Source organism: Rhizobium sp. BR 315, from assembly GCF_050577975.1.
Lineage (GTDB): Bacteria > Pseudomonadota > Alphaproteobacteria > Rhizobiales > Rhizobiaceae > Rhizobium > Rhizobium miluonense.
The window spans coordinates 1-57,671 of record NZ_JARWKZ010000028.1; the positions used below are offsets into that span (position 1 = coordinate 1).

At 58.2% G+C, this 57,671-nt stretch carries 45 protein-coding genes and 3 pseudogenes (1 of these 48 running past the window's edge); 24 read left to right on the forward strand and 24 right to left on the reverse strand.

What is annotated here, in order from left to right:
- Positions 1–575: 575 nt before the first annotated feature.
- The 9 genes from QD409_RS22835 to QD409_RS22875 form a co-directional block, all read right to left on the reverse strand.
- A complete protein-coding gene (locus tag QD409_RS22835) occupies positions 576–1,052 on the reverse strand; it encodes a hypothetical protein (RefSeq protein ID WP_430763724.1) in 477 nt (158 codons plus the stop codon).
- The gene (locus QD409_RS22840) at positions 1,053–1,622 is read right to left on the reverse strand and encodes a DUF2478 domain-containing protein (RefSeq protein WP_430763725.1); all 570 of its coding nucleotides are present in this window, start codon (positions 1,620–1,622) and stop codon (positions 1,053–1,055) included. It abuts the gene before it with no gap.
- Positions 1,623–1,825: 203 nt separating this feature from the next.
- Entirely contained in the window at positions 1,826–2,128 is a 303-nt protein-coding gene (locus QD409_RS22845; RefSeq protein WP_430763726.1) for a hypothetical protein, read from the reverse strand.
- A 9-nt stretch (positions 2,129–2,137) separates the two neighbouring features.
- Positions 2,138–3,022, reverse strand: coding sequence for a peptidylprolyl isomerase (locus QD409_RS22850; protein WP_430763727.1), 885 nt, complete (start codon positions 3,020–3,022; stop codon positions 2,138–2,140).
- Positions 3,023–3,025: 3 nt separating this feature from the next.
- Positions 3,026–3,757 (reverse strand): respiratory nitrate reductase subunit gamma, encoded by a 732-nt coding sequence (gene narI / locus QD409_RS22855; RefSeq protein WP_430763728.1) that lies wholly within the window; start codon positions 3,755–3,757, stop codon positions 3,026–3,028.
- A 12-nt stretch (positions 3,758–3,769) separates the two neighbouring features.
- A complete protein-coding gene (gene narJ / locus QD409_RS22860; RefSeq protein ID WP_430763729.1) occupies positions 3,770–4,480 on the reverse strand; it encodes a nitrate reductase molybdenum cofactor assembly chaperone in 711 nt (236 codons plus the stop codon).
- Complete coding sequence (gene narH, locus QD409_RS22865; RefSeq protein ID WP_430763730.1) at positions 4,480–6,006, reverse strand: nitrate reductase subunit beta; 1,527 nt, start codon at positions 6,004–6,006, stop codon at positions 4,480–4,482. The genes narJ and narH overlap by 1 nt, the downstream gene beginning before the upstream one ends.
- Positions 6,003–9,746 carry a nitrate reductase subunit alpha gene (locus tag QD409_RS22870; protein ID WP_430763731.1) on the reverse strand — a complete coding sequence of 1,248 codons (3,744 nt, stop codon included), beginning with the start codon at positions 9,744–9,746 and terminating at the stop codon, positions 6,003–6,005. The genes narH and QD409_RS22870 overlap by 4 nt, the downstream gene beginning before the upstream one ends.
- A 15-nt stretch (positions 9,747–9,761) precedes the next feature.
- Positions 9,762–12,512, reverse strand: coding sequence for a nitrate/nitrite transporter (locus QD409_RS22875; protein ID WP_430763732.1), 2,751 nt, complete (start codon positions 12,510–12,512; stop codon positions 9,762–9,764).
- A 247-nt stretch (positions 12,513–12,759) separates the two neighbouring features.
- Between QD409_RS22875 and QD409_RS22880 the strand changes: the two genes are divergently transcribed.
- Positions 12,760–13,479, forward strand: coding sequence for a helix-turn-helix domain-containing protein (locus QD409_RS22880; protein ID WP_430763733.1), 720 nt, complete (start codon positions 12,760–12,762; stop codon positions 13,477–13,479).
- A gap of 119 nt (positions 13,480–13,598) precedes the next feature.
- Here QD409_RS22880 and QD409_RS22885 read toward each other — a convergent pair whose 3' ends face one another.
- Positions 13,599–14,735: a helix-turn-helix transcriptional regulator gene (locus tag QD409_RS22885; protein ID WP_430763734.1), complete on the reverse strand. Its 1,137-nt coding sequence runs from the start codon at positions 14,733–14,735 to the stop codon at positions 13,599–13,601.
- A 241-nt stretch (positions 14,736–14,976) separates the two neighbouring features.
- Here QD409_RS22885 and QD409_RS22890 point away from each other — a divergent pair, with 241 nt between their 5' ends.
- From QD409_RS22890 to QD409_RS22910, 5 genes are all read left to right on the forward strand, one after another.
- Positions 14,977–16,866 carry a hypothetical protein gene (locus tag QD409_RS22890; RefSeq protein WP_430763735.1) on the forward strand — a complete coding sequence of 630 codons (1,890 nt, stop codon included), beginning with the start codon at positions 14,977–14,979 and terminating at the stop codon, positions 16,864–16,866.
- 584 nt (positions 16,867–17,450) lie between these two features.
- A complete protein-coding gene (locus tag QD409_RS22895) occupies positions 17,451–18,428 on the forward strand; it encodes a 3'-5' exonuclease (RefSeq protein WP_430763736.1) in 978 nt (325 codons plus the stop codon).
- Between the two features lie 194 nt (positions 18,429–18,622).
- Positions 18,623–19,081: a hypothetical protein gene (locus QD409_RS22900; RefSeq protein WP_430763737.1), complete on the forward strand. Its 459-nt coding sequence runs from the start codon at positions 18,623–18,625 to the stop codon at positions 19,079–19,081.
- A 489-nt stretch (positions 19,082–19,570) separates the two neighbouring features.
- Positions 19,571–20,563, forward strand: a complete 993-nt coding sequence (locus tag QD409_RS22905) for an alginate lyase family protein (protein ID WP_430763738.1) — start codon at positions 19,571–19,573, stop codon at positions 20,561–20,563.
- Positions 20,564–21,093: 530 nt separating this feature from the next.
- The gene (locus QD409_RS22910; protein WP_430763739.1) at positions 21,094–21,519 is read left to right on the forward strand and encodes a hypothetical protein; all 426 of its coding nucleotides are present in this window, start codon (positions 21,094–21,096) and stop codon (positions 21,517–21,519) included.
- A 344-nt stretch (positions 21,520–21,863) separates the two neighbouring features.
- On the opposite strand, the gene ftrA is transcribed toward QD409_RS22910, so the two are convergent.
- Positions 21,864–22,826, reverse strand: coding sequence for a transcriptional regulator FtrA (ftrA, locus tag QD409_RS22915; protein ID WP_430763740.1), 963 nt, complete (start codon positions 22,824–22,826; stop codon positions 21,864–21,866).
- 119 nt (positions 22,827–22,945) lie between these two features.
- Between ftrA and QD409_RS22920 the strand changes: the two genes are divergently transcribed.
- Entirely contained in the window at positions 22,946–23,560 is a 615-nt protein-coding gene (locus QD409_RS22920) for a glutathione S-transferase (protein ID WP_430763741.1), read from the forward strand.
- Positions 23,561–23,603: 43 nt separating this feature from the next.
- Entirely contained in the window at positions 23,604–24,308 is a 705-nt protein-coding gene (locus QD409_RS22925) for a glutathione S-transferase family protein (RefSeq protein WP_430763742.1), read from the forward strand.
- Positions 24,309–25,069: 761 nt separating this feature from the next.
- Here QD409_RS22925 and QD409_RS22930 read toward each other — a convergent pair.
- Positions 25,070–25,372: a PsiF family protein gene (locus tag QD409_RS22930; RefSeq protein WP_430763743.1), complete on the reverse strand. Its 303-nt coding sequence runs from the start codon at positions 25,370–25,372 to the stop codon at positions 25,070–25,072.
- A 255-nt stretch (positions 25,373–25,627) separates the two neighbouring features.
- Entirely contained in the window at positions 25,628–26,890 is a 1,263-nt protein-coding gene (locus QD409_RS22935; protein WP_430763775.1) for an epoxide hydrolase family protein, read from the reverse strand.
- A gap of 1,001 nt (positions 26,891–27,891) precedes the next feature.
- Here QD409_RS22935 and QD409_RS22940 point away from each other — a divergent pair.
- On the forward strand, positions 27,892–28,923 hold the full coding sequence (locus QD409_RS22940; RefSeq protein WP_430763744.1) for a FecR domain-containing protein: 1,032 nt from the start codon (positions 27,892–27,894) through the stop codon (positions 28,921–28,923).
- Positions 28,920–31,673, forward strand: coding sequence for an EAL domain-containing protein (locus tag QD409_RS22945; protein WP_430763745.1), 2,754 nt, complete (start codon positions 28,920–28,922; stop codon positions 31,671–31,673). Before QD409_RS22940 ends, QD409_RS22945 begins: the two co-directional genes overlap by 4 nt.
- Before the next feature lie 152 nt (positions 31,674–31,825).
- On the opposite strand, the pseudogene QD409_RS22950 reads toward QD409_RS22945, so the two are convergent.
- Positions 31,826–32,002, reverse strand: a pseudogene (locus QD409_RS22950) (IS21 family transposase); the annotation flags it as partial.
- Between the two features lie 776 nt (positions 32,003–32,778).
- On the opposite strand from QD409_RS22950, the gene QD409_RS22955 reads away from it, so the two are divergent.
- Both QD409_RS22955 and QD409_RS22960 read left to right on the forward strand, forming a co-directional pair.
- Positions 32,779–33,408 carry a GGDEF domain-containing protein gene (locus QD409_RS22955; protein ID WP_430763776.1) on the forward strand — a complete coding sequence of 210 codons (630 nt, stop codon included), beginning with the start codon at positions 32,779–32,781 and terminating at the stop codon, positions 33,406–33,408.
- Positions 33,401–33,525, forward strand: a pseudogene (locus QD409_RS22960) (IS110 family transposase); the annotation flags it as partial. The gene QD409_RS22955 and the pseudogene QD409_RS22960, both read left to right, overlap by 8 nt.
- 91 nt (positions 33,526–33,616) lie before the next feature.
- On the opposite strand, the gene QD409_RS22965 reads toward QD409_RS22960, so the two are convergent.
- The 3 genes from QD409_RS22965 to QD409_RS22975 form a co-directional block, all read right to left on the reverse strand.
- Positions 33,617–34,195 (reverse strand): YceI family protein, encoded by a 579-nt coding sequence (locus QD409_RS22965; RefSeq protein ID WP_430763746.1) that lies wholly within the window; start codon positions 34,193–34,195, stop codon positions 33,617–33,619.
- Positions 34,196–34,245: 50 nt separating this feature from the next.
- The gene (locus QD409_RS22970) at positions 34,246–35,115 is read right to left on the reverse strand and encodes a hypothetical protein (RefSeq protein WP_430763747.1); all 870 of its coding nucleotides are present in this window, start codon (positions 35,113–35,115) and stop codon (positions 34,246–34,248) included.
- 723 nt (positions 35,116–35,838) lie between these two features.
- Positions 35,839–36,192: a DUF952 domain-containing protein gene (locus tag QD409_RS22975; RefSeq protein ID WP_430763748.1), complete on the reverse strand. Its 354-nt coding sequence runs from the start codon at positions 36,190–36,192 to the stop codon at positions 35,839–35,841.
- A 519-nt stretch (positions 36,193–36,711) separates the two neighbouring features.
- Here QD409_RS22975 and QD409_RS22980 point away from each other — a divergent pair.
- Positions 36,712–37,326 carry a DNA/RNA nuclease SfsA gene (locus tag QD409_RS22980; RefSeq protein ID WP_430763749.1) on the forward strand — a complete coding sequence of 205 codons (615 nt, stop codon included), beginning with the start codon at positions 36,712–36,714 and terminating at the stop codon, positions 37,324–37,326.
- 234 nt (positions 37,327–37,560) lie between these two features.
- Here QD409_RS22980 and QD409_RS22985 read toward each other — a convergent pair whose 3' ends face one another.
- On the reverse strand, positions 37,561–38,031 hold the full coding sequence (locus QD409_RS22985; RefSeq protein WP_430763750.1) for a hypothetical protein: 471 nt from the start codon (positions 38,029–38,031) through the stop codon (positions 37,561–37,563).
- Between the two features lie 431 nt (positions 38,032–38,462).
- Between QD409_RS22985 and QD409_RS22990 the strand changes: the two are divergent.
- A pseudogene (locus tag QD409_RS22990) lies at positions 38,463–38,705 on the forward strand (DoxX family protein); the annotation flags it as partial.
- Between the two features lie 106 nt (positions 38,706–38,811).
- Here the strand turns inward: QD409_RS22990 and QD409_RS22995 are convergent.
- From QD409_RS22995 to QD409_RS23020, 6 genes are all read right to left on the reverse strand, one after another.
- The gene (locus tag QD409_RS22995) at positions 38,812–39,114 is read right to left on the reverse strand and encodes a DUF1330 domain-containing protein (protein ID WP_430763751.1); all 303 of its coding nucleotides are present in this window, start codon (positions 39,112–39,114) and stop codon (positions 38,812–38,814) included.
- A gap of 135 nt (positions 39,115–39,249) precedes the next feature.
- On the reverse strand, positions 39,250–39,951 hold the full coding sequence (locus QD409_RS23000) for a helix-turn-helix transcriptional regulator (RefSeq protein WP_430763752.1): 702 nt from the start codon (positions 39,949–39,951) through the stop codon (positions 39,250–39,252).
- Positions 39,952–40,012: 61 nt separating this feature from the next.
- A complete protein-coding gene (locus tag QD409_RS23005; RefSeq protein ID WP_430763753.1) occupies positions 40,013–40,945 on the reverse strand; it encodes an NAD(P)-dependent alcohol dehydrogenase in 933 nt (310 codons plus the stop codon).
- The gene (locus QD409_RS23010) at positions 40,942–41,817 is read right to left on the reverse strand and encodes an NAD(P)H-binding protein (protein ID WP_430763754.1); all 876 of its coding nucleotides are present in this window, start codon (positions 41,815–41,817) and stop codon (positions 40,942–40,944) included. The genes QD409_RS23005 and QD409_RS23010 overlap by 4 nt, the downstream gene beginning before the upstream one ends.
- Before the next feature lie 23 nt (positions 41,818–41,840).
- A complete protein-coding gene (locus tag QD409_RS23015; protein ID WP_430763755.1) occupies positions 41,841–42,218 on the reverse strand; it encodes a nuclear transport factor 2 family protein in 378 nt (125 codons plus the stop codon).
- A gap of 138 nt (positions 42,219–42,356) precedes the next feature.
- Positions 42,357–43,271: a LysR family transcriptional regulator gene (locus tag QD409_RS23020; protein WP_430763756.1), complete on the reverse strand. Its 915-nt coding sequence runs from the start codon at positions 43,269–43,271 to the stop codon at positions 42,357–42,359.
- 101 nt (positions 43,272–43,372) lie between these two features.
- Between QD409_RS23020 and QD409_RS23025 the strand changes: the two genes are divergently transcribed.
- The 10 genes from QD409_RS23025 to QD409_RS23070 all read left to right on the forward strand — a co-directional run.
- The gene (locus QD409_RS23025; RefSeq protein ID WP_430763757.1) at positions 43,373–44,011 is read left to right on the forward strand and encodes a DsbA family protein; all 639 of its coding nucleotides are present in this window, start codon (positions 43,373–43,375) and stop codon (positions 44,009–44,011) included.
- 25 nt (positions 44,012–44,036) lie between these two features.
- Entirely contained in the window at positions 44,037–44,933 is an 897-nt protein-coding gene (locus tag QD409_RS23030) for an MBL fold metallo-hydrolase (RefSeq protein WP_430763758.1), read from the forward strand.
- 233 nt (positions 44,934–45,166) lie between these two features.
- A complete protein-coding gene (locus tag QD409_RS23035) occupies positions 45,167–45,994 on the forward strand; it encodes a phosphogluconate dehydrogenase C-terminal domain-containing protein (RefSeq protein ID WP_430763759.1) in 828 nt (275 codons plus the stop codon).
- A gap of 76 nt (positions 45,995–46,070) precedes the next feature.
- Positions 46,071–47,012 (forward strand): D-ribose ABC transporter substrate-binding protein, encoded by a 942-nt coding sequence (locus tag QD409_RS23040; protein WP_430763760.1) that lies wholly within the window; start codon positions 46,071–46,073, stop codon positions 47,010–47,012.
- A 78-nt stretch (positions 47,013–47,090) separates the two neighbouring features.
- A complete protein-coding gene (locus QD409_RS23045) occupies positions 47,091–47,735 on the forward strand; it encodes a DUF2291 family protein (protein WP_430763761.1) in 645 nt (214 codons plus the stop codon).
- A complete protein-coding gene (locus QD409_RS23050) occupies positions 47,732–49,282 on the forward strand; it encodes a sugar ABC transporter ATP-binding protein (RefSeq protein ID WP_430763762.1) in 1,551 nt (516 codons plus the stop codon). The genes QD409_RS23045 and QD409_RS23050 overlap by 4 nt, the downstream gene beginning before the upstream one ends.
- Positions 49,279–50,343: an ABC transporter permease gene (locus tag QD409_RS23055; protein ID WP_430763763.1), complete on the forward strand. Its 1,065-nt coding sequence runs from the start codon at positions 49,279–49,281 to the stop codon at positions 50,341–50,343. Before QD409_RS23050 ends, QD409_RS23055 begins: the two co-directional genes overlap by 4 nt.
- 383 nt (positions 50,344–50,726) lie before the next feature.
- Positions 50,727–51,782, forward strand: a complete 1,056-nt coding sequence (locus QD409_RS23060) for a hypothetical protein (RefSeq protein ID WP_430763764.1) — start codon at positions 50,727–50,729, stop codon at positions 51,780–51,782.
- 125 nt (positions 51,783–51,907) lie between these two features.
- Entirely contained in the window at positions 51,908–52,045 is a 138-nt protein-coding gene (locus QD409_RS23065) for a hypothetical protein (RefSeq protein WP_430763779.1), read from the forward strand.
- Positions 52,046–52,528: 483 nt separating this feature from the next.
- Positions 52,529–57,671, forward strand: partial view of a lysozyme inhibitor LprI family protein gene (locus QD409_RS23070; protein ID WP_430763765.1) — the 5' portion only. Its footprint extends 503 nt past the window's final position; the window shows 5,143 of its 5,646 coding nt (coding positions 1–5,143); it begins with the start codon at positions 52,529–52,531; its stop codon lies beyond the right edge, outside the window.

Here is a 57,671-nt window from a genome sequence, read left to right on the forward strand (position 1 = left end):
TTCGCCTTCGCCATGATGGCGGTGATCCGGTATCGCGCCAATGACGTGACGCCCCAAAAAAGACCGCGGATGCCGACCATCAGGATTTAATCCGCTGGTCTATCCAGGAAGTCCGGCGCATCGCCACAAGGCTTGCCCAGCGTCGCATAAAGCCCGCCTACGTCATCGCGTGGTCATGCTGGAGGCGCGCCCATCAGGCTGCCGCTCGACGAGCGCATTTGAAGGCGAAAATGCAACTGTAATGCTAGGCTATTTCAGATGCGCATATGCGACGGCGGAACCCGCGTTTCAAAGCTGCATAGGAGAGTGATTGTGAATCGGCTTCGAAGGTTCCCCCATTGATGTCCGCGACAACTATTTGGGAACGCATTGAAAATTAGGAAATTAAGTGGGCTACCTCCGCGCCGACCTTAACTCCGCTTTGGCGCGAAATTGCATAAGTAGATCAATATGTTGGATTCCGTCTCCAGGGGCACCGTCGGGTCCGCTTCACATCGATTTGCCTTCGACGATTGCCGAGCTTTCTTCAAACGAGATCGCAAATGGGGAGCCGTCAGCATCCTCGAACGGGCACATTAGAAGAAAACAAGCCCATGAGCTCCGGCAACAGCGCCGAATGCCGTCACGACCGCAAGCAGAAGAAGAAGTTCGTGCAGGCGGCTTATGCGACGGAAGGCTGCCCGCGAGTCCCTCTGAGCGTCCCGCTGGAATTTCGCGTGAAAAAGCGGCTCGATCACAAACAACATAAGCATGAAGATCAGCCACATGCCCAACATTGCCGACATCCACCAGAAATTCAGATCGGCGAAGCGGTCCCAGAGCTCCAACCTGTAGGTCATCCAGAGGCCTGTTATGCCCGCAACCGGTGCAGAGATGCGAACCTGTGCGGAGAAATGCCGTTCAACCCTTTCGAACAGCATCTGTGCGTCGGCACTGACCCGATCCGATCTGACGAGCGGCAATATGACCAGCGTCACGAAGCTCAGTCCGCCGATCCAATGAATGACGGCAAGAACATGCAGAGCACGGGCGACCACGATGTCATCCATCATTCACGCCCTCACAAGACGACCGTCGTTCCTGCGGTCGATGGCACGAGCGCGGACGCTTTGCAGCGTCAACCAATTGCCGGCAAGATCCGACAGCGCGATTTCTTTGGCAAGTCCGGCCGCGAACTCCCGAAACGGCACGAGGTTGATCTCGGGAACCCCGATCAAAGCGGGCACGGAAAGTTCCATTGCCCGAACGATTAGCGATCGAAAGCCGCCACCTTCCACCTCGACCTTGCCGAATTTGGAGAGCACCAGAAGGTCAGTCTTCTCGGAGAGGCTCTCTCCAACCGCCTCGCAGGCGACGACCAATCGATCGGTATCGAGGGCGCATCCCCGCGCTTCCCGCCCGCGATCCTCGGATATTGCATAGAGCTTATTACTCGCAAGATCCCTGAGATACATATCGCATTTGGTGCGATCAGATCGCGGCTCGCTAAGCTGGATAAGGCCGGCAAGGCGCATGCCCTCGCCCATCATCGTCTTCGTCGTGTCTCGCAGAAATCTCTCGAAATCCGATCCCTTCGAATAAACGATTGCGGCAATGGGGTAGCTGGAGTGATCGAGGTGCATTGGTGGCATCCTTCGGATTTGCGCTGATTGAATTGGAGCGTTTCGATCGCATTCGCCGGAAGAGCGGAAGGCAAGCCACCTTTCCGGAGCCGCAGATGGCATGTCCATCCGCTGCAGCGTGACGAGACGGCTGAGTAAGTTTGACGCCAAGTCGGCGGGCCACGTCAAAAGACGCCGGCCACACATGTGCGGGGAAACATCTGTCATGCCCTAGCGCGAGTGTCACAGCAAGTATCCTCCGGCAACACCTTGTTCAGGATGGCGCGAACCGCGGCAAGGCCCGGATCCTCGGAGCGGTTCATGATCCCAATCAGCTGCACGAAATGATCGTCAGATGCCGTTTCCATGAACGAGCGGACGATCGCCGCAAAGTAGCTTGCCGGCTCCATCGCTTCTGCAGCCGCTGCGTTTTCGAGCCGTTTGGCCAGCCCTTCCATACCAAGGGCTTCGATCAGCCTTTCGACGGTTTGAGGATTATCGAGGCTGGCGAGTAGCGTACCGAACATGGTTTCTCCTCACTGTACCAGAGGTGTCGCGGCACCCTGAAGTGTGGTCCCCCGGATGTCGGCTCGGCCCACGAGCAGCGAAATATACTGCGCCGTCGCCTGCCGGCTGACATGTTCCTCGAGATATGCGGCAATCTGTTCCCTGACTGCTTCGAACGGCAGGAGCGAACCCTCGATCTTACGAACGAGGCGGATGAGATGAACCCCATAGCGACTTTCGATGGGCGCCGAAATCTCGCCAACGGCAAGCGCGATCAACGCGGTTTCGAATTCCGGCGTCGTATCTCCCAGGCTGATCTGCCCGAGGCTGCCGCCGACCTCGCGGGAAGGACAGTCGGAACAGTCTTTGGCCAGTTCGGCAAAGCGATCCGGCTCGCGGTCCAGAATGCCGGCAAGGGAGTCCACCCGCTCCCGCGCGTCAGCGAAGGCGTTGGCATCCTGCCGCCGCGCTGCAATCAGGATATGATCCACCTCGAAAAGCGGCGGTGTCACGAAACGCTTGCGGTTATTGTCATAGAAGCGGCGCAGCGCCTCGTCGTCCGCGGCAGGCGTCTGCACTTCCCGCTCGAGGAGCGCACGCAGCAGTGCGTCTTCATCGGTTTCGGCGCGCCCTTCGGCGTCGGCCTGTGGCTCGATGAGGATGCCCAGACGCTGCGCTTCCTCCAAAAGCAGATGGCGAACGACGAGCGCCCGCGTCGCAGCATGCCACGCAGCACCCGGATTGTCGGCCGGGAAATTCTGGGTCTCAGCGGCGATGTCCTTGCGGGAGATCGGCACGCCATTGACGCTGACCGGCGGCATGACGCCTGCCCCGGCCGCCCGACTTGGCTGGTGGTCATGCTCGTGCTCGTCGTGAGGCTGTGTGACGGTACGATCGATGATGATGGAAACCATGATTCACTCCCCCGGATGCCTGTAGGAACGCGACGGATGGCGCTCGCGATTAAAGCGACTCCGCACGACCTGATAGCCGGGACGCCCGAGATACCAGATCGGTGCACTCCAGACATGGACCAGGCGGGTGAACGGAAACAGCAGGAAGATCGTCATGCCGAGCAACAGGTGCATTTTGAAGATGGGATGCACGTCCGCGACGTAGGCAGCAGCAGCTGGCTGCAAGGTCAGAATGCCCTGCGCCCAGTTCATGAACTTCACCATTTCATGACCGTCCATGTGGTGGAGCGAGACGAAGATGGTGGAGAGGCCCAGCGTCAGCTGCAGCCACAGAACGAGCAGGATCGCCATATCCCCGAAACTCGACATCGCCCGGATGCGCGGATCGAAGAAGCGGCGATGGGCAAGAAGCGTGATGCCGATGAAGCAGGCGATGCCGGCAACACCACCGACGACGATCGCCAGGCCCTGCTTGAAACTGTGCGGGATCCCAAGCGCGTCGAAAATCGCAATCGGCGTCAGCAATCCGCCGGCATGGCCGATGAAGATCACCAGAATGCCGATATGAAAGAGATTGGAACCCCAACGCAGCTGCTTGCGCCGCAGCAGCTGCGAGGAACCGGTCTTCCAGGTATATTGCTCGCGATCGAAGCGGATCAAGCTGCCAAGCAGGAAGACAGTGAGGCAGAAATAGGGATACCAGCCGAAGAGTGCGGAATTGATCGTCTCGGACATGATCTTCCTCCTTCAATGGGGGTTGCTGCGCACATCGCGATGTGCGGCCCGCAGTCGGGTTTGAAGCCGTTCGGTGGAACAGCCATCCATGGCGCCGCTCCCCGGACCGAAGGTGACGGTCGTTTCTTCCCATTCCGCGTCGAGCGCGGCGAGATCGGCTGCCCCTCCCTCGGAGAGATCCGCTTCGCCGGACGTATCGAGCGAGACGCCCGCCACGACGCGAATGGCCGTTAATACGGCCGCATAGGGAGAAGCCCTTGAGACCAGGCGCTCTTCAAGCGCGCCCAGGATATGAGCAGTCTCCGAGAGAAGGCTGAGCGCCTCGCCAAGCGGTTTCGTCGACAGATATTCGAGGAAGAGCGGCAGATAATCCGGAAGTTCATTGGCCTGGAGCTCCAGTCCGTCTTTCTCGTAAAGGGCGGCAAGATCGACCATGGCCTGGCCGCGGTCGCGGCTTTCTCCATGCACATGCTCAAAGAGATGCAGCGAAAGGCACCGGCTCCTGTCGAATAGCTCGACATAACGTTCCTGCAGCTCGAAGAGATCGAGCGATGCAAGATCATTAAGAAGCGGGCGAAGCGACGACATGACGGAAGTCGGCACGAGTTTCTCCGCGGCGATCGCCTCTTCGATCTCCGGCACGGCGGCACAGAGTTCCTCTGACGGATAGGTCAGGAGTGCGGAGAGTGCGCGGAAGGTAAGAACGGCTTGTCTCTCGGTCATTATGCGATCTCCATCGGGTTCTTGGCCTTCTTCTGCGGCTTCGTGCCGAAGAGATTGGTCTCGCTTGAGCCGCCGGAACAGCCGTTGCCAAAGGAGAACCCACAGGAGCCGCGCAGGTCATAGGCATCCTCGCTCCATTCGCGGTGCGCCGTCGGGATGACGAAACGGTCCTCGTAGTTGGCGATCGCCATGATCCGGTACATGTCCTCGATATTGGCGCCGGTGAGCCCGACATTCTGAGCGATACGCTCGTCGATGCGGCCGTCGATGGATTTGGCGCGCATGTAGCCGCGCATGGCAAGCATCCGCTCCAATGCCAGCGCCACGGGCTCCTCGTTGCCTGCAGTCAGGAGGTTGGCGAGATATTGCAGCGGAATGCGCAGCGAACGAACGTCTGGCATGTCGCCGTTCAGGCCCATCTTGCCGGCGGACGCCGCTGATTGGATCGGCGACAGCGGCGGCACATACCAGACCATGGGCAGGGTGCGATATTCCGGATGCAGTGGGAAGGCAACCTTCCAGTCCATCGCCATCTTCCAGATCGGCGAAACAACAGCGGCTTCGAGCCATGCCTCCGGCACGCCATCGGCGCGCGCCTGGGAGATCACCTCCGGATCCTTCGGGTCGAGGAAAAGATCGAGCTGGGCCTGATAGAGATCCTTCTCGTTCGGTGCGCTTGCGGCCGCCTCGATGCGGTCGGCATCGTAAAGCAGCACGCCGAGATAGCGAATGCGTCCGACGCAGGTTTCCGAACAGACGGTCGGCTGGCCGGCTTCGATACGAGGATAGCAAAAGATGCACTTTTCCGACTTACCGGACGACCAGTTGTAGTAGATCTTCTTGTAAGGGCAGCCAGATACGCACATGCGCCAGCCGCGGCACTTGTCCTGGTCGATGAGCACGATCCCGTCCTCCTCACGCTTATAAATGGCGCCCGAGGGACAGACGGCAGCACAGGCCGGATTGAGGCAGTGCTCGCACAGCCGCGGCAAGTACATCATGAAGGTATTTTCGAACTGGCCGTAGATTTCCTTCTCGATGCCCTCGAAGTTCACATCCTTGGAGCGCTTCTCGAATTCGCCGCCAAGGATTTCCTCCCAGTTCGGACCCCATTCGATCTTCTCGATGCGCTCGCCTGAAATCAGCGACCGCGGCCGCGCCGTTGGAAAGGCCTTCGATTCCTTCGCCGTATGCAGATGGTCGTAGTCGAAGGTAAAGGGTTCATAGTAGTCGTCGATCTCCGGCAGGTCCGGATTGGCGAAGATATTGGCAAGGATGCGCCATTTTGCGCCGATCTTCGGCTCGATCTTGCCGTTTCGCTTACGCCGCCAGCCGCCGTTCCATTTCTCCTGGTTTTCCCATTCACGGGGATAGCCGACGCCGGGCTTGGTCTCGACATTGTTGAACCAGGCATATTCGACGCCCTCACGGCTGGTCCATACGTTCTTGCAGGTAACCGAACAGGTATGGCAGCCAATGCATTTATCGAGATTGAGAACCATCGCAATCTGGGCACGGATCTTCATTCTGCAGCCTCCTTCTGAGCATTGGTTGCAAGCGGCTCTTCCAACCAGTCGACCTTGGACATCTTGCGCACGACGACGAACTCATCGCGGTTGGAGCCGACGGTGCCGTAATAGTTGAAACCGTAGGCAAGCTGGGCATAACCGCCTATCATATGGGTCGGCTTCAGGACGGTGCGGGTCACCGAATTATGGATGCCGCCGCGGTTGCCGGTCAGTTCCGAGCCGGGGGTGTTAATGATCTTCTCCTGGGCGTGATACATCAGCACCATGCCCTGTTTGATGCGCTGCGAAACGACGGCACGGGCCGTCAGCGCGCCATTGGCGTTGAAGACCTCGATCCAGTCGTTATCGACGATGCCTGCCGACTTCGCATCCGTCTCCGAAATCCAGACAACCGGCCCACCCCGGTTCAGGGTTAGCATCAGGAGATTGTCGGTATAGGTGGAATGGATGCCCCACTTCTGGTGCGGCGTCAGGAAATTGAGAACGATTTCCTTGTTGCCGTTCGGATGGCGATCCTTGACCACGCCGATGGTCTTTAAATCGACCGGCGGCTTCCAGGTGACGAGACCTTCCCCGAAAGCCCGCATCCAAAGATGATCCTGATAGAGCTGCTGGCGACCTGTCAGCGTACGCCAGGGGATCAGCTCATGGACATTCGTATAGCCGGCATTGTAACAGACCTTCTCGCTCTCGATGCCCGACCAGGTGGGCGACGAGATGATCTTGCGCGGCTGCGCCTGGATATCGCGATAGCGGATCTTCTCGTCTTCCTTGGGAAGTGCAAGGTGCGCGTGGTCGCGGCCGGTCGCCTTCGACAGGGCTTCCCAGGCCTTCACCGCCACTTCGCCATTGGTCTCCGGCGCAAGCATCAGAATGACCTCTGCCGCATCGATGTCGGTCTCGATTTTCGCAAGGCCCTTTGCCGCACCGTCCCGATGCACACCGTTCAGCGCTGCAAGCGCTGCCACTTCGTGCTCGGTCTTCCAGTTGATGCCCTTGCCGCCATTGCCGATGGAAGTCATCAGCGGTCCGAGTGCGGTAAAGCGGGCATGGATGTTCGGATAATCACGCTCGACGACTGCGACCGATGGCATGCTGCGGCCGGGAATCGGCTCGATCTCACCACGTTTCCAATCCTTGACATCGAAGGGCTGCGCCATTTCTCCGGCGGTGTCGTGCTGAATTGGCGTCAGCACGACGTCCTGCTCGACACCAAGCACTTCCGGAGCGACCCGCGAAAAGGCCTCGGCGATACCCTTGTAGATGTCCCAATCGGAACGTGCTTCCCAGGCCGGATCGACCGCCGCAGACAGCGGATGGATGAAAGGATGCATATCCGAGGTATTGAGGTCGTTCTTCTCGTACCAGGTGGCAGTCGGCAAGATGATGTCGGAGTAGACGCATGTGGTCGACATGCGGAAATCCAGCGTCACCAAAAGGTCGAGCTTGCCGCGCGGCGCCTCGTCGTGCCAGACGACTTCCTTGTTGCGGATTGCCCCTTCCGGTCCGAGATCCTTGCCCATGACGCCGTTTTCGGTGCCGAGCAGATGCTTCAGGAAATATTCGTGCCCCTTGCCGGAGGAGCCGAGCAGGTTCGAACGCCAGACGAACATGTTGCGCGGCCAATTGGCCGGATCATCCGGGTCTTCGCATGAAAGCTCGAGTTCGCCAGATTTCAGCGCCTTCGCGACATAATCCTTCGGCTCCAGGCCGGCCGCCTTCGCTTTTTCCGCAATCGAGAGTGGATTGACCTTCAACTGCGGGGCCGACGGCAGCCAGCCCATGCGCTCGGCGCGGACGTTGTAGTCGATGAAACTGCTTTCCCAATCGCCTTCCGGCGCCGTCGGCGACAGGATCTCGGCCGCCGTCAGCGTCTCGTAGCGCCACTGATCGGTGTGCGCATAGAAGAACGACGTCGAGTTTTGGTGGCGCGGCGGACGAGACCAGTCGAGCCCGAAGGCAAGCGGTGTCCAGCCGGTCTGCGGTCGCAGTTTCTCCTGCCCGACATAATGGGACCAGCCGCCGCCGGACTGACCAATCGCTCCGCAGAAGACGAGGAGGTTGATCACGCCGCGGTAGTTCATGTCCATGTTGTACCAATGGTTCATGCCGGCGCCGATGATGATCATCGAGCGGCCATTGGTCTTCTCGGCGTTGGTGGCGAATTCACGGGCGACGGTGATGATCGCGTCACGCTTGACGCCGGTGATGTGCTCGGCCCAGGCGGGCGTAAACGGCACATTCTCGTCGTAGTCGCGGGCAACATTCGCACCGCCGAAGCCGCGATCGAGACCGTAGTTCGCCATCATCAGATCATAGACGGTCGCGACCTTGATGGGAGCGCCATCGGTGCCTGATATCGTCCGAACTGGAACATTGCGGGTGAGGATTTCGCCGTGCTCGGTCGCCACGAAATGCTCCGTGGCACGGCCGCCGAAGTAGGGAAAATCGACCGCCTCGATCGCAACGCCCTCGCCCGCAAGCGAGAGCTTGAGAGACGTGCTACGGCCGTGGCCGTCCTTTTCTTCGAGGTTCCACTTGGCCGATTCTCCCCAGCGATAGCCAACGGAGCCGAGAGGAGCGACGAGTTCGCCCGTCTTCTCGTCGATCGCGACCGTCTTCCATTCCGGATTGTTGGTTTCGCCAAGCGCGCCTTCCAGTTCGGAAGCCCTGAGTAGGCGCTCGGGAACCAGCCGGCCCTCGCGCTCCACGAGCCGCACGAGGAACGGCATATCGGTGTAACGGCGGGTATAATCCTCGAAATAGGGAACTGACCGCTCGAGGTAATATTCGCGCAGGATTACATGGCCCATGGCGAGCGCCAACGCCGCATCCGTTCCCTGCTTCGGGTTCAACCAGATATCGGCGAATTTCGTCGCCTCGGCATAGTCGGGACTGACGACGGCACTCTTGGTGCCCTTGTAGCGGACTTCGGTGTAGAAGTGCGCATCCGGCGTACGCGTCTGCGGCACGTTCGAGCCCCAGACGATGATGAAGCCGGCATTGTACCAATCAGCGCTCTCCGGCACATCGGTCTGCTCGCCCCAGGTTTGCGGGCTTGCCGGCGGCAGGTCGCAATACCAATCGTAGAAGGACATGCATACGCCGCCGATGAGCGAGAGATAACGCGCGCCTGCCGCATAGGAGACCATCGACATCGCCGGGATCGGCGAGAAACCGATGACGCGGTCCGGGCCATGCGCCTTGATCGTGTAGGCATTGGCCGCGGCAACGATTTCCGTCACCTCTTCCCAATTCGCCCGCACGAAGCCGCCGTGGCCGCGGATGGAGATGTATGACTTGCGCTTTTCGGCATCTTCGACGATCGACGCCCAGGCTGCGACCGGCGACATGGTTTTCCGTGCCTGGCGCCAGAGCTTCAGAAGCCGCCCGCGGATCATCGGGTATTTCACCCGCGCGCCGGAATAGAGGTACCAGCTATAAGAGGCACCACGGGCGCAGCCCCGTGGTTCGTGGTTCGGCAGGTCCGGCCGTGTGCGTGGATAATCCGTCTGCTGCGTCTCCCAGGTGACGATACCGCCCTTCACATAGATCTTCCACGAGCACGAACCCGTACAGTTCACGCCATGGGTCGAGCGGACGATCTTGTCGTGCTGCCAGCGCTTGCGGTAACCGTCCTCCCAGGAGCGATCCTCGCTGGTGACGATGCCGTGGCCGTTGGAAAACTGGCCGACATTCTTTCGAAAAAAAGTGAGCCGATCGAGGAAATGAGACATAAGGTTCTCCTGGTTTTATTCGGCCGCCGCAGCCTTGCCGGTGGTATTTCGCTTGTTGCGCTCGACGTCGTAGAGAAGGCTGCCCTTGCGGGTATAGGCGGCCCATGTGAGGACGAGGCAGGTCACGTAGAAGATGAGGAAGGCCCAGAGTGCCGCCTGCGGCCCGCCGGTGAAGGTGATCGACAGCCCGTAGCCCATCGGAATGAAGAAGGCGCCAAAGGCAGCGATGGCCGAGGTAAAGCCGGTGATCGCAGCGGATTCCTTTTCCGCCTCCAGACGGCGGGCTTCGGGCGTCGCGTCCGGCATCAGCCGGATCATTTCCTTGCCCATGATCGCCGGGATCATCTGGAAGGTCGAAGCATTGCCGACGCCGGTTGCGAAGAAGAGCACGAGGAAGGAGATGAAGAAGCCCCAGAAGGCGCCCGGCTGATCCTTGGTCGCGATGAACCAGAGGACGCCGCAGGCACCCGCCATCATCAGCACGAAGACCCAGAGGGTGACCCGCGCGCCGCCGAAGCGGTCGGCAAGCCAGCCGGTTCCCGAGCGGGAAAGCGCTCCGACCAAAGGACCAAGGAAGGCAAACTGCAGCGCGTTGACATCAGGAAACAGCGTCTTGGCAAGCAGCGGAAAGCCCGCCGAATAGCCGATGAACGAGCCGAAGGTTCCGGTATAGAGCCAGCACATGATCCAATTGTGTCGACGCTGGAAGATGACCGCCTGCTCCGCAAAGGAAGCCTTTGCCGAGGCGATGTCGTTCATCCCGAACCAGGAGGCGAAAGCCGAGATCGCGGTGAAGGGCACAAAGAAGAAGCCGGCATTCTGCAGCCAGAGCGGTGTGCTGCCAGCTACTGCTTTCGTCATCACCGGATCGCCGCCGAGCCAGCCGAAGATGCCGGCGGTGATGACCAACGGAACGACGAACTGGACGACGCTCACGCCGAGATTGCCGAGACCAGCATTAAGGGCCAGCGCATTGCCCTTTTCCGATTTCGGGAAGAAGAATGAGATATTGGACATCGACGAGGCGAAATTACCGCCGCCGAAGCCGCAAAGCAGGGCAAGAAGAAGAAAGACGATATAGGGCGTATTCGGGTTCTGCACCGCAAAGCCGATACCGACTGCAGGAATGATCAACGACCAGGTCGTGAGCGTCGTCCACAGCCGCCCGCCGAAAATCGGCACCATGAAGGAATAGAAAATCCGGAAGGTCGCACCGGAAATGCCGGGAAGTGCAGCCAGCCAGAAAAGCTGATCGGTGGTGAACGTATAGCCGACGAGCGGCAGCTTCGCGACGACCACCGACCAGACCTGCCAGATAGCAAAGGAAAGAAGCAGCGCCGGGATCGAAAGCCAGAGATTGCGCCGCGCGATGCGCCTGCCCTTTTCCGCCCAGAAGGCCGGGTCTTCCGGACGCCAGTCGGTGAGCACCGCATCGCTGCGGCGAGGTTCGGCTTTCGGCGCCGGCATACCCTGCATTTCCGGGAAGGGCGGCAGCGCAGCGAGGGTCTTTTCCGTGGCACCACGCTCCATCTGACGGATGGCCATATGCATCCAGATGAGAGCGACCGAGACCAGCAGGAACAGCGCCATGAAGCAGCTGGTCCAGAGGCCGGTGAAGTCGAGCAGAACACCGAAAAGAATCGGAAGCAGGAAACCACCGAGACCGCCGATCATCCCGACCAACCCGCCGACGGCACCGACATGATCGGGATAGTAGGCCGGAATGTGCTTGTAGATGGCAGCCTTGCCCAGCGCCATGAAAAAGCCGAGGACAAAGAGGACGATGGTAAAGCCTACCAGGCCCATCTCAAGGTGGAAGGTGGCAGGGCCGCTGAGTGTTTTGACCGCGTAGTCGGTCGGCGGATAGGCGAGGATGAAGGTGGCGACGATGGAAACCAGGAACGTCCAGTAGAGCACGCGGCGCGCGCCATAGACATCCGACAAATGGCCGCCATAGGCGCGGAAAAGGCTGGCTGGCACGGAGAAGAAGGCTGCGATCATGCCGGCCGTGCGAATATCGAGCCCGTAAACATTGATCAGATATTGCGGCAGCCATAGTGCAAGGGCGACGAATGCGCCGAAGACAACGAAGTAGTAGAGCGAGAAGCGCCAGACCTGCACATTCTTCAGCGGTTCAAGCTCGAGCCATGCGCTCTTTGGGCTTTGACCGGCGCGCCGCCGTTCGGCATGGATGGGATCGTCTTTCGTCGTGAACCAGAAGAGGATCGCGGTGACGACCAGACCGGCCGCCCATATTTCTGCAACCGCATGCCAGCCCCAGGCCACCAGGACAAGCGGCGCAAGAAACTTGGTGACGGCCGAACCGACATTACCGGCCCCGAAGATTCCAAGCGCCGTGCCCTGTTTGTCGGGCGGATACCATCGCGATACGTAGGCAACTCCGGCGGCAAACGAGCCGCCTGCGATGCCGACCTCGAGAGCCGCTAGAAGCATTTGCGGATATGTATGCGCATAGGTCAGCAAAAAGGTTGCCGCCGCAGCGGCAAGCATGGTGCCGACGAGCACGATGCGCCCGCCATAAAGATCGGTCCAGATTCCGAGTATGACGCGGATCAACGAGCCGGTAAGAATAGGCGTGCCGACCAGAAGGCCGAATTCGGTCTCGCTGAGCCCAAGCTCGTCTCGAATTCGAATGCCAATGATGGCGAAAATGGTCCAGGCTGCAAAACATATCGTAAAGGCAATCGTACTTGCGGTAAGGGCAGTACGCTGCGCCTTGTGATCAATCTCTTCGAGAGCAGGCATGACGATATTCCGTTCGTGACAAGGAACGAGTCCCTCTTTGGCCTCGAAATCGGAATAACTGCGAATGCGGGATGCAACTTTGATTTCTGTCAAACGGAGGAGTCGATGCAAAGTATTTTTAAATAAAATCGACTGCACGGCAGAGGAAACTCGAGTACAACCGCTTTAATTGACTTATTTATACTTATGGATTGATAAATGTCATGTTATGAATATAAACTCGTCAGCTATCTAAAGGAGGTCACATATGCGATCCGATAGTGCCGCGAAGATTCGCAATCTGGACCTCTTTGCAGACATGCAGGACGACGCGTTCGACATGCTTGTCGACGGCAGCTTCCTCCAACGTTTCCCCCAGGGCGTTACGCTCATCCGTGAGAGCGACCCAGCTGACTTTCTCTACGTCGTCGTCGACGGATTGGTGGAAATGTATGCCGGAACCGGTGCGAGAGAGACGACGTTGGACATCGTGGCTCCCGTTGGCGTATTCATCCTTGCGGCCGTGCTCAACGATGAGATCTGCCTTCAATCAGCCCGAACCCTGGAACCGTCCAATATTCTGATGATTCCCGCAGCCAGGATCCATCAGGCCATGCAAATCGATGCTGCTTTTGCTCGGGCGACCGTCATAGAACTCGCCGCTGGTTATCGTCAAACAATTAAAGATTTGAAAGACCAGAAATTGCGCACTAGCGCCGAGCGCTTGGCAAACTGGCTCTTGCGAACCGAAATAGAACAAGGAAGCCAAGGATCGGTCGAAATTCGTGTAGAGAAGCGAATTCTCGCCTCCCGGCTAGGGATGACGCCAGAAAATTTGTCGCGAGCGTTTTCCGCCTTGAAGGCATACGGTGTCGAGGCCAGAGGATCGCGCGTCAGCATTTTGGACCCTGCCGCCTTAACCGGCTTTGCAAAGCCAAACATGCTGATCGATACTCCTGAGAGGAAAACCGCACTGCACGGCAATTAGTTCTTCCGGCGGAATTTAATCTTCGAGAAGCCAAGAGGCTATGCGCCGGGCCGATCCTCATGGCGAGACGCGAGCAGAAGGTGAACAATGCAAGCCGCAAGCTCAGGGTGCGGCGTGCTTCACTTCTGCAAGAGCACGCGCACCAGTTCTGCTTGTCGCTTCACCCCGATTTTGTCGAAGATGTTCGACAGATGCGTTCGTGCCGTTCCGACAGCGATACCGAGCCTGTCCGCCGCGGCCTGACGGCCGTCACCTTTGACGATTTCCAAGGCGAATGCGGCTTCCGCCGGCGTCAAGCCGAAGCGTTGTCGCAGGCTATCGAGCCGAGCCTGCATTTCCGTCTCGGGATCGGTCACGAGCACGATGGCGACAGGGCGGCGGTGCGAAACGCTCCAGGGTAGCGCGATCACGGCCGCCTCCAACGGCACCGGGGCTATGAGCACGCCCAACGGCGAGCTACCGGTCTTCCGTGGCAGCGTCAGGTTGCCGCCGCCCCTTATGCCGGCTGGTGCCACACAGGATGAAATCAGTCTCCGCAACCTCCTGCCGCTATCGGCGTCATACGCCGACAGCATGCCGGCCTCGAGCCGCAACCCATCGCCGGCGTCGAGGAGGACATCGGCAATGCGATTGGTAAACAGAGGCTTTGCCTGCCCGTCGACGAGGAGAAAGCCCTGTTGAATTCTGTTAAAGCCATCGAGCACACTCTCGCTGGCGAAGGACAGATGATAGAGGCGTCGTTGCAACGCCACCGCCCGGACGAGGTGTTGCGCAAGCGCCGCGAACAGACGCTTCTGATCGGCGTCAAATGGCAACCGCCTCAACGATCCGTAGCACGTGAAAATTCCCGTTGCACCAGCGTCGACAAGCAGATTGGTGGTGAGCGGCTCGCTGTCGTAGCCGGCCGGAAGCCACCACTCCTGATAAAAATCAGTGTCCCTAAATTGGTCCCGCGTGATGAAATTGCCGACGGTGAAGACCTTACCCGGTGCCTGACCGATGCCGAGCGGCAGCAGCGGATTGCGTGGCGCCCAATCGAGCAGGTTGCAGATCAGCGCTGGATCCAGCCGCGGCGCGAGCAGGTTCGAGAGCCCGGTCGCTGGATCGTATACGCCAAAGGTCACCTCCGGCCCCCCAACGGCATCACCAATCCGGTTGAGGACGTCCGGCCAGCGCGCAGCGTCGAGAGCTGCATCGTAGATTGCGGTGGCGAGATCCAGCACCCGTTCTTCACCGGAAAGTGCATTACCAGGCATCAATCTGCCTCCGCCTTGTTTCAAGATCCAGATGGCATTCCCGACCGCAAGCACGGGATTCAGCGCATTCCCGTACAAATGTTGCCATAGAACCACGACGGCCGACAATCAGGTCAAGCCTACGACGAACGTCGCATGCGAGTGCCGTGCGGCTTGGAATATAGTCGGAGCAATCGCCCGGCGCTACTCGTCTTCCTGTAGCATGCGCAGCTCGCCCAGGGGCCAACCGTGGAACATCGTCATGGCATTTCAATTCTGGATTCGGCTCAATCAGATTCGCTGCAATTTCCAGCGCAGCAAGACGGGCGATCACGACACCGATGCGATCACGTTCCAGGTATTCAAGAACGGATCGGTCGTAGGCCAGGGTGGCATGGTCGACATAAGCAGTACCGGCACTGTGTTCGAATTCCCCAATTCGGGTGGCGCATTGTTCGGCCCGAACCCGATGGGACCGGCCACGAAGGCAGGTCTCATCAACGACGGCTGGATCGTTGGCCCTCTGGATGTCGTCGCGACGGATACGATCACGGTTTGCTATACCGCGACCAATGTGGGCGACGGCTTCCTTAGTCAGTCAGAGAAAGACGTCGACCAACTCACCGAAAAGTTATTCGACGGTTTCTACTACTGGCTGTTCGGTGAAGCCACGGGTGGGGTAGGACTCATCGTCGGTGCCGCTGATCTTCTGAAAAACATCAGCGACTACACCGATAAGCTTCCCGTACTTCCAGACGAAGCCAAATTCGTTATCAAGCTGGTCACGAGTCCAGTGGAGACCTTACTTGGGGTACCCGACCCGGCTCTGTGCAACGGGACCGTATTCGCAGGTAGCTCGACCTTCACCGGATCACAGCTCGCCGCGCTCGATTTCAGCCGGCCGAACAAGGCGCGACAGGTACCAGTATCCGCGGCGTCGGAATTCGAGGTGGTCACGGACCTGCTGACTGACGCTCCAACACACAACAGTCAGTGCGGTCATGAAGCCGAATCGGTCGTGGCGTTTTCCGTCTTTTGTAATCACACGCCCATCGGCATGCCTGCCCATTGCGGCGGCGACCTGGTGCAAAGCAGTTGGGGCGCGACGGGCAATTTCGAATTGCTGGTACCGTCGGGTGGCGCAGTGCGACACTTCGCGAAGAATAATGACGAACCGAATTCCCCGTGGGTTCAAGTACACACGTTCGGCTATGCCACGTCGCCGTCGCAACTTCACGGACTACCCATGATGGCGGGACACCCCAGCATGATCCAGAGCCAGTATCTCGGCGACGGCTTGCATGGCAATTTTGAAGTCGTGCTGTCGGCGAGGCCGGTGAGCGGAATCGTCGAGCCCCATGTGGATCATTGGTGGATGGACAGCAGCTCGGGGACCTGGCACGGGCCTGAGCCGGTGATCACCGCCGAGGGCGAGACCGTCTTGGCCTTGGGGGGCGATCCGGTCATGCTGCAAAGCAATTGGGGCGTTGCCGGCAATTTTGAACTGCTCGTTCCAAACGGCAGCCGTGTTCGGCACTACGCCCGCGATAACGACAACGGCGCGGCACCTTGGCACTTCCAGCACGAGTTCGGATATGCCGCGCCGGATACGGTAGCCGGCGCAACATTCATACAAAGCCGATATCGCAGCGACGGCTTGCACGGCAACTTCGAGGTCGTCCTGCGCATGTTGGGCGGTGATGGCGCACCGAGCCGCCTCGACCACTGGTGGTTCGATTCAGCCAGGATGGCATGGGTTGGGCCGATCAATATCACCGAAGGCACCAAGCCCGTTATTGGCGCCACCGCGGATCCCGCCCTGTTACAGAGCGACTGGGGGCAAGCTGGCAACTTCGAGCTCCTTGTACCGATGGGCTCGCGAATACATCACTACGCCCGCAACAACGACGCCAACCCGCCGAGCTGGGCTTTCGTACGCGAATTCGGTTATGGCCGCGACCGGTTCATTCGCCACGTAAGCTTCATCGCGATGCGAAACAGCAAGGGCGACGGCATTCACGCCGACTTCGCGGCATTGGTGCGGTCGCAGGTTTTCGGGCAGCCGGAAACACATGATCTATGGCGCTTTAGCAGCCGAACCGGCTCGTGGGCAGGGCCTGAGCACGTGATCGCGGGGGGTGTCTCAGTATAGGGCTCCTTGGGAATTTCTGCGCTATGCTTGCAAAGGCTTCAAAGGTGTTCAGTTTTTCAACGCTTTGACCCTGATTTGCATTTGAGGCTGATCCATTCAGTGGCTGAGAACCCATTGACGACTTTGCGATATCAACATCTAGGTAAGGTCGCGACGAAATGCAAAGTTGGGTGAAATCTCGAAACAAATGAACGTCGGGGGCGCAGACGAATGACAGAGCACGTTTCCAATTAAGCGGGCACCGTCGGAGGCCTGCTTCGTCCCCACCCCGATTTTCCCTGTCATCATGGGCAGAGGATGCCGAGATCAGTCGCCTGAATGTTCGCCCTGTCACTGGAGGTTCGTCCAGTGACAGGGCAGACCGCCGACGGATGGCAGTGGTGTCGACGGTCGGGGGCAATCATCCACTATCCGAATAGATCTGCGTTGAACACGGACCTTAGTCTGAGGACGAGCAACCTTCTTCGCCAACGCAACTTCCGAGGCGTAATACCGGTGGGTATCGGCTCGCGGCCGTGACCGAGAGCTTCTCATGCCGTGTCTAACGCTTTAAATTCGTGCCGATCCTTTTGATCGGAAGGGTAATGACGTCTCAACTCGATATGTTTTCGGAGAATGCGCAGACCGTTCGCAAAACGTCGGCCCTAAGCCCGCGCAATCGACAGGTCGGCTCTGCTCCCGACGAAGCGGAGATGGTGCGGATCCTGGAAGCAACGGGACGCTATCAGATCTTGAGAAAACTCGAGCCACGCCCGATCGTCACTGCCCCAAGGCCTGGCTATCCTCTGCAAGGCGTCATCCTCGATACAGAGACGACCGGGCTTGACACCAAGAAAGACGAGATCATCGAAATCGGCTTGATCGGCTTCACCTTCAATGACGACGGCGAGATCGGGGATGTTACGGGTGTCTACGGTGGGCTGCAGCAACCGAACGCGCCGATCCCCGCCGACGTCACCCGACTGACCGGCATCACCGACGCGATGGTCCTCGGCCAAATGATCGACCTGCCGGCGGTGCGTGCGCTCATCGAGCCCGCCGATCTCATCATTGCCCACAACGCCGGCTTCGATCGGCCGTTCTGCGAGGCCTTTTCCTCGATCTTTTCCCGCAAGGCCTGGGCCTGTTCAAATGCCGAGATCGATTGGAGCGCCCGAGGATACGAGGGCACCAAGCTTGGTTATCTCATCAACCAGAGTGGCTTTTTTCATGTCGGACATCGCGCCGTCGATGACTGCTTTGCGCTGCTGGAAGTGCTGGCGCGCTCTCAAGACGATATCGAACGAACACCCTTTGCCGAGCTTTACCGGGCGAGCAAGCGCTCACGGGTGCGCATCTTCGCCGAGAACTCGCCGTTCGATCTGAAGGATCGGCTGAAAGAGCGAGGCTATCGCTGGTCCGACGGCAGCGACGGCCGGCCGAAATCATGGTGGATCGAGATCGCCGAAGAGGCCATGGAAGACGAGCTTCGGTTTCTACGAGACGAGATCTACCGTTGGAACGAAGCCGATCCGCCTATTCAGCATCTAACGGCGTTCGACAGGTTTCGAACCCGGAGGTAGCTCCTGGTTAGAAGCCGACCATGCCCAGTGGGTCTTCATGCGGGTAAGAAATGAGATTTCCAGTTCTACATCAGCCTAAGGCAAAGCCCCGAACAATCTCGATCTTTGCGGCATGCCTCATACTGTCAGCGCTGGCCAATCATCCAGCGGATGCCCAATCACTTATGATACCGTCGGGCGAATTGCGTCTTGGCATGACAACAGATCAGGTGATCCACCTCCTCCGACGCGAGGCAAAAGCGAGTTGGGATACAGAAGGATTTCCTCACGCCAACATGGTAGACCTCAAAATCGGCGATCGGGCGATCAGTGCGATTCTTACAGCCAAAGGTATCGTCTACTCAATTCACTCGCAAGACACTTTCCCGGGAGATCCGGTTGGAAAGCAAGCGGCAGAAGCCGCATTCCAAAATTATCTCAAAACCTATTCCGCACCCAGCGCGCCGCCGATCTTCCGTACTCCCGAGGTCACAGGACAAGCCTGGACAAGCAAGGAAGGCCATCTAACAAAAGTTGTACTAATGTGCGATGAAACTGTGTTGATCGTCGAGATTGACGATTATCAACGTCAATTAGCAGATGACGGTGAAAGCGACGAAAAACGGCAATATTTCCGTGAATCTGGCCCATACAGCCCGAGTCGCTGCTTTTAATCGGAAATCCTGTTATTGACCGACTATCCAAGCAAAGCGTGTCGAGTTTCACAACATTCTGACCCGCAATTCCATTTGATGTTGATCCAATCAGTCGTCGAGAACCCATTGACGAATTTGCTATATCGCTATCAAAGCAGGGCCACGGCGAAATGAAAAACTGGGTGAGATCGCGACGCAAATGAACACACAGGCGACCGAACGCTGAACTGACCCGCTTCTTTCAGGCAAACTTACGCTGATCGGCCGAAGTTCTAAAACGACTTGAATACCGAGCAGCTACAACAGCCCACCGTGTGGGCAAACAGCGTTTCATGAGGCTGGGCAGCGCGTCGCCTTTCACTCAATCCTTGCAGCGAAGATTTTTTCAAGTTTAAGCGACGGATTTCGTTCGCTCGACCGTTCAACCAGCACAAATCTGATGAGAGCCTCAAATGACATGGTTCATCGAGGTCCGGGCACATCACGGTCCGATGTTGGAGAGCGAGAATGGTTGCATCATTCAAAATGCCAGTGGACGAAAGCCGGAGATGTTCGGCAATTCTTCTTGGCATCCTGCTCGTCGTCACTCTCCCCATCGCGGCACGAGCAGACACCTGCAAGGTTCCGCCGCCAATTTCGGCCATAGACCCTCCTGGATTCTACGATGATCCGGGCGGCTACAGCGAGGCGATAAAGCCGCTTCATGCCTTTATCGACGAGGTGAATAAGGTAGCCGACAGCGGCGATCAGGCTTGTCTGGTCAAGCTTCTTGATAGCTGGGCGCGTGCCGATGCCCTGATGGCACCGATCAAAGGCTATCAGGGATATTATGAACGCTCATGGGCTGGCACCGATTTCGCGCTGGCGCTGCGTCGGTTCTTTCCGCAGACAAAGACGGACGCTCACGCCGTTCCTCCGACCATCTCGAAATGGCTTATCGACATAGCTGTCTCCACGCGGGATGCGAACGCCATCAACCGACTGCACAACAATCTGGTTTACTGGGCGGGCCTCGACCTTGCAGCAACGGGAACACTGATGAACCGACCCGATCTGATCGACGCCGGCATCGCTCGGGCGCGAGAAGGTATCAAGGACATTCAGCCGAATGGTACACTTCAGCGCGAATTGAAACGCGACGACCGGGCCCTTCACTACCATAACTTTGCTCTCATTCCATTGGTCTTTACCGCAGAATTGGCGCAGGCGCGGGGCGTCGATCTCTATTCGGAAAACAATGGGGCGGTGCGATGCTTGGCGAACCTGGTAATCAATGCCGCAATCAATCAAAACAGCTTTTCAGCTTACACCTCTACACCACAACACCTGTTTCCCTGGACTTTTGCCGGCGACCTTGCCTGGATGGAGCCGTATCAGGCGCGCTTCCACGATCCACGATTGGCGGCTCTGCTCGCTCGGCGTCGGCCATTTATTAACCCGCGGCTCGGCGGCAACGTCACGGCGGCTTGGACCAGGCAGCCGACAGTGGGGCATTTATAGTGACGAAATCCCGCATGATTAAAAACGCACGCAAGCATGCTCTTGTGGAGATGGCGCTTGTCGCTGATCACGGCTCGGATCATGGCCGCCAACTAGCGCCGCAAGCTTCATCGCCGGTTAGCTTAATGCTCTTGAAGGAAATGAACTGCCGACACTGTACGGCAATCGAAACTCTGGAAAGAGAGAGAACTCATGGCCGAGTGATCGCAACCGCTTGCTCTTGAGCCCTGTTATCTGATCAAAATGCTTTATTCCGTCTCATCGCAATCATAGTGACTGTCAGCCCGGATCATTTTTTCGCTCGCGCGAGGTTTGGGCCTCATTCCCGCTCATAAACGCTCTTGCAAACCCTCCCTCTCTCGCAATCATTATCGGTGCAAACGCCACGAAATATGAACCAATGCTGATGCCGCAGGTCGCAAACATCAGCTCCCCTTCGCCGCCGTAAAGGCTGAACAGAAGATCACATTCTCATATCGGGATCCGGTCGCCGATGGAGCATTTGTCACAACCAGCCGAGAGTAAACAGCATGGATATGTTTTCAAAACGAATCTGGTCTTTCGGCGGAATAATCCTTGCCGTTACGTTGGGACTCTCAGCGGAGGCCAACGGTGCGAACTGCATCGCTGCTAAGGAGAATTCCGGATACCGGTTTACCGGCGTCATCGGTCATGAGACCGCCGAACTGCCGACGGGAGACACCGAGAGCTACGACACGCTGAAACTTGACCGACCGATCTGCTTCTACGATCCAAACCAGAATGATGGCGCAGAAAAGGAAACTATCGACACGGTGCAGATCATCGGCAAGGGCGCGCCTGTGCAAAAGCGGATTGCCGCAAACCAGGGACGGCATGTCAAGCTGACCTTTGGCGATTTTCTTCCGGCAGGTACCGCTGTTATTCACCTGCCCGTATGGGGCGACATTACGGCGCTAACGATTATTAGAAACTAGGTCGTTGATTCCGGATTTTGATACCGTTTAAGTTCTCCATAGTGTGGAGCTGTCGGGTTTCACAACGCGCTGCCCCATATTTCCATTTGACCTTGATCCATTCGATCCCGGGGGAACCCATTGACGAATTTGTGATATCGATATCGAGGCAGGGTCACGGCGAAATGCAAAAATGGGTGAAATCACGACGCAAATGAGCAACTACAACGAGTTCCGGCCACACAGCGCGATCGGCAACAAGGTGCCAATTTCGCTGATGAACGGCCTATCGGCTCCGCGGCCGGGCTGAGCCTTAAACCCGGAAAATTCCAGGTACTGCTGGCCCAAAACCGAAGAGCATCTCATCAGCTATTTTGAAATCTCGATCGATAGGTGGCAGGCGAAAGCCCGACGACTGCTCGAAATTGATTGCGGAAGTTAGTGGCGGTTCCAAAACCGGCATGACGAGCGATAGCATCGATGGAGAGCGTTGTCTCTTCCAACAAGTCCCGTGTCCGGGCCAACCGTTCGTTCTGCAGCCATTCGCCGGGGCCCATTCCAGTGGCCTCGCGAATATGTCGCTGAATACTGCGGACACTGACGTGCGCTTCGTCGGCCATCCGCTTGATCGGCCACTGTTCGGCAAGTCGATCGCGGATTGTATCAAGCAATACGGACAGTCGCGTTCCTGCCGGCGGTGGAAGCGATCGCTCGATGAACTGTGCCTGCCCTCCGTCGCGGTGAGCGGCAACAACGAGCCGACGAGCAACGCTGTTGGCCGCCTTCGCCCCAAAATCCTTTCGCACGACATGGATACAGAGATCAAGGCCGGCGGCGCTCCCGGCTGAGGTGAGAATATTGCCCTCATCAACATAAAGGGCGCGGGGCTCGACCATTATGTCGGGATAAGCCGACGCGAGTTTTTCGACGTGATGCCAGTGCGTTGTTGCCCTCTTGCCAGATAGCAATCCGCTTTGAGCAAGCACGAACGCACCGCCGCAGATCGACACGATGCGCTTTCCGTCGGCCGCCGCTGCACAAAGTGCTTCGAGAAGCCCCTTTGGTGCATCTGCATTCGGGCCCCTCCAACCGGGGATGACGATCGTATCGGCCGCGCGGAGCAGTTCCAGCCCACCGTCCGGCTCAAGAACGAGTCCACCAGCGCCACGGATAGGTCCAGGGTCCACTGCTGCAGTTACACAACGATACCAGCCAGGCCCCATCTCCGGCCGAGAGAGCCCGAAGACCTCAAAAGCACAACCGAACTCGAACGTGCAAAGTCCGTCATAGGCGACGATTGCGACCAGTGGATTGAAACGCTTTGGCATGATCCTTACGATAATGGCAATTCCGGCCACTGGCAAGGATACAGATGCTTTCAGTACGATATCGAACGGATCGAAGGTCTGACCCGGCTATCAAAAACCGAAGGGAATGGTGAATAGTGATGAGACTGATCGGAATGCTGGACTCACCCTACGTGAGGCGTGTGGCAATTTCGCTGAAAATGCTGGAGCTGCCCTTCTCCCATGAACCATTGTCCGTTTTCAGCACTTTCGATGCCTTCGCCGAGATCAATTCGGTCGTAAAGGCACCGTCACTCGTGACCGATCAAGCAGTCGTGCTGATGGATTCCAGCCTAATCCTCGAACATGCCGAGCGCCTCGCAACGCCGGCCCTCAGCCTTTCGCCGGTCGATGTGCAAACCCACGCCCGCGCCCAGCGGATCATCAGTCTCGCGCTCGCCGCTTGCGAGAAGACGGTGCAGATCGTCTACGAATACAATCTGCGGCCCTCGGAAAAGCAGCATCAACCCTGGCTCGATCGAGTTCATAGCCAGCTCGCAGCCGCCTATCGTATGCTGGAACTAGAGGTGAAGGATGTTGACGCCTGGATTTTCGGCGATCGTCCGCTCCAGGCGGACATCACCAGTGCCGTCGCCTTCCGCTTCACCCGCGAGATGCTGTCGGACGCTGTTGCCGCAGTAACGCACCCGGCGCTCGCTGCTCTTTCCGCCAGGGCCGAGGCGACAGAAGCGTTCAGCGCATTTCCCTTCAACTGACCAGCGAACAACGCCGCTATCGTAGACTTGAGGGATTTTGGCCATGACCTTGCCTATCCAGCTCTATTATTGGCCCACGCCCAACGGGTGGAAGATCAGCATCTTGTTGGAGGAGCTGGGCACTCCTTACGACGTCAGGTTTGTCGATATCGGCAAGGGCGAACAGTTCGAACCGGAGTTTCTGAAGATCTCGCCCAACAACCGCATGCCGGCGATCATAGACCCCGACGGACCTAACGGGAAACCTGTTTCCGTCTTCGAGTCAGGTGCGATACTGCAATATCTCGGGCGTAAGTTCGGCCGGTTTTATCCGAACAACGAGGCCGAACGGATCGAGGTCGAGCAATGGCTGTTCTGGCAAATCGGTGGCTTAGGGCCTATGGCAGGGCAAGCACACCACTTTCGGCAGTACGCGCCCGAACCGAGCCCCTACGCAGTTGACAGATATACGAAGGAGGTCCAACGCCTCTACGGCGTCATGGACCGCCAACTTGCTGACCGTGACTATCTCGGCGGGTCCTATTCTGTCGCGGATATCGCCTGTGTGGGTTGGATCGTACCACACGAAAAGCAAGGACAGGATCTTTCCGACTTCCCGCATCTGAAGCGGTGGTTCAAGGCCGTCATGGACAGGCCAGCGGTTGAGCGTGGGCTGGCGGTCGGCCGTAAAGAACGAGAACGTACAGACTTCATCAGTGACCAGAGGGCACAAGCCCTCCTGTTTGGGCACACCAATGATATCCGCTAAGGCTTTGTCTGTTGATTATCGCTTTGATTTGACCCATCCCGATCTGGGGCCACTCCGCCGCTTTTCATGGTGAGTCTACTCGGTATTACGCTCGTGTCCACGCCTAAGCGTGGGCGCGTGGATGATGTACGTCCCAAACTGCCCACTGCAACGACGCCGCGATCGGCACGCCGAGGACAATAGCCGTCCATATCGCGCTTGCAGTGCTGGCAAAACCAAGCAGCCAAAGGGATGCAATCAACCAGAGGCCAACAAGAAATTACTAAAATACATGGTTCAAGATGGCGCCCAAACGATACTTCCGCCGTTATACCTGAAATTTCAGCCACATTGGCCGGCGGTGTCCGCAGTTCTGGCTTCGGAACGAAATAGCAGGCAAAGCCCGCCGGTTCTCCACCCGTTCGCCGCCACTAACGCGGCCAAATCGTTCCAGCTGTAATTCCACCGTAAAATGGATGACTTCCAATCGCCGGTGGTGACAGACCTCTTCGAAATCCAGGCTTTGAAGAGGCTTTAGGCGAAGATTGTTCGGGCAGCAGGGAAGGAATTATGAAACACCTTGCGATCGGTCGGGATCGTTTCGCCATTCGGTTCCCGATCGCCGCCATTGTTTCGTGCAGGCTTTGTTCGATTTCGATCACGCTGACCATCCGCTAGACAGATTTAACATTGTGAAGATAAGGGGCCGGAGATTACTCTCCGCCCCCTTTATATCGAAGCACCCGCAATACGCGCAATTTAGCGGTTCGGGTCGACGGCCTTCAGCTCTTCTTCAAGGCTGCAGTCTTGCACTGCTCGCGGAATTTCTTGCGGTCCTTGCCATGCAGACCCTTGGCATCTGCATCAGCCGAACATTTCTTGGAAATGGCCTGCTTTTGCGCCTCGGCAGCTGCCGGCTTCGCAGCCGTGGTCGTTGTTGCCGCCGGCTTCGCAGCGTTGGTGGTTGCCGCAGTAGCAGCCGGTTTGACGGTAGTGTCAGTGGTTGTGGCGGTTGAAGACGCCGCGAAAGCCGAGCCGGAGAATGCCAGCATGCCAGCGAGGGCGAGAGCATAAGTGATTTTCATGTGTTGCCTCCGAAAGTTAGGGGGTGTCTTAGGAGACGCATGTATTTCTGCATGCCGCATCTGAACCCGATATGAATGCCAGAATTGACGTGTGGAAACCCCTCGCGTTACGCATCGGGTTGTCGTCTCCCGTGATCGCTGGACATCATCGTGAATAGTCCCGAGATTTGTAGACGCCTTCTTTCGCGCCCGAGACCGCACCAGCAATTGAGCGGTGCGACAGAATTTGACTGTCGCACCGCTTTACTCGATGATTCAGCGGACCGCCTTGAAAGCAGCACGCAGCTCTTCGGCAAACAGCTGGGGCTGCTCCCAGGCCGCGAAATGTCCGCCCTTAGCGACCCGATGGTAGTAGTTGAGCGTCGGGTAAGCCTGCTTGCTCCAGCTTTCGGGGGCCTGGTAGATCTCCTTGGGAAAGACGGAGATGCCGACCGGGATCTTGATGTCCCTGGTCTTTTGGGCATCGGCGCTGAAATTGTTGTTGTTGTTTTCCCAATAGAAGCGCGACGAGGACGCACCGCTGTTCGTCAGCCAGTAAAGCATGATGTCATTGAGCATCTCGTCCCGGGACAGGACGCGCTCGGGGACGCCGTCGCTGTCGCTCCATTGGGCAAACTTTTCGTACATCCAGGCGGCAAGGCCGGCCGGCGAATCCGACAGCGAATAGCCGATCGTCTGCGGTCGCGTCACCATCAGGGCGCCATAGGCGGCGTTTCGCCCAAAGAATGTGCCGAGAGCCTGGAAGGCTTTAAGCTCGTCGGGAGCAAGGCTCGCAGGGGCGGGATCGCCGCTGTTGATTGGCTTGACCAAGTCGCCGGGGATGGTGGCCGGCATATTGAGATGAATGGCGAGCAGGCCCTTTGGCGCTAAGCGCCCCAGCGCGTCGGAAATGACCGAGCCGTGGTCGCCACCCTGGGAGACGTAGTGGTCATAGCCGAGCCGCTTCATCAGGACATCCCAGGCTCGCGCCGTGCGGTCCGGCCCCCAGCCGAGCTCGGTCGGTTTTCCCGAGAAGCCATAGCCCGGGATCGAAGGGATGACGACGTCAAACGCATCTTCGGGACGGCCGCCGTAAGACACGGGATCGGTGAGAGGGCCGATGGCCTTCAGGAACTCGAATGTCGAGCCCGGCCAGCCATGGGTGAGGATAAGGGGCAGCGCGTTGGGATCTTTCGAGCGGACGTGGATGAACTGGATATCAACGCCATCGATCGTGGTGATGAATTCCGGCAGGGCATTTAACTGCGTTTCGGCCTTGCGCCAATCGTAGTTGGTTCCCCAATATCGCACCAGGTCCTGAACCTGCGCCAATTGAATGCCCTGCGACTGATCGCCAACCGTTTCCTTATCGGGCCAGCGTGTCTCGGCGATGCGCCGGCGCAAATCGTCAAGCTGCGACTGTGGAACATGGACTTCGAAGGGACGGATCGTCTCGTCGGCCTTTGGCGTACTCGCCGACGCGACCGTTAGGGCGTCGGCAGCGCTCGCTGACTGAAGATACCCTGCAGGAGCGAGCATAATCGCGCCGATCGTAAGAGCGACGAGAGAACCTGCGTGATGTACGCGTGGAGATATCTTTTCATTTCTAATCATGGAAAACCCCGTTGTTTCTGCCCAGTGCGGCGACAAAACGGAGACTAGAAATCCAACGTATCCGAGATGTTTGAGAATCCGGCGAAGTTGTATCAGAACGTACAGGTCAAAAGCGGGGGACAGGACTATTCTATTGTTGACCAACTCAGATTTGATAAAGACTTCGACGCCACGTTATCCAACCACGGAGAGAGTGCGTATTATTTCCGCTGCCTCAAGCAGCTCAGCCCGTATTCCATCCCCCTAACCGCGTACTGGCAAATATCACGGTGGCTCATTGCGATGCCATCGTAGGGACATTCACTCCATCAACTTGTCGAGTTTCACAACGCTCTGACCCGTAGGTGAAATCACGACGCAAATGAACAGTCTGGGGTTAAGCACATAAGGAGCTGACCGCGCCAATCTGGCCTGGATAGATCCATTTTACGCCAACGCTGTCCGATACGAGAAACAAAGTTCAGCCTGAGCGGGAAAAGACGGACGCAGTTGGTAAAAATCCAGCTTTTGTTAATGGTTTGCGTCAAATCATGCGACGTTGCCGCGACCTTGTCTTCCAAGGATGATGTGGTGTCTGCTGAGCAACCGAAAGCCTATCCGCGCTGCACGAATGATTTGAGGCAGCTTTTCCTCACCATTCCCGAGAGAGCCCGATGACGGCGCCCGCCTCTTTCTTGTCGTTCCGGAAAAGGCCTCATGCACAAACCCATTCCATTTCCGCGCCCGGATCGCAATCGATCAGATCCTTACGCGCCAGATACCAACCCCATAGCTCCTGAACAACTCAAACTTATGCAGTTGCTATCGTGCAAACGTGAGGCCCTGGTTGGCGCGACAAACAACTGGGAAGCGCTTTGGGCGTCGCTGAGGCTTAACGATAGCGACGCAACACTCCATCCAGCCCACGTGGATATTGGAGGGTAATCGTGTCGCTCTTTGCTCGTGTTCTGGTTCTCATCCTATTTCTTCTGCCCACGACCGTAATGGCCGAGAGCGATGATTGGCAGGTTGCAAAGGCCACCAGCCAGGTAAAATATACGATAGACCTCTCAAACTGGATGGATCTACATACCGGCGATGTCGTCCCAAACCGGGCCTGGATATCGACTGGCCCCCGCGGCCGAGTTCAGCTCGCGCGCGGCGTCGAAAGCATCGGGTTCCAACCAAACACGATGGCTTCGATTACAACGAACTCAAGCATGCTTTCATCGCGTAAAACCGAGATCCGTCAACAGATCGGCACACTCGATCTTGAGATCGAAAAACGCAGCCAGCCGCATACGACCGTTCAAACACCATATCTTGCCGCTGTCGTCAAAGGTACGATCTTCCGGGTCAGCGTCGGGAAAACAACCGCGTCCGTTTCAGTTGATCGAGGGCTGGTTCAGGTAACATCCTTCGCGAGCGGTCAGCAAGCAAATGTAGGGCCGCGTCAAAGCGCATCCGTCGATCGCAATATCGGGATGACGGTCTCCGGACAGGTGTCAGCGCCATCGATAGCGTCCGTTGCCCCCTCGGTGGCAGAAGTGCCCGGACTGGGTGCCGCCACGCCGTCCGGACAGTATGCCGCGAGCGGTAGCACGAACAAGTCGTCGCAAGCTGGCGCCGCTGGCGACAGTGGTAATAAGGGCGGTGCCAGCGGCGAGAACAATAGTGGCTCCGGAAGCAGCAGCGGAAAAAGCTCCGGTGAAGCGAGCCACGGCGGTAGCGGGAACAGCAGTGGCAATGGGAATGGCAACGACGGCAACGGCGGCACCAATGGAAAAGGGAACGGCAACGCCGGAGACAATGGCGGCAATGGCAACGCAGGCAACGGCGGCGGCGATGGGAATGGGAATGGGAATGGGAATGGGAATAGCAACGCCGGGAATGGCAATGGCAACAAGAACGGGAACGGGAACGGGAACGGGAACGGGAACGGGAACGGGAACGGGAACATTAAAGGTGGCAAAAAGTGAAGAGCGTCAAGCGCTCCTTATCGCGTCTTCGCCGGGGCAACCCTGGCACCGTCCTGCTGAGAGCATTGCTCGTCCTCACTATCCTCACATTTCCAATCATCGGGCCTCAACTTGCTCCCGTCGTCCAACTGAACGATGAGTTGGTCGCCACGCGGTTCGAATGGGCGCCTCGCAACTCTTCGGGAAAGATCGCGTTCATCGCTATAGACAAGCACACGCTTGACGAGGTTGGTGTCTGGCCGTGGCCAAGAAGCGTTTACGGAAAAATCCTGGATAAATTATACAGCTCTAATGTCGGCGACATCTTTGTCGACATCGATTTTTCAACACCGTCCAGCGCCTCGGAAGACGCTCTTTTCGCTTCGGCTTTAGCAAGGGTCGGTGGCGGCGTCCTATTGCCGATTTTCCGACAACAAAAGGCAGCCTCGTCTTCGCAGACAGAAATTTCGCAGCCAATTCCACAGCTGCTTGCCAATGCATGGCCTGTTTTTGCCAATGTCGCAACGGACGCTGACGGCGTGGTTCGACGGTTTGATTTCGGCAACGATTTCGATGGAAGGCCAACCCCTTCTGCAGCCTCAGCCTTGTCCGGCGGATCTAAGTTATCCGGAAGCCAGTTGATCGATTTTTCAATCATACCGGAAACCATACCGACCTACTCATTCGCGGACGTTCTCACAGGTCAAGTGGGAACAAAGCAACTTGCGGGTCGCTCTGTCGTCGTCGGAGCATCTGCGACTGAACTAAAAGATACTTTCAACGTACCGGTTTATGGCGGGTTGGCCGGTCCGCTCATCCATGTCCTCGCGGCAGAGACGCAACTCCAAAGTCGCATCCTTCGCGAGATCTATCAAACTCCGCTCGATCTCTTATTTGCCAGCGCTTTGATTTTCGGTGTGTTCTGTTTTCGCTCCTTGGGCATGGGCAAGACTACCCTTATTGCCGCCGCCCTTGGATGCGGCTGTGAAGCTGCAGCATTTTTCCTACAGAAGGACCTGGCGATCGTTAGCGGAACAATCGTTCCCTGGACACTTCTGGCACTCGCTTGGGTTCTCGCTTTAAACGAACGGATAGACCTTGGAGAAATGATTGCTGCGATCGCCAAGGTCGACGCTCGAAATTCCCGCCGGTTGATGAGAACCATCATAGCCGACAGCTCTGATGGCATCATCGCATTCGATGCAGACCTGAGAATTTCAGAAATCAGCGATTCGGCAAAATCGATCCTCGAGATCAGCACGGGCGATAGTCTTTTGACGATCAGGGAAGGCACAGTCTCTCAGGCGGTCACGGAGATTGTTGGTCACTATGATCCGCAGCAGATCGGGATCCAATCCAAGATCGTCGAATTCCTAAAGCCTCTCGATGAGAAGCTCGCGGCCTACGAAGCCTTGATAACCCTTTCGCCCCTTGAGGCGATGGGCCGTCCTTCTGCAAAGGCCTTCGGTGGGTGCATCATCATTCGGGATATCACTGCCAGAAAGCTCTATGAAGACAAGTTAAAGCGGATGTCTGAGCAGGACGAACTGACAGGCCTGCTGAACCGGCGAGAGTTTCTTGTGCGGATTGAAGGACGAAGTGGCATCATCGCTCTACTCGATATAGAACGCTTCACAAGCATATGCACCACACTCGGGAGAGAGATTGGCGACGCGCTTCTGAAAGCCGTCGCCTCTCGGTTGGTCAGTGCCTTGCCTGATGCACCTCTTGCCCGCATCGATGGTGATCTGTTTGCTATACTTTTCGCAGAAGAAGAGGGCGAAACAAAAAATCATGCTGAATGGCTCCTGCATCTCTTTGAGGAGCCTGTTGCTTTTAATGGAACATTGACAGCAGTTGGAATTCGCCTCGGTATTGCGCGATGTGGACCGGTGAGTGCTGAAAATTCTTTACGCGCAGCTGAATCCGCGCTGGACATTGCAAAGAAATCATCAGAGCAGTGGAAAGCATTCGATCCGGAAATGGCACTTCAGCAAGCTCGCACCAGGCGTTTAGAAGTGGACATGCGTGCCGCGCTCCGAAATCATCAGTTCTTCCTCGTGTTTCAACCACAGATAGATTTGGCAACCCAACGCTTTGTGGGAGCAGAAGCGCTTTTGCGATGGGGGCATCCCGAACTTGGCCTGATATCCCCCGCAGAATTTGTGCCAATCGCGGAATCGTCCGGGCAGATCTGCGAAATCGGGCGATGGGTGCTTATGCAATCCTGTGCAGAAGCAGCGCGGTGGTCGCACGGCGTCATCTCCGTCAACGTATCTGCAATACAGTTCGAGCGTACTGACCTCGAAGCGGACGTCCTTCACGCGCTGCATCAGAGCGGTTTAGCAGCTTCCAGACTATGCCTTGAGCTCACGGAATCGGCCTTTATTAATGATGGCGGAGGCTCTATCGCTAAGATGGTGGACCTTCGTGCGGCGGGTATCACCTTGGCTCTTGATGACTTTGGAACTGGCTATTCTTCTATGAGCTATCTTGCCGATCTCCCACTCGACAAGCTGAAAATCGACCAATCCTTTGTTCGAAGAATGATTCATGACCCGAGTGTCCACGAGATCGTGAAGGCCATCGTGTCGATGGGACACGGCCTCGGAATGGAAATCGTTGCAGAGGGAATCGAGGGCCAGGCAGAGAAGGAGGCTCTTTGCCGACTTCGATGCGAAACGGGGCAAGGATATCTTTTTAGTAAGCCGCAACGCTCGGATGACATACTGCGGCAATATAGGCTCCTGGCGCCGGCTGTCATCGGTTAGTTTAAGACCCCGCAACCGGGAGCTCATTTAGGTCCACGCAAATAATGGGTGGTTCTTGGAACAGACTTGGAAGGGAAAAACGCCAGGCCGGAACCGTTGCTGGCTGACGGCAAGCGCCTTAGGGACGGGATTGTTTGCCTAAGTGCTTCGTTTACCCGCTCGCGGAGATAGGTGGTGAACCGGTCGATTAACGTCGCTCTCGGCCTCCTCGGACCATACGCGGGAGCCGCCAGTCCACGTTCGATATATTTGCGGACCGTCTTGTGATATATGTCCGTCTGCCTGGCGATCAGCGACAGACCTTGTCGATGCAGATCCAAGATCATCATTGTCTCCTCAGCTTGATCACCCAAATCCCCCTTTCGATCATCGGAAAGAGTATTAGCGATGACGCGCCGCCGGCCTTCCGGGCGCACACGCCCGATGACCGGCGGCACTTCAAACTGGGGAAGATTCAAACTGCACTATTAGAGCATCGCTGCGGTATTATCAGCAACAGTCGCGGTGTTCGTAGGGAGAGATTGCATTCCCTAAATATTAAGGATTTTCAGCTATTTCCTGCGTTAGCTTGTGAGGATGCAGGCCGGGGCATGGAACCCCTGCAAGGTTAGGCCTGGTGCCGCGGCGATTGGGTGAAGGACGCGCATGTTCAGGCTTGAGCTAAAGGCGCCTGTGCTAGACAAACCTTGGGTTTCAATCTCCCGGCTAATGCACTCTTATGGCTGGTTCTCCACCGGCGCACAGGCGGAAGAACGGTGTGTGCGGAGCGCTGACAGCATTGCGGAAAGACCATCGAAGCCAGCAGAGTGACCATCTCGAGGTTCCCTTGTTTTCCCCGGAACAGTGGCTCGACTCCCTGACGCCAGTCGCTGTTTGGCGGCTGCTGATCCTCAGCTTGATCTGTATCGCAAGCTTAGATTGGCTTCTTCAAGTCAGCGGCATCCACCATGTCGGTTCGCTCTATATGCTGCCAGTTTGTATTGCCTGCTGGTGTTTCGGTTTCAAAACAGGAATGGGCATCGCGATCGCGGAAATCATATTATCGGTCGTGACCTTACTCGGACTTTCCGGTCATCTGGATACGAGCGCGATCGTCGAGCTGGTGATGCAACTTGTCAAGTTCGGATGTGCGGCTGCTGTCGTGACGCGCTTCCGGCAGAGTTTCGACCGGGAGCGCCTCCTCGCGCGGCGGGATTGGATGACAGGAATTTTGAACAAGCAGGAGTTCCAACGCCAGGCTGAAGCAATGCTGGCATCGGCAACGGCACGCAATCGGTCTTTGCTACTTGCCTATTTCGATCTCGATGGCTTCAAGGCCGTTAATGATCGGTTCGGACACCAAACAGGAGACCAGCTCCTGCAATGTCTTGCAGAACAGGGGAAGTCATTAATTGGCGTGGAGGATTGTTTCGGACGGATGGGTGGCGACGAGTTCGCGGTCTTGATGGAGCTGTCAAAGACCGAGGGCGCGCTGGAGGTGGCGAAGCAGTTGCATGTCGGGTTCACTGCCGCTTTAGACAACACTGGCCACGGGGTCACATGCAGCATGGGCGCGGTGGTTGCCTTCCCCGGTGACAGCGCTTCACTGCATGAACTGATGCGCCGTGCAGACCAGCTCATGTATGCGGTGAAACGCGACACTAAAGCTGGCTTTAGCTTGGCAGGTCATGCTCCTCCATGTGATTTTGAATCCCTGTTGCCACCAAGACTTCAGAGATGCTCGCATCATTCCTGAAGTGATCGAGGAGTTCATCTCGAACTGGCCTCTTACCCCATAGTTCGAGCGTTGCTGACGCTGCGCGGAGTCGATCTGACCGCCCCGGTGACCTTCGCGACAGGGGTCGGTGACGTGACCGGATCTTTAAATTGTTGGTTCCCACGCAGAACTGAGCCGGCGAGACATACGTCCCGCCAGCTCTCGGCAAAACCTAAAAAGAAAGTCGTTATTTCTTGATGGCTTCGATATCGATGTCGAGCGCGAGGTCTGGGCCGAGGCCGAAATCTGTCAGCTTCTTCAGGCCGAAATCCGGGCCGCTAAACTTGCCGGTGGCGGAGAAACCGGTCTTGACGGTCTTGGCATCCCAGGGAAGCGGAGACTCGGCATTCCATGTCACATCCAAGGTTACCGGCTTAACGGTGCCTGCGAGTGACAGATCACCGGTAACCTTGGCCGTCTTGTCACCGGTCTTTTCGATCTTAGTACTCGTGAAGGTAATATCCGGAAACTCCTCGACATTCAGGAAGTCGGGGCTTTTCAGGTCGGAATTGCGCTGCTCGAAGTTGGTATCGATGCTGTTGGCATCGATCTTTAGCGAGATCGAGCTATTCGCAACATCGCTTTTGTCGAAGGAGATCGTCCCCGCTACGGTTTTGAAGATGCCGTGAGCCTTCGACCAACCAGCATGATTGGTCTTGAAGGAAACCCAGGCATGTGTCGGGTCGACATCGTACGTATCCGCGGCAAAAGCAGATCCGGCAAAGAGTGCGCCGGTTAGAGCAGCGGCTAGAACTGTGAATTTCATGGGTACTCTCCTTTGATTTGTCCAGCGTGTCCTGGAGCTCGGCAGAAAGCTCATCCCTGGAAAAGGACGGCGGCAATGGCGATGGCGATGGCGGCGGGAACCGCAGTTGCAAGACCGGCGGCGACGGGCCGAAGGAACCGTGGAAGGCGATGAAAGGTGACACCGCTGACCAGAATGATAGCGGCAACAGCAAGAGGCAAAACCGCGCATACGATCGCGGCTGGCGCCGCCTTTGGCGCGAAGAGAGCCGTCATGATCAAATGCACCGCGACTACACAGGCAAACGCAAGCCCCTCGAAGCCCCGCAGAGCGAGGGAGTCCTCATCGCCCATAAGATAGCGGATATAGTTCACCAGCAACCAGCCGCCGGTAAGCGCTGCGAGCGCCCCGTTAATTTGCGCCATGCCGACGAAGGCTCCAAAGGCCGCCGAAAGCGCAGAGGCGATGGAGACGCCGAGCAGCGCCGTTGCCAGTGCCGACTGCTCTCCGCGGCGACCGCTAGGTCGCGTCGCGACAGCGGGAGCAATCGCTGCCGTCGCCACCAGGAGGACGGCGAGAACGACGACGGATTTTGTGGGATTGGCAAGCAGCACGTTCTTGCCCAGCAACCACCCCGACAGGGTAAGCGCAATGGCAGCCAGTACCGTACTGACAGCCACCGGCAGTGGTCTGCGCAAAAGTGCTAGGATCGCGAAGATTCCTGCGCCGAAGAACAGAATAATCGGAAGCTTCTGCTTTGCTGCGACGGGAGGGAGCGCTGGCATGCCTTCGAGCATCAGATGGATGACAACAGCAGCCAGCGGAACCAGCAGGGCGATAATCAGCCCGCGTCTGGCTGGAAGTACGACCGAGGCCAATGCGACAAACACGCCAAGAAGAAACGGCACGCCAACAGTCGTCACCAGAAGCTGCTGCATCATGAATGAAATTCCCCCGAGAGCCGGCTCAAGATTGCAGGGCGGAACGCTATAGCTCGCCGATTTAATTAACAAGTGTACTATTTGTGACCCAACAACACGAATCCGTGATCAACCATGAAACGTGGCGTGACAAACTGTTCAACAATAGTGAACGAGAAAACTTCACCTATTGGCGTCGCAATGGCACCGCCAGACGCTATACGGGGTCATTTGCTGCACGGGGCGACATACTACCTTAGCAAGGCCTGGCCCGGCCTGTGACGCAATGAGACCTTCCGAGCGGCCGGAAGCCGGCCAAAAAACAAGCGCCGGGCTAAATCCGCATGTCGGTTAGAATAAAGGCTTGCTCTTCAGGTGCGAAGAAGCCGCGGACCCTGTACCCATTGTCGACAGGGGTTTGCTCCTCGGGTGCCCAAGAGAGGCGGGCGGGCGTCAGGTAGGAGCGCGGCCAAGAGAGAGATCGACCCGGACTACAAGATGCATCGGCCCCGCATGCCGGAGGATCTGGTTTCCCAACTGCCGCTTATTGCCAAGGCGGCCGAGGCTTACCGATTGCGTGGATCAGGCGTTTTGATCAACCGCTCGGTCCAACCGGTGGATGGCTGTCCGAGCAATTGGTAGCTGCAGCAAAGGGTGACGGCGAAATTCCAACATCAAAGGGACGAGAAGGACGTACGCTGTCCAGACCGCACTTGAGCGCCTGATCCCGCCGATTTCAAATCCTCACCCTACCTTACCTAAATGGGACGGAAGAATATGCTTCCCATCCGCCGCGAGTGCGATTTGGTAAACATTGGTAACTGACGAAAGTGGCAAGCCGCAATAAAGATGAGGGAATAGATCATCACCGTCAGACTGTTCCCAGACAAGTGAATCGCCGAGCGATTCCTGGTCTATTTCGACCAGAACTAAATCATTCTGAGATTTAAAGAACTTTTCGAGGGTGCTCGCGACTTGAGTTCCATCCGAAAGATGGATGAATGGATCATTTAGATCGATACCGAAACCTTTAAACTCCTTTTGCGCTTCAGCCTCCTTCCAAGCGCTTTTGGGGATGATTTTGTAAACAAACTTCATAGCAGCCTCATCGATTTACTACGCTTTCTTCGGATAATAGAACGTCAAACAACCGGCAACGACACCGCTGGACCATAGGACCATAGCTTTACCTATCAAGCACGTCAGCTCCGCAGTTGTCTGTTCCGCCGCCTGAGAGAGTTACATGCACACGAAGAGCACTTTCAGCCTGCCGCCCGTCGCTTCGAAGTTTCCCCCAAGAGGCGACGCTCAATCTTTGTTGGCGCTGAGCTGCAGGTAGTTCCATACGATATCGTTGAACTTCTGACACTGAGCAGATGGTTTTCGAATACATACTCTCCGTTTCCCGGCGCCTCCCAATGATCGTCAATTAGAGGTGGCTTCAAACCGAGGCACCAGCAGATCGATCACTTTGTAACAGATACTGGTGACATGACGTGTCAGTAAGCCTGCCTTACGCGTCATGCTGACATTGCATGTCACGGGCATGTGGGAGAGACTTCCGAAAACAACGCCGTTGCCGCAACTCAGCCACGGCAGGAAGTCGAAAGCAGGCGCATGGAAGTCGAGAAGCAAGTTTACGCGTTTTCACCCGAGTTGGTCGAAGGACTCATCGTCAAGCGAAAGAACCGCTTCATCTTTGTCGTCGAGATCGACGACGTCGCCTACGAGTGCCATTGCCCCGTGACGGGAAGTATCGGAAACATCGTGTTCAACGCCATTCCCTGTCCGTTGTCGAAGAGCCAAGGCGCTGGGCGCAAGACTCCATACACCGTCGAAGCGATCTCGCTCGATGCACCCAGCGCCGAAAACAAGACTTGGGTCGGGATCAACCAGAACCTCGTCAACCGTTATGTGGAGAACGCCTTCCGCAGCGGACTGTTTGCAGACGTCGTCGACAGAGGCGACACGATCCTGCGAGAGCAGGTTCTCGGCAACTCCAAGCTCGATTTCAGGATCGGCGGCACCTACATCGAAGTGAAGACGCCGCTCAGCGACATCCAGCTTCCGGCGGGTTCGCACATCGTGAAGAAGAAGGCGCCGGAGCCCACCGGCCCGAACCGCTTCGTCCGCCATATCGGCGAGCTGTCGGACAGCCTTGGCCCAGACAACAAAGCCATTCTGCTGGTATGTTTCATCTACGACAATCCGAGATTTACTCGGCCGGCGTAGACCAAAAGCAGTGGCACAGTGCGCGGAGTCGTAGCGGACTCCGTTGCTCGTGGCGTCGAGATCTGGCAGGTCAATTTCGAGATTTCGCTATCCGGCGTTCGGCTCAGTCGGCGCTTCGAGATCACTGCCGACTTTTCGTGACCGGCGGCCGTCAGGCGTGTTGCATGAGCTAGGCTATCCCAAAGGAAGAATACGTTCGACGCGCCAACATGTGGCGGCCGCGCGCAACGGCAATCACTTCTGCGCCGACCCAACGGAATCGGATTGTTTGATGCTGGACAGGTCGCTCAAGATTGAAGCTCCCAGTCTTGTCATTTCACTCCCGTGGGGGATCGGCTGTCCATGTGCGCCGCCAGGGCAAGCTAGGGTATCGCCCGTCAATTTGTTCAGTTGCCCGAGCTCGCTGATGGCGTGCACGACAAACTGATCGACCCCAGCCATTGCCTGCGTCTGCTGCGTGGTGCGCGCCTCCAGAGTTTTGATTTCCAGATCCTTCTCACCGTCGGCCCTGCCTTGCATGAACGCGATTGCGCTGGAAATGACGAAGCAGATCGTGCCCGTGGCCAATACAAGCTTGATCAGCCGCTCGCGCCGGTCATCCAGCCTCTGGGTGATAATAAACACGGCGAGGACCAGCATTAGACCAGCCAGGCCGAGGGGGCCATACTTCAGGAATCCTGCAAGGGCATCGACGTTTTCCAACATTGGTCCGGCTCCAATCTGTATCAGCTCAAGTATGTCTCGCTGCAGGTTCGAAGCAAGAGCCAATGCGGCCCCCTAATTGCGCCGCAACGGTGGGTGCGCCTACACCGATTGAACGTTGTGAAACGCGGGGTGCAGCCTGGATTAGCAAGAGGAAAACCGCGATTGGCAGTCCATCATTGGAATGGATTGCCAGGCAGGCCGGAAAGGGTCGCGATTCTTCGAGCCCTCGCGGGACTATATTTATCGTTGGATCGCAGCCATCCTTTTTTCCTCACGAAACCTGTGGCGGACCCATTTTCATAGTAGATCGGATTGAATTTGTTTTTCAGGCAGCCAAACCAATTGGGCGGGCGAGGAAAAAGACTTTGGGAATGAAGCATGGTGTCTTGAAACGCATTCGGATCTGGCCCGGTTAATATCCCTGGCTCGCGCGCACCACTGCGTGGATCGACCTCGCCGGCGGAATCGGCGTACTGCTGCCGTCTCTCACGCGCCTCCGGCCCAGAGTTACGGTGCTTGCGGCCGTCGGATGCATCTCGCTCCAGCTATGCGCGATCACCTTCCATTTCTCGCGGGGCGAAGCATTCGTCACGCCGATCAACTTCCTCGTCCTTGCGCTTTGCATCGCCGTTGCCTGGGGTCGATGGAAAAAGGCGCCCATTCAGGCCAGATGACGATATAGATCGCCACCGGTCGCCTCGGTTGCCTGGACAACTCGAGGCGGCTCAAAAGGCCGCTTCGAGTTTCATTTCTCCGAAACCATCACGGTTAAATCCGGATTCATCCGACTTCGCTGACGCTGTCCAGAAACATCGAACTGAAGCCCCGCAGCATCGAGGCAAGACTTCGGGCAGTTTCGTACCGCGAGGATGCGTACCATTCCCGAGCGATGGTCATGGACGGAAACTCGATGGCGATGACCTGATGATCGAGATCAGCGCCGTCCGCGCTCTCGAGCTTTCCGCAGAGAGATGCGAACCTGCCGCCGTAAAACTCGACAGAAGCCGCGGCCTGATCCGAGTAGTGTTTGAGAGCTTCAGGATTCGTGATGTCACGATTCCACATCATGTAGTAGGCGACCATATTTCCCTGCTCGTCCAATCCCGTTGTCGCGTCTCGCCACGCCGACTGGCAGGCGACGCCGCCGGCAAGCCTATCCCGGCCTTTTGACAAGAAATGTCAGCATGAGAGCGTTGTTCGGTCCTAAGTCCGCTACCCCTAGGAGGTCGCTGCCCTCGCCCGCTCCTCGGCGACCTGCGCGCGCCATTGCTTGTAGAGCTCGCGGCGCTGGCCGGGATAGCGATCCGCCAGCAGTTCCGCCTGCTGGATGCGATCGGTGCGGAACGCCCGGAAATCCTGCCGCAGTTCGCACCAGGCGGCTATGACCTGCATCGTTTCCGCAAAGGCGATGCCGATCGGCCAGATGACCCGCTCTGTATCCTCACCTTTGCCATCCCTATAGGAGATGCGCAGCTTCATTTGCTGCTGCATGGCCTTGCGCAGGATCTTGAGGTCGATCGCCTCGTTCCTCTGCGACGGATAGGACACATGGAAATCGGTGTCATTGAGCTTATGGCGCAATTCCGAGGGAAGCACGGCCTCGATCTTGGCAAGCGCATCCTGGGCGGCTGACGAGAGTTCCTCGTCTGTCTGGCGGCTCACCCATTGGACGCCAAGCGCGATCGCCTTGATCTCTTCCTCGGAGAACATCAGCGGCGGCAACATGAATCCTGGCCTGAGCACATAGCCGAAGCCGGGTTCGCCTTCGACCTCCGCACCCATGGACTGCAGAAGGATGATGTCGCGATAGATCGTCCGCAGCGAGACACCCGTCTGCTGTGCCAGATAGGCCCCCGAAACCGCCTGTCGGTGGCGCCGGAGGATCTGAAGAATGTCGAACAATCGCTGGCTTTGGGACATGATACTATCCTTCGACAAATCGTGCTCCAGCCCCTGCGGCAGGACTGGAGCACGACCAGTCCTAATCCATGCGGACGACGACCTTTCCGTTCGCCTTGCGGCCACTCTCCAACGCCGTGATGGCGCGGACTGCATCGCTCAACGGCACGATCTCGCCGATCGGAAGCTTAAGCTTTCCCTTGGCGGCCGCACTGGCAATCCCATCGAGCACGTCGGCACGCGCCGTGCAGACAATCGGTTTGAGCTTCCGGCTGAAGATTGCACGAATGAACTTGCCCGGAGTCGGATTGATATCGAGGAACACGCCGCCCGGCCGCAGGAGCCCGAAGGCGCCGTCGGTGTTCATTGTTCCGGCCGTATCGTAGACGACGTCAAAGCGCTCGCTGATGTTCGACAAGTCGGTGGTGCGGTAATCGAACAGGGGCTTCACACCCTGCTCGCTCATGCGTGCCATCGAGCTCGCACTGCAGCTTCCAGCGACCGTCGCGCCGAACATCAGCGCCAACTGGACGGCCGCCTCGCCGACCGCGCCGGCGCAGCCATTGACGAACACCCGCTTGCCGGCCAGGCGCGACGCCTTGTCGACGAGCCCGTTCCAGGCGGTGGTGCCCGGCGTGCCGAGGCAGGCAGCTTCCTCGAAGGAAAGGGAGTCCGGCTTCCTGGCCAGGAACGTCTCCGGAGCGATGGCCACCTCGCCGAGTGCGCCGCCATCCTGGATCTTGACGGAACCGAAGACCTCATCCCCGCGCTTGAAGCGGGTAACGCCTGGCCCGACCGCCGTGACTACGCCTGAGATATCGCTACCCATGGCGCGTGGGAACTTCTTCCCCGTCATCATCTTCAGATAACCGCTGCGCACCTTCCAATCGATCGGATTAATGGAGGCAAAATTGACCTTCACAGCCACCTCTCCCTTGCCGAGAGGCCGAAGGGTGAACTCCTCGAGCTTCATCTGCTCGGGTCCGCCGTACTGGTAATACTGGATCCGTTTCATAGCAGGCCATTTCTCTTTAGGGTTGACTCGACGACCTCGATCAGTGGCGTGCTCGGTCGCCCAAGAAGGCGTCGCAGATCGGTACTCTCTGTATACCGGTCGCCACGCTGGGTAGCAAAACTGGTGTCGGCAATGACGTCGGCAAACAAGGCCGGCACGCCTCCGGCGGCAAGGGCTTCACTGTACTGATCGACGGGCATGTCCACGTAGAGCAGCGGCTTGCCTGTCAGGGTCTGCATGGCGTTGGCGATGTCCTCCATGGTGAACGCGGCGCCACCGAGTTCGTAGACGACGTCGTTGCCGACCGGACCGGAGAGAACCGCCGCGGCCGCTTCCGCCAGATCGCTGCGGCTCGCACCAGACAACTGTCCGAAGGCGGCGGAGCCAAGCAGCCTGCCGGTCGCCAAGGCATATTCGATGTTGCCGAGATCTCCGGCATAGACTTCGATATAGGGGCCGTTGCGCAGGAGGACGTGACGCACGCCCGTCCCGCGAAGAAGGTCTTCTGTCTGCTTGTGCTCGTCGCCCAGACGCAGGGTGCTGGTATCGCCGTTGATGAAGCCCGCATATGCAATGACGGATACGCCCGCTTCGACGGCGGCATTGATTGCGCGCTCCATCTGGACGAAACGCTGCCCAAACGTCGCCGACGGGACAAGGAGAAGCTTGTCGGCACCTGCGAATGCGGTGACCAGCGTTTCCGGACGATCGTAGTCGGCCTCGCGCACCTGAACGCCCAGAGCCGCCAGATCGGCCGCCTTGGCGGGATCGCGGACAGCGGCGACGACGTCGCTGGCAGCGACGCCGCGGCGCAGCAAAGCCTCAACGACGAGCCGCCCGTAGCGGCCCGTTGCTGCAGTGATGATGATCATGTCGAATACTCCCGACTATCGGCTCAATGAGGCTGAACCGTAGACATGTAGGCCGCATAGGGCGTCGCGTCGTAGATCACTTCCGTGGAGGCGATCTTGCCATCCTTGACCTGGATGAGCTCGGCGACGAGCGAATGGGGAACCGGGTGGGTTTCCACGGCATAGACGAGCACGGCCTGCGTTTCGTCACCGAACGCAGCGCGGATGTCGAGCTTCTTGATCATGCGCGCGAATCCTTCCTGAAAACCGTGGAAGGCGGCCGCACCGGTGGTCTTGCCGATTGGCGAGATGCAGACGACGTCGTCTGCAGCAAGCTTCATGATGGCGTCGACGTCCTTGTTGGACATTGCCTCGCCGTAGGCGCGGGCGATCCTGGCGGCGGTAGCGTTCTGTTCAGCCATGGTCTTATTCCTTTCCTGATGATCTGTGGCTGAAACGGTTATAGACTGACCTAGTGACATAGGATGTCAGTAGGCTGCGTTCATCAGTTGCATTAGATGTTAATATACACCCAGAGTCGATGATGTGCCAGCGCGGGCTTATTTAGAAGCCGCGCCCCTTCGTCGTTCGGCGGCCTGTATCATCTCGATGAACCGCCTCACCTTGGCTGGACGAAAGCGGGCCATCGGAAGCACCGCATGGATACCGCCGGCAGGTAATGCCCACTCTGGAACCAACCGCTGCAGACGCCCGGCCGCGATGTCGTCGACGACCATGTAATCCGGAAAGACCGAAACGCCCATGCCGGCCTTCACACAGGCATAGGCAGACGGCGTCTTGTCCGTCCGTACCGCGGAATGCATCTCGACGATCTCGGATTTGCGCCCTTCCTGAGAAAACACCCAGCGCAGCGGCTGCCGTAAGATGGCGTTCTCGATCCAGGGCAGTGCCGACACATCGGAGGGCTCCATCGCTTTGGGGAAGCTTGCGGCCAGCTTCGGCGTCGCCACCAGGTATTGCTGGAATGTGCCCAGACGACGGGCCTTGTTGCTCATATCGGTCAGCCAGCCGACACGGATCGCGAGATCCAGTTGGCCGCCGGCGAGATCGATGACGCTGTCATCGAAAATGAGGTCCACGCGCATTTGCGGGAAGCGCTCCTTGTAGGCGGCGACGACCGACGCAACGACCGCGGCGCCGTAGTCCAACGGCGCGGTCAGCGTCAGCGTGCCGTTCGGTTCGTTCGCGTGAACGGACATTTCTCCATAGGCGGCTTCCGCTTCCCGCAGGATGATCACGCAGCGGTCGTAGAACACCCGCCCCTCTTCTGTCGCATGCAGCCGCCGTGTCGTCCGCATTAGCAACGAAACGCCGAGTTCCTCCTCCAGGCGCGCCACCTGATGGCTGACTACGGCCTTGGCGACGCCAAGCCGTTCGCCCGCGGCGGTGAACGACCCGGTCTCGACGACGGAGGTGAAGAAAACCAGCCTGTTGAGATTGAGGAGCTCGCTCATGTGATTGTCTAATTAATTCATACAGTCTGTATGATTGACCGATATTTCTTTACGCAGCAAGAGCTGAGATGATCCGGCCTCGCAAACAGAGGACATGATCCATGCAGGAATTGTCGGCCACCTACCTCTTCGACCCCTTGTGCGGCTGGTGCTATGGCGCAAGCCCGATGATCGAGCGTCTGCTGTCGGCGGGCATCGACGTCCGCCTCCTTCCGACGGGTCTGTTTTCCGGATCCGGCGCGCGCGAGATGGATGCGTCCTTCGCGGCCTATGCCTGGTCGAACGATCAGCGCATCGAACGTCTGAGCGGTCAGCCATTCTCCGAGGACTACCGCTCCAAGGTCTTGAACAAGCCGGGCTCGCTGTTCGACTCTGGCGCCGCCACTCTTGCCATCACGGCAGCGGGCCATTCGGATCATCGCAAGCGCTTCGATGCACTACGCCTCATCCAGAACGCCCGATATGCGACAGGGCTGGACATCACTAGCGTGCCTGTCCTCGCCGACGTGCTCTCTTCCGGAGGGCTCGTGGAGGCAGCAGGCTTGTTGATGGAAGGCTCCGACGAATTGCTTGCCGCCAATCGGCAGCTCGTCGCGCAGGGCCAGGATCTGTTCCGCCGACATGGTGCGAATGGCGTTCCAGCCCTGGTGATCGAAAGAAACGGGCGTCAGCGCCTTCTGGACGCGAGCGCTCTCTTCAGCAGCTATGACAACCTCATAGCGCATCTGAAAGCTGCATAATCCTGCAAACCACAAAGGAACCAGCATGTTTACCAGACGCGATGCATTGAAATTTTCCCTGGTCGCCAGCGCCATCTCAATTCTTCCCCTGACCGCCTCCAGGGCAGCAGGCTCGAAGCTCAACTGGCAATTCTTCCAGGCGCCAGAGGCAGGATTCCGCCGCACACCCGTGCTGCTCACCGGCAAGAAAGAGGCAATCCTCATCGACGGCGGCTTCACCCTTTCCGATGGACGCGCCGTCGCGGACGCCATCAAGTCGACCGGCAAGCATCTGAGCACCATCTATGTAAGCTGCAACGATCCCGACTACTATTTCAGCCTTGGTCCGATCGTCGAATCCTTCCCCGATGCCAAGGTCATCGCCAAGCCTGTCACCGTTGCGGCCATCCATGCCAATATCGAAGGCAAGCTTGCCACCTGGGGACCGCAACTGAAGGAGAACGGGCCAAAGAAGCTTGCCGACGTCGTCATTCCGACAGCATCGGATCTGAAGGCACTCGAGCTCGACGGCGAGAAGATCGAAATCGTCGAAGTTCCAGACATGCATGATCGCCGCTACCTTTGGGTACCGTCACTCAAGGCGGTCTTCGGGGGCGTGCTGGTGTCTTCCGGGATTCATGTCTGGGTCGCCGATGAGGCCACCCCTGAAAAGCGACAGGCATGGATCAAGGCGCTCGACGAACTGGCGGCCCGCAAGCCGAAGATCGTCGTCCCAGCCCATCAGACCGAAGGCGCGCTACAGGGTCTCGATGCCGTCAAGTTTACGCGTGACTACCTTGTCGCTTTCCATGAAGAGGAACAGAAAGCCAAGGACAGCGCGGCGCTGATTGCGGCGATGACCAAGCGATATCCCAATCTCGCCGACGTCGGCTCCCTCGAACTCGGAGCCAAGGTCGCAAAGGGTGAGATGAAGTGGGGTTAGACCTGCTCTTTGAGCAGTAAGCATACAATATCCAATTCTCGCGGTGTCGGGCAATTCCGGACACCGCATTTACAAGGCCGCCGACTGTAGATCGTATGGACGAGATCGATCCGCAACGGATCAGGACCACCTTGCCCCACCGGCTGTGACCTTTGGAGATCAGATGACATAGTCATTGACTCATCATACCAGCATGTGTTCCAATCCGCTAAGTGGACAGGATCGAGGAAGACATGACTGCAATTGCTCTCTTCGGCGCCGGCGGCAAAATGGGCTATCGTCTTGCCAAGAACTTCAAAGGCTCGCGCTTCGATGTGCGCCATGTCGAGGTCGGCGCGGCCGGTAAGGCCAGATTGAAAAATGACCTTGCCATCGATTGCGTGCCGACGGATGCGTCGCTCGACGGCGCCGATGTGGTCATCCTTGCCGTACCGGATACCGCCATCGGCAAGGTTGCTGCCGGCATTGTCGACAAGCTCAAGCCCGGCACGATGGTCGTCGCTCTCGACGCTGCTGCTCCTTTTGCCGGTCACTTGCCCAAGCGCGACGATCTTACCTATTTCGTCACCCATCCCTGCCACCCGCCGATCTTCAACGACGAGACCGAGATGCAGGCCAAGAAAGACCATTTCGGTGGCCTCTTTGCCAAGCAGCACATCGTCTCGGCGCTGATGCAGGGACCTGAAAGCGCCTACGAACTCGGAGAAGAGATCGCCAAGGTCATCTGGGCGCCGGTCATGCGTTCGCATCGGGTGACCGTCGATCAGCTGGCCATGTTGGAGCCAGGGCTTTCCGAGACGGTGTGCGCTTCACTGCTCGTCGTCATGCGCCAGGCAATGGACGAGTGCGTGGCACGTGGCGTGCCCAAAGACGCTGCCCGCGATTTCCTGCTCGGCCACATGAACGTTCTCGGCGCCGTCATCTTCGGAGAAGTCGATGGCGTGTTCTCCGATGCCTGCAACAAGGCCATCGAGTTCGGCATCCCCGCTTTGATGCGCGACGACTGGAAGAAGGTGTTCGATCCGCAGGAGATCGCCGCAAGCATCCAGCGCATCACCTGAGGAGATCCTGGGGAGGGCTCTCCTCCCCTTTCTGCCCTGCTGGGAACAGGGCCTGTTTCATAACTGGGAGGAAACCATGAAACTGACACGCAAATTGACTCTTGCCGCCCTTGCCGGTGTTCTGGCATTGGGCACTGCTATGCCTGCCTTCTCGGCAGATCTGATTGCCATCATCACACCAGCTCATGACAACCCGTTCTTCAAGGCCGAAGCGGTCGGTGCCGAAGCCAAAGCGAAAGAGCTGGGTTACGATACGCTTGTCATGTCGCATGACGACGACGCGAACAAGCAGTCCGAAGTGATTGACACGGCGATTGGCCGCGGCGCCAAGGCGATCGTTCTCGACAATGCCGGCGCCGATGCGACGGTTGCCGCCATCAAGAAGGCCAAGGATGCCGGCATCCCCTCCTTCCTGATCGACCGCGAAATCAATGTGACCGGCATCGCCGTCGCACAGATCGTATCCAACAACTACCAGGGCGCACAGCTCGGCGCGCAGGAGTTCGTCAAGCTGATGGGCGAGAAAGGTAATTATGCCGAACTCGTCGGCCGCGAAGCCGACACCAATGCCGGCATCCGTTCGCAGGGCTATCACGACGTCATCAACGACTATCCGGACCTGAAGCTTGTCGCCAAGCAATCGGCGAACTGGAGCCAGACCGAAGCCTACGCCAAGATGGAGACCATCCTGCAGGCGAACCCTGACATCAAGGGCGTGATCTCGGGCAACGACACCATGGCAATGGGCGCGATCGCTGCCCTTCAGGCTGCCGGACGCAAGGACGTCATCGTCGTCGGCTTCGACGGCTCCAACGACGTGCGCGACTCGATCAAGGCCAGGGGCATCAAGGCGACCGTGATGCAGCCGGCCTACGCCCAGGCTCAGATCGCGGTCCAACAGGCCGACGCCTATATCAAGAACAAGACGGTGCCGAAGGACGAGAAGCAATTGATGGATTGCGTCCTCATCAATGCTGACAATGCCGACAAGCTTGAGACCTTCGCGCTGAAGAACTGATGGCGGGCCGAGCACCACGGAGAGCGTGGAAACCTCACGCTCTCCGAACATGTTTCCTATGAGATAGAGGTGCATTGCATGTTGAAGATCAGAGGCGCGGCCGTGGCCGTCATGCTGGTCGCAGCGCTGCCTGGCTGCAAGATCATCAAAACGCCGACACCTGAGGAAAAGGCGGCGGAAGCGGCAAGGACCGCCTTCGATCCTGCGGCCAAGGTCGAGGCAATCTGGCAGCCGCAAGTGATTCCCGATCTTGAGAAGCGCGCGGGCGACTTCAAGACGGTGCAGCAGGCAGTCGCGTCGAACCCGGATGAGGCCGGTGCAAAATACGGAAATCCGCGCAAGCAAAGCGCATCGCCCTGGACCTATGCGGTTAAGCTCAGCGGCAAGATCGTCGCCGCGGATACTAGCTCTCGCGCAAGAACTCTCGACGTCGACGTGGATGGCGACGGCAAGGCGGATGCGAAGGTGCAGATCGGCCCGGCAATTCGGGGCACTGCGTTGCGCGATGCGCTGGACTTCCTCGATTTCAATGAATTCAGAAACCAGATCGAATGGGCACAATTCGGCAAAGCGTTCAACGAGAAGGCAAATACCTCCTTCCTCACAGCCCTGCCGCGCGACGGGCTCATGGGCAAGACGATCACGGTAACCGGCGCATTTCCGCTGCCCTCATCCGGTCAGCTTCCCCTGATCACCCCTTCGGCACTGGCGGTGGGGCGATGACCATGAGCGATCCGACAAAGGACGACATCATCCTTCGCCTGGAAGACGTATCAAAGGTCTATTCGGGCATTGTCGCGGTCAAGCGCGCCAATCTCGAGCTGCGGCGTGGCGCGGTCAATGTGCTGGTTGGTGAGAATGGCGCCGGCAAATCGACGCTGATGAAAATCATCGCGGGCGTCGAGCGACCGACCGTCGGCCGTATATTCCTCGAAGGCGAAGCCGTTCATTTTGACAGTCCGGCCGACGCCCAAGCGCGCGGTATCGGCATGATCTTCCAGGAACTCAATCTCTTCGCCAACATGTCGGTGGCCGAAAATATTTTTGCGACGCGCGAGATTACGCGCGGCATCTTCGGCATCGACCACAAGGCGCAGATTGCCAAGGCCAATGAGTTCCTGAAAAGATTGGACGCGGGCATCAATGCCGAGACCATGATCGAGGACCTGCCGATCGGGCAGCAGCAGCTTGTCGAAATCGCCAAGGCGATCTCGCTCAACGCCCGCATCCTGATCATGGACGAGCCGACATCGGCGCTGTCTGCAGCGGAAGTTGACATCCTCTTCAAGGTGATCGCCGAGCTCAAGGCGCAAGGTGTGGCCATCGTCTATATCTCCCACCGGCTGGAAGAACTCATGCGGATCGGCGATTACATCACCGTGCTGCGCGACGGTCAGATCACCGGCCAGGCGATGGTCCGCAATATCGACACGAAGTGGATCGTCCGGTCGATGATCGGATCGGACGCCAAGGACTTTGCCAAGGACGGCGGGCATGCGATCGGCAAGGAAGCCTTCCGCACCGAAGAAATCAGCCTGCCGCGCTCGACGGGCGGCCTTGCCGTGGACCACATCTCGCTGTCCGTTCGCGCCGGCGAAATCCTCGGCATCTACGGATTGATGGGCGCGGGCCGCAGCGAGTTCTTCGAATGCGTCATGGGCCGGCACATGCATTCGACTGGCAAGATCTTCATTAATGGCGTCGAGGTTCGCGAACGCGACACCACCCGCCGCATCCGGCGCGGCCTGGCGCTGATACCGGAGGACCGGCAGCGCGAGGGGCTGGTGCAGGTGCTGTCGATCGCCGGCAATCTGACGCTGGCAAGCCTCGGACGCTTCACCCGTTTCTTTCACATCGATGCCGCCGCCGAAAAGCAGGCCACGCATCACATGATCCGCGATCTCTCGATCAAGGCGCCCAATCCTGATTTCGAGGTAACATCCATGTCCGGCGGCAACCAGCAGAAGGTCGTCATCGGCAAGGCGCTGATGACCGACCCCAAGGTTCTTCTGATGGACGAGCCGAGCCGGGGTATCGACGTCGGCGCCAAGGCCGATGTCTTTCGCACCATGCGCAGGCTTGCCGGCAAGGGCTTGGCAATCCTGTTTTCGACATCGGACCTAGAAGAGGTCATGGCACTTTCTGACCGCATCGCCGTCTTAAGCAACGGCAAGCTGGTCGCAGTCTTCGAAAGAGACGCAGCAACGGAAGAAGCCATCATCGCCGCTTCGGCCAAGGGACACGGACATACAAGGGAACTCGCGTCATGACGGCAGATACCTCCACTTCTTTTGCGGCCAAGCGGTCGAATGGCTCTGCACTCCTGACGCTGATGAAACTCAGAACTTTCATCGCGCTCTTTGCGGTCATCATCTTCTTCGCCATCTTCGCGCCGAATTTCACTTCGACGGCCAACATGATTCTGATGTCGAAGCACGTCGCGCTCAACGCCTTCCTGGCAATGGGCATGACCTTCGTCATCATCACCGACGGCATCGACCTCTCCGTCGGCTCCATCGTCGGCCTGTGCGGCATGGCAGCCGGTGCCCTGATCCTCAACGGCGTCGCATTGCCGATCGGGTACACCGTCTATTTCAACATATACGAGATCATCCTGATCACCCTTGCCATCGGGCTGCTGATCGGCCTTATCAACGGGCTGCTCATCACCAAGCTCAACGTCGCGCCGTTCATCGCGACACTTGGGACGCTCTACGTCGCCCGCGGTCTCGCACTATTGTCTTCAGACGGCCAAACCTTTCCGAACCTGGTCGGCAGGCCGGAATTCGACACCACCGGCTTCGACGTCTTCGGCGCCGGCAGGCTGCTCGGCCTCCCCGTTTCTATCTGGATCCTCATTTTTCTCGCGCTGATCGCGACCTACGTCTCTCGCTCGACGCCGATCGGCCGGCACATCTTTGCTGTCGGCGGCAATGAGCGCGCGGCGCGTATGTCGGGTATCCGCGTCGATGTGGTGAAGATCTTCGTCTATATGTTCTCAGGGTTATGTGCGGCGATTGTCGGCATCATCATTTCGTCGGAACTGATGGCCGCACACCCGGCGACCGGCGAGAGCTTCGAACTCAACGCCATCGCCGCGGCTGTCCTTGGTGGCACCTCGATGTCAGGGGGACGCGGTACGATCGGCGGCACGATCATTGGCGCCTTCGTGATAGGCATTCTGTCCGATGGGCTAGTCATGATGGGCGTTTCATCCTTCTGGCAGATGGTCATCAAAGGGCTGGTCATCATCATTGCCGTGGTCGTCGACCAGGCGCAACGCCGTCTGCAACAGCGCGTAACGCTCATGCAAATGGCAAAGGCGGGATGAAGATGCAAACGGTGCTCTTGACCGGAAATGATCTAGAAATGCGGCTGAAGCTCAAGTGGTATCGACTTGATTGTTTTGCGTAATTTCGGCGATCCCATCGGGCGTTAAGCTCTTTTTCACAACTGTCTATGCGAGGAACACTTAGCTGCGCTTGGCGCGGGACCTGTCACTGCTGAGATCGATGGGACTGTCCTGCCCTCTATTTCATCTGGTACGCAGCTTCGCTAATGTCTCTTTTCGATACATCGCTGTTCCGATTGCGTGTGCCAATACTCAGCTTCAATTTCAACTCGTGATTGATCATCATAATGACCAATATCCTGACGCTTTCATTAACCGGGCCCGGCAGCCATAGCTTCAAACTTGATTCTGGCACGGGGAGCTTGACGATCGGTCCTCTCGACGGCTTGCGGCGACCTGAATTGGTGGTTGCGCCCGATGATGTGATAAACTGGCATATCTTTGATGGAATGCAGACCGGCGCCGGTTCGAATTGGCCGCGCTACATTCAATATGAGGGCAATAACACCACGCTGTTCGACTGGATGCGGGATCGCGAGACTGAGGAGGTCCATTTCGTCCCTCGCGATAATATCGACCTCGACGCTAGTGAAGTCCAACTCGATGGGTTATCGCTCTCGCCGGGAGGACATCGTATCCGGATGACCTTGCCGCGGACGCTCAAACGGCTTTCTATCATGGGTGATCCCAAGCTGGTTGCCTTCGACTTACCGCTCGGCGCCACTTGGCCCGATATTCATCTCTCCGACAATGGTGTTCTCGCCAGTATCGATGGTCTGCCCTCCCTGACCGGGGTTCGGTCGCTTGGTATTCGAAACACCGTTCTTGGTACCCCCTTCGATTGCCGTAGCCTGCTATCGCTACGCAATCTCGATCATCTACGACTCTATGGCGCAGCGGCGCATCTCGAAGCCCTCGCGGCGCTGCCGTTGAAGGGACTGGAGTTGCGCTTCGTGCCTGATCTCGGCGGCCTGCCGGATCTGACGACCTGGCCGGGACTAGGCTATTTCATCGCCTGGAATGTCGATGAAGGTGTCGGCAAGACGCTGCGGAAGGCAGCCGATCAACTGGCCCGACAACTTGGCGAAGATGGCACCTCGCAAGTCAGCAAACTCCGCAGCCGGCAGTGGTTTATCGAAGAGTGCGGGCTACCCTTCGGTGGCTGGAGCAGCAAGAACGAGAAAGCGGCCAGCAAGGCCTACAAGGCTGCCAGCAAGAGGCTGAGGGCCGCAACTATTAAGGATGAAGCCAGAGCCGCCGTCACCGTGTTCGTGGATGTGGTCAATCGCCTGTCTGGCATCGAAACCAGTGAGCGGGACGACGCTGGTGATGCCGTTGCGATGCTGGCTGCCGTCAGGCCAGATCTGATTGGCGTCGAAGAGGCTTTGGCCTGGTTCGATGAGACGCGAGATTTCTGAATCTGGGCTCTGCGTAACATAGCCCCAGTTGACCAGAAGCTGATGAGGTCGAACGGCCCTTCTCAAACGGCATCAAGTGCCTAACGTGGTCGTGTTGAAACGCCACAAAGAAGAAGAAGCGCGCCATGAAGAAGATTACCACAGTCGAGCTCGATTTGGCCAAATCCGTTTTTCAGGTTCACGGCATAGCCGAAGAAGGAGACGTGATCGTACGTCGGGCACTACCTTTACAAATCTCAACGATTACAGAAGGTTGTGGCTAGTCATATCTCCGTCCCGGACCGGGTTTCACGTCTGCCAGTCTCGATTTAAATGCCAGACCTTCGATGAACGGTCGCAATCTCAGGATTAAATGCCAAACGAGAGGGTCGAAGCGGCACACTCCAATTTGAGGCTTCGCACCTAAGTTGTCCCAGTAGCTCGCCCAGACATCCGATCAGAATATTTCAACGCCTGATTGGCGCCATTTGGCCCTGTCTCGCAAGCGATCAATCTCTACGTCTACTCTACGATAATATACGCACAGCGATCGACAAGGCTGGCATGTATATTAAACCGATCGTCGATATCTTCGATGATAGTGTCGCCACTAGAGCATCACGAATTCCTGTCAATTGGACTTCAGTTCACATCTGAGATCAAGCTCTCCGGCTTGGGGATTTTCAACGTCCGGGACAGTACTCTTGTCTCGCGCGAAGATAGCTCATATTGAGTAGCGGACCGGCTGCTTAAGAAACGAGTTACCTATGGCTTTCGCCCCTCGCCTGCGCGCCCTTGTTGCCCTCGGTTTCGGTCTTTTTCCGGCGATCTGCCAAGCGCAATCCTTTGATTGCGGCAAGGCCCAGACTGCTATCGAAAAGGCGATTTGTGCCTCTCCGGCCCTGATTTCTCAGGATGCCGCCCTGGCAGCGTCCTATCGGCAGGCCCTGGTCGATCTTGCTGGTGACCCGGCAAAGCTGAGCGATCTGCGGCAGCAACAGCGCCGCTGGCTGGCAGACCGGAACAAATCCTGTGTCCAACCGGACTCGATCGGCCTGTCGAAGTGCCTGACGACCGCATACCAGACACGACTTACGGCCCTCAAAGCAGCAGCCCCTTCGGCAGGCAGCAATAATTCCGGATCTTCTGACCAGCCGGTCAAACCGGCGGCGTCACCCGCAGTCGAAACGCAGGCGCCCGTGCTGCAGGAGCCGGCGGCACCGCCGGCCGTCGTCGCATCTCAACCCGCGCCCGCCAAAGCCTTGCCCCCGCCCGTGGCGCAGCCGCATCTGGCCCTGGAGCAACTGCCTGCCGATCAGGACGGCAGCACCCTGCTGACCGTCGATACCCCCGGCCATATCACCATCCGCACCCAAAGCAGCACGGGTGCGGCGCTCCAATTGGTGGACATGATCGCAGGCCCGGATGACCGCATGGGTGCGCCCGGCGTCACCGATGGCCGGATCGATGCGCTGCTCGACAAAGGCACCTACAAGATCCGCGTGTTCGGGGCCAAGGGAGCCACCGGTAATGTCAAGCTAACCGCACAGGCTTATCAGGAACTGGAAAGTCCCGACGCTGCTTTGACGACCGCCGCCCTCAATGCCGATCTAAGCGATCTCCAGCAAAGATCCTATTGGATCGACATTCCTGATTCCGGACGCGTCGATATCGAGGCGGTTGGACGCTCGCTTCAGGATCTGCGCTTGTGGCGAAACGGTGCCGATATAGCGGCTCTCTCGCCGAAAATGTCGATCTTCGAGTTGAAACCGGGTCTTCCCATGACCCGGGCCGTACTGACGGGAACGGTCGAGCCCGGCCGCTATCTTGTGACGGCCTATGGCGGCCAGAAACTCGTCTGGACCAACTCTGATACCGCCGAGCCGTTTCGCATCCGCATCGGCACGCAGATGTCGCTCGCGGCGGGGATCGCCGAAGGCGTGATCGGGCCTTTTGGTTCGATCCGTTTCGAGGCTCCCGCGGATCTCGACACTTTCCGTCTCGAACTGCCACAAGCGGCGCCGGCTGTGCTCCGTGCCGGTCGCATTTCCAGCACGGCAACTGCGTTTCAAAGTGCCGCCATCGGCAAGTCCAGCCGCGAACCGGTAGCCATGCTTTCGCTCTCGGCAACCGGCCAATCCGGCATTATCGAAGTGTCGGGGTATGAGGGCCAGCGCTTCCAGGTTCGGGGACTGCGGTTCAGCAACCAGGCGCAATTCGATGGCTCGGTGCCGAATCTCTTCAGTCTCGATGTTGCCGGCGAAGGCGGTGACGAGATCCCAGCCACGACCTTGCTGCTGCGCCAGGATAGCAACGGCAAGGCCGCTATCGTCGCGTCCGACTTGCCGCATTTGAGCCCAGGCCAGGCCTGGCGACGGCGCTTCAACTTGCGCGGACCGACGTCGCTGCTGTTCGAGATGACGCAGGCAGGTCAGATCGCGATCAAAACCTCGGGCGTCGCCCTGCACGCCGATATCAGCCCGGTTCTGGTCGGCAACGCGCCACGCGCCGACGGTCGCAATCCCGATCGTTTCGATTTGGACGCCGGCTATTATCTGCTGCGCCTCATGCCCGATAGCAATGCGGCCGGGATCGTCGACCTCGCCTTCGGCACGCCGGGTGTTGTCCCGCCGGTCCAACCCGCCGCGCCGGCGCGCACGACCATTTCATTTGGTATCCGGGACGCCGGAAAGGCCACGAGCTACGAGATCATCGCCAATGTAGCACCCGGCCTGTTGACGGGGCCTCGTGCCGTGGCACTGCCGGCCGATCTGCAGACACGGCCGCTGGCGCTTTGGCAACCCACCGATGCCTCGGCGCAGCAGCAGCCCGAACAGAGCCAGCCGATGTCCAACGTCCCGGCGCCTGTTCCGCAGGCTCAGGAAACGCCGGCCGATGGTGCCGACGCCCTGTCACGGCCCGCATCGCCAGCGGATTTGCTCATCGACGTGCATGTGCCGCGCGGCGGGACTGTCATCGCTGTTGATATGCGCAATGCTCCGGTCGCCTTCGCTATCAGCAACGAGCGCGTCGACGCAAAGGGTCGAACGCTAACGCTGCGTTTTCCCGCCCCCTCAGCTCCCCGCGTTGTATGCGTGAGCTGGCGACCCGATCCCGCCGCAGCCAGCCAGGGCGCGCCGGCTGTCCCCAGATCCCCGTTGATTGCCGGCCAACGACAATTCATCGATCTCGCCGAGGACGCGCAGAAATCCTATCGTCTAGACGTTGCTGAAGGGGGGCTCTATCGTATCGAAACCCTTGGCCGCCTGCAGACGTCGCTCAGCCTTGGCACGTCATTCCTGCCGAGGCTGGGAGAAGCGTCTGATAATGGCGACGGCCATAATGCCCTGCTGCAAACCTATCTGCGCGCCGGAACCTATCAGGTCGAGGTCTCCGCGCGGAATTCGTCCGGCCACCTCGGCGTCAGTGTTATGCCATCGTCACTTGCGACGGCGGCGACCCTGGTCCCCAATGGCACCAGCCGTGGCGCTTTATCGGGCGGACGCGGCGCCATCGTGCCAATCGAAATAACGGTTGCGGGATCCTATCAGCTTGATCTCTATTCGCTTGGCGGTGATCTTAATGCTCGTCTGGAGGATTCCGAGGGATGGCCGCTGACCGCACCCGGCCCGCTCTCCACGCTGAACCAGGACTTCACCCCCGGACATTACCGCCTCGTCATTCTGCCGCGTGAAGTCGATACGCGCTTTGTCGCTCGGCTAAGGCCGATTATCGACCCGCCGCAACTGCAGGGTCACGGGCCACAGCCGTTAGCCTTCAATCAGGCACAGGCATTTCAGTGGCGCGAGCCTCAAAGCAAAAGCGACGCGCGCACTCCCGATAGCTGGACCTTCGATCTCTTCGCCGATGCTGATGTCAGCATCGACCTGACCGAGGGCATGATCGGCACCCTTTTTCGCAACGACAAGGACCAGATCGCAAGATTTGTCGCCGCTCCCCAATTTACCGGCAAGTTGAAGGCCGGGCATTATCGGATCGATCTCGTCAGCCTCGCTCATGACGATCGATTGGATTATCAGATCACCTTGAATACCAAGGCCCTACAGCCTGGCGAGGCGCGCTTCGTCAACCTTCCGGCCGCGCTTTCCTTCAATGTCGACAATGACAGTGTCGTCAGCCTCAGCACATTCGGCCGTAGCGAAATCAAGGGTATCCTGAAGGACGGGCATGGCACCGTGATCGAACGGCTCGCCGGCCGCAGCGACGATTGGAACATCGCACTATCGAGCCGTCTGCCGGCCGGATCCTATACGCTGGCGCTTGACGCGGCAGCGGCGGCGGGCACGACCAGCAGCCAGCAGGCTGACAGTTCGGACAATCAGGAAACCGATACTGGCGATGGCGACCAGCCGTCTGCCGGTGACGATCAGGCCAATGCCTCGGACCTCGAGGTTCAGTTTGCCTTGCCGCAGGAGCAACCGCAGCCGATGCTTGCAGCCAACGGCACGGCGGATGTCACCGGCGCCTCAGTCTTTACTTTTCCCTTGCCTGCCAACGTGCAAGATCAACTCGCCCTGGTGGCGGCGCAATCCACCAGTGAACTGGTCCTTTCCGTCGAGAAGCGCGGGGCAGACGGAATTTGGAAGTCGCAAGCTATTGCTCGCGGCCGCATGCCCTTTGTCGCCTGGCCTGTCTCGGAGGGAGAAGCACAATGGCGCGCTTCGGTCTGGACCCTCGATGGCGGAACGGCACCCATCAAAATCGCCGCGCGTAGCATTGCTCGTGACATGCGCGAGCCCGGCGACATCGCCTTGGAGCCCGTGACCATCGATGGCCTTGGTCTCTCGCTGAACGTTGCGCTTGTGCATGCACCATCGGCGGGCCTTGTCGAACTCAGCGGCCTCACTGATCTGCTTGCCGGAGCAAGTGCCGATCGCCCGCTCGTGGCGGCAACATCAGGACTTTTTGCTCCGCAGTCGGATCGCCTGTGGCTGGTTGCTCGCCAAGACAGCCATGTGCAAGTGAACCCTGCCGAACCTAATGGCGAGATCGCGCTAACGCTTGCCCCGGGAGATCAAGCAGTTGTTCCAGCGACAGCCCCTCTGCCAGGCAAAGTGCGGTTGTGGCGCGCGGACTCGGCCTTTGGGCAGCCCGGTCTTGCTGCCGGGCACGGCATGGGCGTCAGCCTTAACAGCGCAGCCGCCCTGGCCGATCATCAGAATTTGCATGTCTGGAACGCTGCAGGCAATGACGGTTTGCAGATGCGGCTTAAGCCGATCGATGCCACCGAACTCGAAGCGGTAGCGTTGAATGGCACTTATACGGCGACCATACCCGCCTTCAGCGCGCGGCCGGTGAAGCTGCCGACGGGCGTGAAGCGGCTCACGCTTGACCTTGCGCCTGGGATCGCCGTCGTCTCCGCTCCGTCAGCCCCGCAATTGTTGAATGTCTGGTCCGGCGTTGCGCCTCTCTCACGCAACATTGCAACGTCGGCCGAAGAGATCTGGCTCGTCAACTTGACAGGTGATGCCGGCTCGGTACGTGTCGGCCTGTCGCCGGGACAGGCCATTACATTGGGTGTCGATCAGATCAGGCGCAGGTTCTTCGGCACCGTCGGATCGGAAGAGATCGCGGTCGACGCCCAAAGCGGCGATGTCCTGAAAATCTCAGGCGGCGCAGCGACCTTTGTGGGAGCCGACGGTCGGGTCTCGCGCGGCGATGGGATTTTCGTATCCGGTCCGGGTCAGCTCGTCGTCGACCATGGTGCCGGCTTGGTTGCACTCTGGTTGGAACGCAGCGGCAAGTCGCCGTGGTCCAAGCCCGAGCCAAAATCAGTTGCTCTGCCACAGAGCGTGATGCTTGAGGGTGAGGCCATGGCCTTCCGTCTCGATCCGACCCAACCGATGGTGCTAGATGTCAGCAGCGATGCGCCCGTCATTATCAGCCTGG

Coding starts and splice junctions, on each gene's coding strand:
- QD409_RS22850 (WP_430763727.1), bottom strand. CDS start 3,022: ATGGTTTCCATCATCATCGATCGTACCGTCACACAGCCTCACGACGAG.
- QD409_RS23025 (WP_430763757.1), top strand. CDS start 43,373: ATGCAGGAATTGTCGGCCACCTACCTCTTCGACCCCTTGTGCGGCTGG.
- QD409_RS22925 (WP_430763742.1), top strand. CDS start 23,604: ATGACCTTGCCTATCCAGCTCTATTATTGGCCCACGCCCAACGGGTGG.
- QD409_RS22985 (WP_430763750.1), bottom strand. CDS start 38,031: ATGTTGGAAAACGTCGATGCCCTTGCAGGATTCCTGAAGTATGGCCCC.
- QD409_RS22965 (WP_430763746.1), bottom strand. CDS start 34,195: ATGAAATTCACAGTTCTAGCCGCTGCTCTAACCGGCGCACTCTTTGCC.
- QD409_RS23040 (WP_430763760.1), top strand. CDS start 46,071: ATGAAACTGACACGCAAATTGACTCTTGCCGCCCTTGCCGGTGTTCTG.
- QD409_RS23050 (WP_430763762.1), top strand. CDS start 47,732: ATGACCATGAGCGATCCGACAAAGGACGACATCATCCTTCGCCTGGAA.
- QD409_RS22930 (WP_430763743.1), bottom strand. CDS start 25,372: ATGAAAATCACTTATGCTCTCGCCCTCGCTGGCATGCTGGCATTCTCC.
- narH (WP_430763730.1), bottom strand. CDS start 6,006: ATGAAGATCCGTGCCCAGATTGCGATGGTTCTCAATCTCGATAAATGC.
- QD409_RS23065 (WP_430763779.1), top strand. CDS start 51,908: ATGAAGAAGATTACCACAGTCGAGCTCGATTTGGCCAAATCCGTTTTT.
- QD409_RS23045 (WP_430763761.1), top strand. CDS start 47,091: ATGTTGAAGATCAGAGGCGCGGCCGTGGCCGTCATGCTGGTCGCAGCG.
- QD409_RS22880 (WP_430763733.1), top strand. CDS start 12,760: ATGCGATCCGATAGTGCCGCGAAGATTCGCAATCTGGACCTCTTTGCA.
- QD409_RS22840 (WP_430763725.1), bottom strand. CDS start 1,622: ATGCACCTCGATCACTCCAGCTACCCCATTGCCGCAATCGTTTATTCG.
- QD409_RS22885 (WP_430763734.1), bottom strand. CDS start 14,735: ATGCCTGGTAATGCACTTTCCGGTGAAGAACGGGTGCTGGATCTCGCC.
- ftrA (WP_430763740.1), bottom strand. CDS start 22,826: ATGCCAAAGCGTTTCAATCCACTGGTCGCAATCGTCGCCTATGACGGA.
- QD409_RS22890 (WP_430763735.1), top strand. CDS start 14,977: ATGGCATTTCAATTCTGGATTCGGCTCAATCAGATTCGCTGCAATTTC.
- QD409_RS22970 (WP_430763747.1), bottom strand. CDS start 35,115: ATGATGCAGCAGCTTCTGGTGACGACTGTTGGCGTGCCGTTTCTTCTT.
- QD409_RS23035 (WP_430763759.1), top strand. CDS start 45,167: ATGACTGCAATTGCTCTCTTCGGCGCCGGCGGCAAAATGGGCTATCGT.
- QD409_RS22835 (WP_430763724.1), bottom strand. CDS start 1,052: ATGATGGATGACATCGTGGTCGCCCGTGCTCTGCATGTTCTTGCCGTC.
- QD409_RS23055 (WP_430763763.1), top strand. CDS start 49,279: ATGACGGCAGATACCTCCACTTCTTTTGCGGCCAAGCGGTCGAATGGC.
- QD409_RS22900 (WP_430763737.1), top strand. CDS start 18,623: ATGACAACAGATCAGGTGATCCACCTCCTCCGACGCGAGGCAAAAGCG.
- QD409_RS22975 (WP_430763748.1), bottom strand. CDS start 36,192: ATGAAGTTTGTTTACAAAATCATCCCCAAAAGCGCTTGGAAGGAGGCT.
- QD409_RS22870 (WP_430763731.1), bottom strand. CDS start 9,746: ATGTCTCATTTCCTCGATCGGCTCACTTTTTTTCGAAAGAATGTCGGC.
- QD409_RS23030 (WP_430763758.1), top strand. CDS start 44,037: ATGTTTACCAGACGCGATGCATTGAAATTTTCCCTGGTCGCCAGCGCC.
- QD409_RS22910 (WP_430763739.1), top strand. CDS start 21,094: ATGGATATGTTTTCAAAACGAATCTGGTCTTTCGGCGGAATAATCCTT.
- QD409_RS23000 (WP_430763752.1), bottom strand. CDS start 39,951: ATGTCCCAAAGCCAGCGATTGTTCGACATTCTTCAGATCCTCCGGCGC.
- QD409_RS23015 (WP_430763755.1), bottom strand. CDS start 42,218: ATGGCTGAACAGAACGCTACCGCCGCCAGGATCGCCCGCGCCTACGGC.
- narI (WP_430763728.1), bottom strand. CDS start 3,757: ATGTCCGAGACGATCAATTCCGCACTCTTCGGCTGGTATCCCTATTTC.
- QD409_RS22980 (WP_430763749.1), top strand. CDS start 36,712: ATGGAAGTCGAGAAGCAAGTTTACGCGTTTTCACCCGAGTTGGTCGAA.
- QD409_RS22895 (WP_430763736.1), top strand. CDS start 17,451: ATGACGTCTCAACTCGATATGTTTTCGGAGAATGCGCAGACCGTTCGC.
- QD409_RS22845 (WP_430763726.1), bottom strand. CDS start 2,128: ATGTTCGGTACGCTACTCGCCAGCCTCGATAATCCTCAAACCGTCGAA.
- QD409_RS22995 (WP_430763751.1), bottom strand. CDS start 39,114: ATGGTCGCCTACTACATGATGTGGAATCGTGACATCACGAATCCTGAA.
- QD409_RS22935 (WP_430763775.1), bottom strand. CDS start 26,890: ATGCTCGCTCCTGCAGGGTATCTTCAGTCAGCGAGCGCTGCCGACGCC.
- QD409_RS23005 (WP_430763753.1), bottom strand. CDS start 40,945: ATGAAACGGATCCAGTATTACCAGTACGGCGGACCCGAGCAGATGAAG.
- QD409_RS22905 (WP_430763738.1), top strand. CDS start 19,571: ATGGTTGCATCATTCAAAATGCCAGTGGACGAAAGCCGGAGATGTTCG.
- QD409_RS22875 (WP_430763732.1), bottom strand. CDS start 12,512: ATGCCTGCTCTCGAAGAGATTGATCACAAGGCGCAGCGTACTGCCCTT.
- QD409_RS22955 (WP_430763776.1), top strand. CDS start 32,779: ATGCAACTTGTCAAGTTCGGATGTGCGGCTGCTGTCGTGACGCGCTTC.
- QD409_RS22920 (WP_430763741.1), top strand. CDS start 22,946: ATGAGACTGATCGGAATGCTGGACTCACCCTACGTGAGGCGTGTGGCA.
- QD409_RS23020 (WP_430763756.1), bottom strand. CDS start 43,271: ATGAGCGAGCTCCTCAATCTCAACAGGCTGGTTTTCTTCACCTCCGTC.
- narJ (WP_430763729.1), bottom strand. CDS start 4,480: ATGACCGAGAGACAAGCCGTTCTTACCTTCCGCGCACTCTCCGCACTC.
- QD409_RS23010 (WP_430763754.1), bottom strand. CDS start 41,817: ATGATCATCATCACTGCAGCAACGGGCCGCTACGGGCGGCTCGTCGTT.